We start from the raw sequence: 57,671 nt of genomic DNA, 5'->3' as shown, positions 1-57,671 counted from the left end.
CTTCGCAGAGCCCCATCAGCCCGCGGATGACGACCAGCCCGAAAAGTCCTCCGGCCAGAGCCGACATCCCCGAGAGCAGCGACAGCACTGCAATTGACAGGACCAGTGCGTTCTTGCGACCCAATCGATCAATCACGTAGCCCGCGCCCAGGGCTGAAAAGCCCCAGGCGAAGGCCAGTGCTGCCGACAGCATGCCGAGGTCCTGATAATCCAGCTGCAAGTCACGCATGATCACGGGAAACAGCGGCAGAATGATAAAGCGATCAAGCCCGACGAGGCCGAAACTCAAGGACAGCAGCAAAACCATCCGTTGTTCATATTGTCGCTTGGGCGGCGTAGCGAGATTGTCTCTGATCATCGTTCATCCTCCATGTGAAACCATTAATCAGGTGCAATGAAGGGTTTGCGAAAGAGGCCGAGAAACCTTGGCTTCATACAGACCACCAAGGTTTCTTGCAGACTCAAACGTAGCCCCGGCAAAACGTGGGAATCAGGCTACCCATTCACCCACGGCCATTTCGGCGGTGAAGCCTGGGCCGAAAGCTGCCAGCATGCCGACATCGCCGGAGTTAAGACCCGACTCAAACTGTCGCTTGAGCACGTCGAAAACCACAACGCTGGCAATGTTGCCGGCTTCGGCGAGGCTGTTGCGCGACTGCGAAACCCGGTTCGAGGCAAGGTCCAGTTGCAGGACCAATTCGTCAAGAATCTTGCGGCCGCCAGTGTGGAAGATGAAGAAGTCGTTCTGCGCACAGTTCTGTTCAAGAGTGTCGTAGTTGAGTTTCTCCATAATCGGCGCGACATCTTTAATAGAGTTCATGACGGCTTTGTCCAGGGTAAAGTGGAAGCCGGTGTCCTTTACATCGTATTTGATGTAGTGCTCGCTCTTCGGCAGGAAGAAAGAGTTGGTGGAACGGATTTTGAACCCTGACGCCTGATCATCAGCGCGCAATACGCAGGCAGAAACAGCATCGCCAAAAAGTGCAGCGGAAATGAACGCGTGCAACTTGGTATCGTCAGGCTGATAACACAGCGACGAGAACTCCAGCGAGACAATCAACACATGATTACGCGAATCCAGTTTGGCGAAGTCATTGGCCCGGTTAATTGCTGCGGCACCGGCGACGCAACCGAGCTGAGCGATCGGCAGCTGCACGGTGGAAGTCGGCAGGTCCAGATCGTTAATCAGATGTGCGGTGAGCGATGGCATCATGAAGCCGGTGCACGAGGTGACCACCACCATACGGATGTCATTGGTCGTTAAGCCAGCGTTTTCAATGGCTTGGCGGGCAGCGGCGGAAGACATCAGGCGGGCTTCACGCTCATAGACGATGCTGCGGTGAGTGAAGCCGGTGTGCACCGCCAGCTCGTCGATCGGCAGGATCAAATGCCGCTCGTTGACTTCGGTATTCTGGATCATACGCTTGGCCAGGGCCATGCGCGGATGGTCGGCGTGCAGGCTCTCCAGATGTTCAATCATCTGTTGTTGAGTGATCTTGTTTTTCGGGAACATTACGTGCGGGAGACAAAGAGTCGACATGATGAGTCCTCGGCCATATAAAGCCAATAAATAGTTTTGGGATAATTCCCGATTTAAAATAACGGCAGTTTGCTATTCCCGGAGGAACAAGGATTAAAAGCTTTTGGCGAGTAAGTTCTTTTTATAAGTAGCGCAATTCTTGTTTTGATATTCAAACGGTCGAGCGTCAGAAACTAACGCTCGACGGTCTTATTTATACGTCCAATACAAACTTGTAGGCGTATTGCCAGGCCAGATTGCTTTCGCGCACATGTTTGCGTACGACCATGCGTACCGGCGCGCCGGTTTTCAGTTGTTCCGGATGAGTGACGTCAACGATTTCCGACGCGATCACCAAGCCATCGTCCAGACGAACCATCGCCATGCAGCGAGGCACTGTTTCGCCGTAGCCCATGGCGGCAAGGATCGGATTCTCGGCGTGAGCCATGACTTCGATCTTGCCGCTGCGGGCGCAGCGGTACGGTTTTACGTTGAGCGAATTGCAGGCGCCACAAACTGTACGACGTGGGAAAAAGATCTCCTTGCAGTCTTCACACTGACTGCCTTCCAGACGATATTTGCCGCCGTGTTCTCGCCATTCGCGAAGCATGCTGGCAGTGGTCATCCGATGAATCTGTTCGGGGTACATAGACATGGTCCGGCTCCTTAGTCGTTGGAAAGAACGATCACTGAGTTGTGGGCGGCATAACCTCCCAGGTTTTGCGACACGCCGATGCGCGCGCCCTTGACCTGGTTGTCGGATTCACCGCGCAACTGACGGAACAGTTCGGTGATGTGCAGAATGCCGTCACAACCGGACGCGTGACCGCGCCCAATGTTGCCGCCGTCGGTGTTCAATGGCAGCGGACCGTCAATGCAGATGCCGCCTTCCAGGACAAAATCACCGGCCTGACCCTGCTTGCAGACCCCCATGGATTCCATCTGGATCAGACCCGCGCCGAGCAAGTCGTAGACCTGCGCGACATCGATATCCTTCGCAGTGATTCCGGCCTTTTTATAGGCGATTTCAGCGCAAGCGATGGAGTTGGCCGACACGGCCATGCCGACATTTTTTGGCAGGCCCGGGTGATGCAGGGTCGGGTTGTGAAAACGCGTGCCGAAGTAATGGGAAACGCCTGTATAGGCACATCCGCGAACGAATACTGGTTTGTCCGTGTATTTGTGAGCCAGATGTTCAGCGACCAGAATCGCGCAACCGCTTGCTTCACCCCAAGCCAGCATCGAGCCAAAGGCTTCGCTGTTTTTCAGGGTATCGATAGATGGAATCGGATGGCCGAAGCGCGTGGCATTCGGGGTGTTGTGCGCATAAATACGCATCTGCCGGCCAAAGGTCGCCAACACATCAGCTTCACGCCCGGCATAACCGAACTTTTCAAAGTATTCCGCCGTCGCCAGGGCAAAAGCATCAGTGTGGGAAATACCCAGGAAGTAGTCGTACTCACATTCGGTACTGGAACCGATGTATTCGGCATAGTTGAAGTGGTCGGTCATCTTCTCGAAGCCGCCGACCAGAACAATATCGTATTCCCCGGAGGCAATCATTTGATGGCCCATCTGGAACGACACGGAACTGCTGGTGCAGTTGGCAGTGCTCATGAACGTCGGCGCCGGGCTGATGCCCAAAGTGTCGGAGATGGTCGGGCCGAGACCGCCATATTCCGAAATGCCCTCGCCGTGATAACCGTAGGCCACACCCTGGATTTCCCGAGGATGCATCCTGGCGTCTTTGATAGCTTTATAAGCCGACTCGACGATCATTTCCTTGAACGTCTGCCGGACCCTGGAACTTCCCGGTTTCGGCGTATAGGCGGCCGAAACGATTGCAACACGACGTGCGCACATGTACATGCTCCTTGCGTAGACAGGCGAAATCAGAGGTAGGCGGTGAGGGCGTAGTCAGCTCGCAAATACTTGAACTCGTATTTGATGGACGTTCCGTAATCTACGTACAGCTTGTTTTCGAGCGATTCGCGCAGTGGACTGTTGCGCTTTTGGTAGGCCTCAATGGCCGGGGTGACCGTCAAGGCAATTGCGTCGCTGCCGGCACCGAAACCGTAAGACACCAGCAGGATTTTTTGACCGGGACGCGCTTGGTCGAGCACGTTAATCAAACCGAGGAGCGGGCTGGCAGCACCGGTGTCACCAACACTGCTCGCGTAGATGCCGGGCTCGACCTGTTTCGGATTGAATCCCAGATGCTTGGCGAGGGAGTAGGGCGTGGACACCAGATTCTGCTGGAACACAACGTAATCGTAGTCCTGCGGGCAGGTGCGCAATTTGGCCATTAAGCCTTCCGCCGCCCGGCGAGTCTGGTCTTCCAGGCCGATGCTGTTTTTGTCCGAGCCAAGCCCCATCCCGGAGCGAATATAACGATCGCCTTGCGGGCGAATGTTGTCGGCGACATCAGCTGCACAAGAGAAATTGCCATCGAATTCTGCGATGACATTCTCCGTGCCCACCAATAAAGCTGCCGCACCGGCACCCGCATAGGATTCGGTCAGATCACCTGGGGCGGTGTTGCGATTGATAGTGTCGGCGCCGATTGCAAGGGCGCTGCCGGTCATGCCGGAAGCGACCAGTGCCTGGCAAATCTGCAGCGCAGAAGTGCCGGATTTGCCCGCGAACTGGACGTCGGCGCAATAGGCGTCATAGCCGGAACCGAGCATTTCGAGGATGACAGAGGCCGAGGCGCGGGAGTCATAGGGGTTGGTGCAAGTGCCCAGATACAAAGCCTCGACGCTACTGCCGGGGGCCATATCCAGTGCACGCTGGGCGGCCAATACACCGAGAGTGATCACATCTTCATCAGGTTGAAGAACGGCTCTTTCGACCACCCCCAACTGGTTTTGCACGAGATGCAGATCGGTGTTCTTCCAGACGTTAATCACTTCTTCGACTTTCAAGCGACAAACGGGAACGCCAGTGCCATAGCTCACTATTCCTGCTTTTTTCACGTTCATTTTCCTTTTGATTCCATTCGCTGTCAGAAAACAAGGGTGTCGCGTCGCCGTATATCGTGAAACATACGGAAAACTATCTTTAAAGCCCCCGATATCGGAGTTTTGTCGTTTAGCCAGCAAAATCAGCCGCTTGGAGTTTCCGGACGGTTACTCAAAAAAGGGCGGTGATACTGCCACTTTGCCTCTCTCACTGCTATGATACGGTACGTATCGTTTCAGAATTAAATCTGCAGATTCGATAGTGCAAGAGGACGCTTACTTGCTCACACATCATGCTCAAGGAGTCGGAAACCCCTAAAGTAACCAGAAAAACCCGAAGCGAACTGATTGGAGTCAATGTTCAGTGCGTTTACTCAACTCGAAACGAAACGGTCCGTTTCGTTGCGATTTTCGGAAATCCTATACCTTGCATTGTATTTGTCAAGCACCCTGCCTGGAGAATTTACTGTGGCTCGTACACCCTCTCGCAGCTCCATCGGATCCCTACGGAATCCCCACACGCACAAGGCGATCATCAGTTCGACGATTGAGATCCTCAAGGAATGCGGTTATTCGGGACTCAGTATTGAGTCGGTTGCCCGACGGGCGGGAGCGAGTAAACCGACGATTTACCGTTGGTGGAGCAACAAGGCTGCATTGATCGCAGAAGTCTACGAGAACGAAAGTGAGCAGGTCAGAAAGCATCCTGATCTCGGCTCATTAAAAGCGGATCTCGACTTTTTGCTGCACAATCTCTGGAAAGTCTGGCGTGAAACGATTTGCGGAGAAGCATTTCGCTGCGTCATCGCCGAGGCTCAGTTGGACCCTGTGACGTTGGTTCAGTTAAAGAACCAATTCATGGAGCGCAGAAGGGAAATGCCGAAGAAATTGGTGGAAAACGCCATCAGCCGTGGTGAGTTACCGAAGGACACCAATCGCGAACTTTTGCTGGATATGATCTTTGGATTTTGCTGGTACCGGTTGCTGACCGAGCAGTTGGAGATGGAGAAAGATATCGAGGAATTTACGACTCTTTTACTGAACGGTATCAGTTCGAAGGGGTGATTCTGGTTTTCGAGATGTTCCCCTTAGCCTTGTCGCTGAGGGGAACATTTTTTTGCGGGTTCAGGCAGCGCCGAACTCTCGATACAGTTCTGGCAGGAAACTGGCCAGATGGTTGAATTCGCACAGGTCATGAACGGCGAATTCATAGGCGAGGGTTTCCAGTTCCGCTTCGCCGAAACCGTTAGCCTCCATCAGTGCGGCAGCCTTTTCGGCACCAGGAAAACGCGACATCGACGGATGACTGCCGACCCAGTAGCGGCTGGTGAGATAGAGGCCTTCCGGAGTTTCTTTGAATAGGTGCACCATCAGCGACACGGGCACCTCGGGTTGTTCCGCCAGGCTCATCAACGCGCTGACGCTTCCGTCGATTTTCGCTTCGCGGTACAGATCGGCACGCAAGCCCAGTTTTTCCGGGTCCTGGAAGTGGATATGCAGGTGCATCAGGCGATCACCGACATATTCCGAGGCGCAGAAGGTGTTGCCGTACAAGCGCTGTTCGAAACTCAGGGACGTCTGCTTGAGGCGCTCGTGATTGACGCAGGGATTGCTGACATGGGCATAAGGAAACCACAGGGTATAGCGTTCGGCTTCCAGCGGGTGCCACATGAACCACCATTTCAGCATCGCTGCGGTCGAGCGCGGGAAAAACTTGCGGCTCTGGACATACGCCATTGGCCCGGGCAGCAGGGCGTATCCCGATTCCTCGCTGACGAAGTCTGCCTCCAGCAACCGATTGATGTCCTCTATGCTCGGCGTCAGGGTCTGTTCCAGCGGCAGTGGTCCTTGCTGGATCTTGCACACGGCGGACAGGGGGACATTCATCTGCGCAGAGAAATACTTGGCGTAGGGTTTGTCCTTGATCGCCTCGCGATTGCGCAGGAATTGCTTCTGCATCGGCAGAGAGAAGTAGGTGAACGGGGTCATTACGCGCGCATCCATTGCGATGTTTTCCTTTGGCTAAATGGCCTTGGACCTGACAACATTCGTCGCCAATATCCATGCCTATCGAGGTATGTAGGTGATTTGAAGCTAAGCTTCATAAAAATAAAAGTCAAATTTGAATTTGAGTTAATAGGAGTTCATGCTCGTGTACGGTCCAAATCAGGCTGCCTCTCTACGTGCTCAGCGACAAGATGGCCGGGTGACCCGCCAGCATATTCTGGAGACAGCAGGGCAGTTGTTTGCCGATCTGGGGTATGCCAACACCACCAGCAAACAGGTCTGCGAGAACTCCAACTCGAACGTGGCGTCGGTCAATTATCACTTCGAGAACAAGGAGGGCCTGTACCGTGCCGTGCTGCTCGAAGCCCATGAACGCCTGCTCAGCATCGATATATTGTTCAGCCTGAGCCAGAGCCCTGCCTCTCCTGAGGACAAATTGCGTTTGATCATCACCGTCCTGATCGAGCGTGTGCGCAATCATCGAGATGCCTGGGCGCTCAAGGTGTTGAGCCGGGAATTGCTGTCGCCTTCGAGTCTGCTGCCCTCGGTGCTGGAGCAGCAGGCCTATCCGAAAGCGAAGGTCTTTCGCGGCATTCTGGGGCAGATCCTGGGCATGCCGGACGATCACCCGACCACGCTGCACTGTGCGCTGGGCGTATTTGCGCCTTGTCTTTTCCTGCTATTGGCCCACGAAGCGTTGAGCGAGAACGTGCTGCCGGGTCTGAAAATGGAACCCGCCGTGCTGATCGAGCACATGATGACTTACGCGCTCGCGGGCCTCAAAGCCGTGTCGGCGCAATAGCGAACGCGATCAGCTATACCCATCGATAACGCCCGCGTCACGGCGCGGGTCAGGTTTGATCAGCGCCGCGTCAAGCAAGCGGATGCGCGGTTCCGAGTGATACGCGCCCGCGTCGTTGAACCGCAGAAATGCGCGCGAGCACTGGGTGCAGCCCCAGACGCTGGCAATGTTGTAGGGGAAAAATTTGAAGCAGATGGGCGCGTCTTCCGACCAGAAGTGCGTTCCGTGCGGGTGGTATTCATCGAGCGTCTGCTCGTCTTCCTGATCGTCCGTCACATGGCCAATGAGCCGCAACAACGTGCCCGACGCCAGTGCGGCGGGCAAACTCTCCCAGCCCCGCGACAGCCCCCGGATACACGAACAGGTTTTGGTTTCCGTGGATGAGTGCACGGCGAGCTGCTGAAGGTTTTCCGGTGTGAGTGTCATTGTCATCAGGTTCCAGACGGTTAGCGCTCGGGTTCAGCTTGGGGTGACAGCGGGCTTTTTCATAAAGCTTGCGATTCTTGGCAATGCAAACTGCAGTATTTTCGGCATGGTGTGAATAGGCAATTGGCAGCAGGCGAAATACAACGCCATGGTCGGGGACAGGCTGACGCCAAGCGCCGACCACAAGAGCCCGACATTTCTGTTGCCACCGTTCAATCCCATGGTGAATTTCGCGATCAGCGTTCCGGGGTACAAGCTGCCCAGGAGCAGTTGCATGGCGAAATTCACTCCGTAGGCCAGCGCGATCATCGAAAGGGCCAGTGACGGTTCATTCAAGATGATCTGCTGCATGCCGGCCATTGTTCCGATCGCAAACAGAAACAGCGCCATCACCACGACGCCGTCGATGGCCAAGCCATGGTGAGCGACGAAACCGTGGGAAAACCGTCGTATCAGGATCGCCACGCCCTCGGCCCCGCCGATTAATATGGCCAGCCTGATCGCCAGATCAGCAGGATCGATGGACAGGGACAGGCCGTCTGCGAACAGGTGGAGGATGAGCGGGGCGGTGATCGGAATAATGGCCATCGAGCACAGCGCAGTGACCAGCGACATCGACGGATCCAGCCCGAGCATTCTGGCGACGGCGGCATTGCCACTGGCCGGCGGTGCGGCAACGGCAATGGCAATGGCCAGCGACAGTTCCTGATTGCCACTGAGATACAGCGCCGCCATGCCGAACACGTACGGACACGCTACTACCATCAGCGCTGGAAATATCAGCGATATCTTCAGGTTTTTTGCTGCTTTGATCACTTCAGCGTTGTTGATGCGCAGCAGCGTACCCAACACAAAGATAAACACCATGACCGGCAGTAGCGGTCTCGCCAGATCTGCCAGATAAGGGATTGCCAATCCGATTGCGCACCCGGAAGCAAGGACCGTGGGGCCTCTGCGGGTAATTTCGGCGAGGATTCGATGCATGCAGGGGGTCTCAAGAATGCGTCCCGTGAGGGGACGCTTCTCTTTAGGCGTTATGGGTAATGACCGGTGACACGGACGGTGGTGGCGAGTTTTTCGACTGCTGCACGACCAGGCGCCCATCAATCAGAATCGCGGTGATGCTCGGCAGGTCGCCGCTGCTGAAACTGCCCAGTACGCTGGGTTCGGCGCCGCCGAGGGGGCCGCAGGCAACCAGAATGTCGGCCTCTCTGCCGACACTGAGAATGCCGCGATTGAGCTTCCTGACCTTGGCGGTATTACCGGTGGCAAAGCACACAGCCTTTTCCGGCGGCACGTCGCCAAAACTGCTGAGCAGGGCAATGGCGCGGAGCATGCCAAGCGCAGGGACACCGCAGCCGGCGGGCGAATCGGTGCCGATCACGATGCGATCGAGCTGGTTCAGTTCACGCGCATAGTTGAGGGTGGTCACCGCAGCGAATTCATTGCCGTTGTGGACGATTTCCAAAGCGCCGAGACAGCCCTCACACAGGCAGCGGATCTGCCGGGGAGCGAGTGCGGTGTAACCGCCGTTGATGTGGCCAATGATGTCGGGGGCAATTTCCAGGATCTCCTCGGCGCCCATGCTCTGCGAGGCGGAAATCGACGGGCCGCCGGTATGGGTGATCGAGGTCATGCCGTGTTTGCGCGCCATCTTCACCAGCTCGGCGGCGCGACTGACGGATTTGACCGGGCCAATGCCGACTTCACCCAGTTGGTTGATGCCCTGGGCGGCCATTTCAGCGAAGTCCTGATCGGAAAACTCATCATTAAGCAGGGGCGCGCCGGCCTCCATTTTTATTCCGGAAGGACGCGCGCTGGAGAACGAACGTTGTGCGGCAATCGCCATTGCCATCATGCCGACTCTGTCCGTCGGCAAGCCCGGAACATGCACCTCGCCGGCGGAAATCATCGTCGTGACGCCGCCCTGCAACGAATGCCAGATCCAGTTGTGGTTGCCGGAGCGCGGGCTATATTCACCGAGCGTCGGGTGCGTGTGGTTGTCGATCAGCCCCGGCATGACCGTGGTCCGCTTCGCGTCGATCAGCAGGTCTGCTTCCGAGAAATCGACGTCTGCGGCGCGACCGATGAAAGTGATGATGCCGTCAACGCTGACAAGGGTGTCGGCATCTATAAGAGGGCGTTCGAGGTCGCCGGTCAGGAAAGTGCCAATGTTATGGATAATCGATGTGTAACTGTTTGCGGCCAACATTTGATTTACCTTTTGAAGTCATCAGGCAACGGGCGAAAAGATGCGTGCGCCGTCTTTTTTGAATGAACGGAAGTTCCACAGGTTATTGGTCAGAAACAGCCGTTGAACCCAGCGCCAGGCATGTCCATTGGCATCGAAACCAGGAGTGAACTTGTCGCGGGAATGAAGTGTGAAACGATTGTTGACGTAAACGAGACGGCCCGGCTGTATGTCTGTGCCGTGGGCAACTTGTTTAAGAGCGTCATAAAACTTCGCATAGGCTTTTTTCGCTGCGTCATCCACAGGAATAACCATGTCCGGATAAAACGCTGCGGTGACACGAGGAAGCGTTATCGGCCCGGACAGTATGGGGAACAGCCGGGTTTCACTGGATTGTTCGTCGGTATTTCTCCAGCGGTAAGGCTGGCGAATGATGAAGTGCTTGCCATATAGCAGCTTTATTTCACTGTCAGTCAGCGCCTTCAGTGCTTCGCGGGCATCAGCGACCCAAGTTTTCGGACCTTCCGTGTGCGGATCGGACCGCACGCCCAGCAGCAACAGCGCCAAGGGCGAGGTGTCACCCCGCGAATCATAGGTCTGAAAGGCGTTTTCGGTGTGCAAGTCCAACTCGACTTCCGAGCCGTTACCGGTGTATTCCGTGGCCGCTTCAGGGTGGGGCACCAGGTCGTTGACCAGTTTTGGCCCTTCGTGACCAATGGAATAAGGCTCCGCAATCAAACTGCCAAACGCCACCAGAACGTTTTCCGACACATAACCGTTTTTGAACCCCAGGCTGTCCGCATCATGTTGCGGACTGCCGAATGTTTCATCGACCGGCAAGTTTTCAAATACACAAAAAGAGGCGTCATCGCTTTTCAGTGACTCGAGTTTTTCCAATAGACGCTCGGAGAACGCTCGATACGCTGTTGTGCGGATCGTCTGTATGTAATTGCGTCCACCCGTAGGCTCATAACATATATCGACGAATGCATTACGTATTGCCTCGTGTTCGGCAGACGTCAGCCGAAAGACGTGGGCATCCCTACATGACGCTTCCATGAATTCACCACCGCGATTGAGTGTTGTGTTAGTTGTTGTGTTTTAGTTTGGCAAATAGAGATAACAGTGGCGGCGTGTTGAAATTATTCTTCGCGTCCACGGCATCAGGCGCCGAGGGTTCGGCACCTGACTTCGCACACCAGTCATGCAAAAGGGTTATTGCGCAGAAACCCCTGTCACACTGTTGACCGCGTGGGTTCTTCTGTTGCGCAGATGCACCAGTTGCAACAGCGCGGCGACAACGGATACCGCACCTGCACTGATTGCCAATGTCCAGCCCGGCATTTGCAGCAGCAATATGAAGCCACCGGCGGCGGCGCCTATGGCGCTGCCCAGATACAGCGCCGACTCGTTGAGCGCCACGGCCAGATTGCCGTCGCCCTTGTGATCACGCGCAGCGATCAACTCGTTGTTTTGCGGCACTTGCAGCGCCCAGCCGACGGCGCCCCATACGGCGATCGGAATCATCGCCAGCCACGGTGTCACGGCTGCGGCAGCCGGCAGCGCAAGCAACGAGACGCTGAGGATGACCAGAATCAGGAACGTGAGCATCGGTCCCTTGATGCGATCCACCAGCGGCCCGACGAGGAAACTGCCCGCCACACCACCCAGCCCCCAGACCCACAGATACGGCGTGATGTTGTTGACACCGCCATAGGCCGGGTCCGCCATCAACGGCACCATGAAGGTGTACATGCCGAGACTCGCGACCGCCGCCAGCAGCGAAACCAGGAGAATGGTCATCACGTTACGGTCGCCCAGCAGGGCCAGTTTGCGGCTGATCGGCATCGCCGGTCCGGCAGAGATCGCCGGCAGTTTGATCAGCAGGCCCAGCCAGGAAATCAGGCCGAGGAATGCCACCAGCCACAGGGCCATCTGCCAACCGAATTGCTCGGCGAGCAGCAGACTGACAGGCACCCCAAGTACCGTGCCACTGGCCATGCCGCCCATGATCACGGCAATCGCCTTGCCTCTCAGTTCCGGAGCTGAAACCGCCGCCGAGGCGGCGATGCCGGTGGCCAGATAGACGCCGGCGCCGATGCCTGCAACGGCTCGACACACCAACAGGGCGACAAAATCGTCGACCAGGGCACTGGCGACGTTGGCCGCAACGAACAACGCCAATGCGACCAACAAACCAAATCGTTGGCGCTGTGCAGGCAACATCGCCACGAAGACTGGCGAACCAATGCCGTAAGCAAGGGTGAACGCCGTGACCAGTTGTGCTGCGACGGCGACCTGTACATCAAAGGCCTGTTCGATCATCGGGATCAGGCCTGCAGTGACGTAAGACGCCATCCCCAGCGCAAAAGCGCCGATTGCGATGAGGTAAACGGGGGCCGGTATTGTTTTGGACATAAGTTACTCCTTGTGCAAGGCAGGGGGCTGACTCCGCAGCCCCCGGGTGTGATCAGATCACCAGATTGACGTCGTACTCGGTGAGCCAGGCGTTGAGTCCAACCGCCAACTCCATGCCCATGCGATCGTACATAGGCGAGTTGTCGCCCAGATGACGGGCGAGGGTAGCGCCGACTTGCTGGTTGTCGAGCAGGGCTCGAACCGGCGCATTCGGATCAGCCATGATGGCGGCGAGGTCTGCGCGCAACACGGCTTCATAGGCTGGATCCTGGGTCGACGGGTACGGACTTTTCACCCGATCAGAAATCGAGGCCGGGAGCAGGTCGCGGGTCGCTGCGCGCAAAATGCTTTTCTCGCGGCCGTCGAACGCCTTGATTTCCCATGGAATGTTGAAAGCGTATTCGACCAGGCGGTGATCACAGAACGGCACGCGGACTTCGAGGCCGACGGCCATGCTCATGCGATCCTTGCGGTCCAGCAGGGTTTGCACGAAACGTGTCAGGTTCACGTACGTCATCTCGCGCATCCGCCGATCCGTCGCGCTTTCACCCGGCAGCATCGGTACGTCACGCAGCGCTTGCTGATAGGAGTCGGCGACGAACTCGTTCATCGACAGTTTTTCCATCAGCCCTTTGGCGAACAGCGGTTTGCCGTCGAAATACTTGCCGGTTACCGACGTCAGCCAAGGGAAGGTGTCTGCCTGGATCGCATCCGGATCATGGAACCAGCGATAGCCACCGAAAACTTCGTCGGCGGACTCGCCGGACAGCGCAACGGTCGAGTGTCGACGCACTTCTTCAAAGAGGCGATAGAGCGAAGGCCACATGTCGCCCCAGAACGCCGGCGGCAAGTCGAGTGCCTGAATGATCTTGGTACGAAGCTCCGGGTCGGCCATGTCGCGGCTGTCGAGGAGGATCTCACCGTGAGTGGAACGGATCTTCTGGACCAGGTCTTTGACGAAAGGCGCATCCGGTGTACCGCGCACCGCATCACTGGTGAAACCGCCGCCGTGATCGATGAAATCAAGCGAGAACGAGCGAATGTTTTCCTTGCCGGCCGCCAGCAGCTTTTTCGAGGCCAGTGCGGTGATGATGGAGGAGTCGAGGCCACCCGACAGCAGGCTGCACAAAGGCACGTCCGCGACGATTTGGCGGTCGACGATGTCTTCGAGCAAATCGCGGGTGTGCTTGATGGTTTGTTCGAGGCTGTCGGTGTGTTCTTTCGCCTCCAGTTTCCAGTAGCAATGACGTTTAAGGCCGTTGCGATTGATGGAAACAAACTCACCGGGCAGCACTTCGCGCATGCCTTCAAAGATCGCCTGGCCGGGGGTTTTGACCATTTCGAAAATTTCGCGCAGGCCGTCTGCACCGACATTGCGCGGCACCAGCGGATTGGCGAGCAGCGCCTTGGGCTCGGAGCCGAAAATCACCCCGTCTGCGGTCTCGAAGTAATACAGCGGTTTGACACCCATCCGGTCACGGATCAGATGCAGGGTTTGCGTGTGCATATCCCAGATTGCAAAGGCATACATGCCGTTAAGGTGTTCGGTAAACGCCACGCCCCATTCAACGTACGCTCGCAACACGACTTCGGTGTCGCTCTGGGTTTCGAACTGATGCCCACGGCTGAGCAGTTCGTTACGCAATTCGCGGAAGTTGTACACCTCACCGCTGTAAGTGATGGCCGCTGCAACTGTGCCGGCGTTACGCGCAAGCATCGGTTGGCGACCGCCTTCCAGGTCGATGATAGACAGGCGACGATGGCCCAGGCCCACAGGGCCATCGATCCAGATGCCACCCGCGTCCGGCCCACGGTTGGCCATGGTCATGGTCATGCGTTCGAGCGTCGGTTGTTGGTGAATCAGGTCCTGGCCAAAAGAAAGCCATCCGGCAATACCACACATATTAAAACTCCTTGTTCAATTCTTTAGCCGAGACTTTCTAGGTCAGCGTCTTCTGGTATGAGGGTGCGCATGCCCGACTGGACATACTGGACCGCGCTGGCGGTCAATGACTGGGTGTCGATTTCATTGAGCAGCGTTTGCAGTTCTATCGTCGTCCCCAGACCCGCGAAGGGTTGCAGGGGCTGCTCGCTGTCGGCAACAAAACGCAAGACATCCCGGCACAGACGGCAGAGTTTGAGGATCGTCGCGGTCGATGGGTCGGATGCGCTCTGATAGCTGCGTTGCTCGATCTCGACAATTGCTCCGCGCTCATCTCGCGTCCAGATGCGCAGGTGGTCGCTGTCCCAATCCGGTTCGTCGAACTCAAGCCTTGAGTGGATGATCTGCCCGGCTGGATCGGCGAATGTGAAATCCACCGTGCGTTGCCGGTGAATGTTCACAAAGCTCGCGTAGCCTGCCACTGCTGCACCGCCGAGGTCGGCGGTGAACATCACCGTGTCGAGTACATCGTTGCCGGAAATCGAGAAGTCCGACCTGACACCTATCGCATGTTGCAGTTTGAGCGGGGAGGGCGAAGGGCAGATCCAGCTGACGAGATCCAGCGCATGGATGACCTCACTGACCACACCGCAGGTCGGGCGGTAGTCGTTGATGCGGTCTTTGCCCCAATGAAAACTAGAGCGCAACAACTGCCAGTCATTACTTTCAGCCAGTTGCTTGAGGCGCGCAGTCGCTTCTGAATAGCGCTCAACCAGGTCCGGCGCAAAACCACTGACGTGACGCAAGCCTTTGCTGATGGTCAAGAGGTCGTCCCGGGAGGTCAGCATCGGCTTTTCACAGATGATGAAACCGGTGTAGCCGGCCAGATCGGTCAAGACTTCGGCATGGTTGATGTCGTTGGCACTGACCACGACAATCTCCGGCTGCAGTTCACGCAGTGCATCTTGAAGATTGGCGTAGTAGGGCAGACGGCTGTTCTTTTCTCGCCGCGAGCAATAGGAGAGCTTGACTTCGTAGTCTTGGCTCAATCGCTCAAATGCCCGCTGAAAGCGTTTGCCCGCATAGCCCAATCCGATAATCAGGATGTTCATGCGCATTGCTCCCGTGCCTGCCAGGCCCAGACGTATTCCGAGCTGCGGCGATAACCCATTCGCTGGTAAAGGGGTTCCGCTGCCGGGGTCGCCTGCAGCACGACCTTGCCGACTTGCATCGAGTCGAACCAGTTCATGAGTGACGCCATCAACATCCGCGAAAGTCCCTGAGAACGGAACGCCGGCAGCACGACCATCGATTGCACCCAGCCGCACAAACCATTGATGCAGTCAGGCCCGGGCGCTCGACGATCAACAAAACCGGTGACGCAGCCGACAACCTGGTCACCGTTGAGCGCGACCAGCAGACGGGTTGACGGCGAACTGCCGAGCACGTCGTGCAGCCAAGCTTTATAGGTCGCTCGCCAGAGTTTCTTTTCTTCGACGGAGGTGCAGGCATAGCTGGCCTCCGAGCCTTCAAGCAACAGTGCTCTGAGCTCAATGACCGCGTCGAAATGTTCGCTCGTTGCTTGGCGAACGACAATTGGCTCGCTACGGCTCACGCGACACCTCTGAGTTCGAAGCCGGGCGCCAGCGGAATATTGAAATGCAGGAATGTCTCTTGCAGCGCAGCAGCCAAATGTTCGATCTGCGCCTCAGAGTGATTCGGCGTCACGTTCACTCGAAAGCGCTCTGTACCAATCGGTACGGAAGGCGAATTGATCGGCTGCAAATACACGGAGTGCGAATACAGCAGACGTTCGGCAGCCGCCTTGCACAGCGCGCCTTGACCGATCAGCACTGGCAGTACGTGCGTGGTCGAGCAGGGCATGACCGGGATACCGCGCATCTGCAATTGGTCGCGCAGGTAGCGGGTTTTGGCGTGCAGTGCCTCTCGCTCGGTGTTGCTGGCCTTGAGGTGTTCGACGCTCGCAATGCAACCCGCGACCACGGCGGGTGGCAGGGCCGTGGTGAATATGAAACCGGTACAGAGCGAGCGAATGGCATCGATCATCGTCCGGCTTGACGCTACGTAGCCACCGATGATGCCGATGGCTTTGGCCATGGTGCCCTGAATGATGTCCAACTGGTCTTCGACACCCAGTTCAGCCGCCAATCCTGCGCCTCGAGGGCCATACATGCCGACCGCATGCACTTCATCCAGGTAGGTCAGTGCATTGTGCTTTTTCGCAACGGCTGCGATTTCGGCAATGGGCGCACGGTCGCCGTCCATTGAGTAGATCGATTCGAACACGACGATTTTCGGACGATCGAGCGGATACCGCGAAAGCAGCTCTTCCAGATGAGCGACGTCGTTGTGACGAAACACCTGACGTTCTGCGGTGACTGCGCGAATTCCGTTGACGATGGACGCGTGATTCAGTTCATCACTGAACACCACGCAGTCAGGGAGTTGCCGGAGCAGGCATTGAAGCGTGGCATCGTTTGAGCCAAAACCGGTCGGGAAAACCAGCGCAGCCTCTTTGCCATGCCAGTCGGCAATGCTCGCTTCAAGACGGCTGAAAAGATTATGCGTACCACCGATATTTCGCGATCCACCGGCACCGGCACCGTAGCTGTCAACGGCATGATGCATCGCCGCTCTGACATCCTGATGCTGGGACATGCCGAGATAATCGTTGCTGCACCAAACTACAACTTCGCTGTCATTATTGTCAGTGAGATGAGCCAGAGGATAACGGCCGCAAATCCTGTTAAGCGTTGTAAATTGCCGGTATTGGCCAGAGGTATGCAAGGCCTCGAGCTTATCCTGCAGCAGTGCTTGATACATTCTTTCTACTCCTTGGCATCAAATCCCGCGATAATCCTTCGCGGATGCAATTGGCCGCTTGTTTCCGGGCCGAGCGGATTCTTTAGCAACCTAATAGTTAGTACAATGGCTACTGTTTATAGTGTTACTAGGAGTAACTGGATAATGGAAAGGAATCTTGAGCGCACTCGACAGGACCTGGCTGAGTTTTTACGCAGCCGCCGAGAGCGCATATCTCTTGCAGAAGCAGGGTTACCCCCGACTGGCAGACGCCGTACACCCGGGCTGCGTCGAGAAGAAGTAGCGGCACTGGCGGGTGTCGGATTGTCTTGGTACACATGGCTCGAACAGGGACGCGATATTGGTGTGTCACCTGCCTTCCTGGACAATCTGTGCCGGGTCCTCAAGCTCGATGCGGTCGAGCGTCGCCATCTCTATCTGCTTTCACACCAGCGACCGCCGGCCGAGGAGGGCAAAACCTGGTGCGTCGTTCCCCAGATCGTTCATCGCCTGATGGCGGATCTGCCGTTGCGACCCGCTTATGTGCTGAACCTTCGCTGGGATGTCCTGGCCTGGAACCCCGCAGCTGACAAGATTTTCAAGTTCTCCGAGAAAACACCTGAGCAACGCAACTTTTTATTGATGTTGTTTACCGACGAGCGCACGAAATCTCTTTTCCAGCCTTGGGACGACCAGGCAATCCAGATGCTCTCCAGTTTTCGCCGGGATTATGTTCACGCCTCAAACGAAAGTGATGTTGCTTCACTGGTGCGTGAACTTGAGAGTGTCAGTGCGGAATTCAAAGGCTGGTGGTCTCGGCAGGATATTCATGGTCCCTGTCAGGGTATTCGGCACCTGACGATCGATTCATTTGGCGACGTCACTCTGGAACACACCACGCTGACAATCGATGTCGAACGGCATCTGCGCCTTGTGTACTACGCGCCAATGGAGCAAGGGGTCGCCCTGTTCAAGTTCGAGAAATGGCTGGAGGAGGGCGTTGTAGAAGTTCAGCACGACCAACTTGAGATCTCATAACTGTTAAGTTTTATTAGTATAAGCGCTCCTGCAAAAGTGCAAGCTTCATGTTTTTTATAATGCACTTTTGCGGGCAACTTTTTCTCAAGTTTAAGTTATAACTGCAGGAGGCAAATATTTAACTACACTAAATGCTCGTTTAATAGAGCTAACGAAAAACCGGAGTCAAACCAATGGAGCAGGCCATGGTCGAGCGCAAAACAACTGCAACAGATGTTATTGATACGCTGGGCCTGGAACCTCACGTTGAAGGCGGCTACTTTCGCCGAACCTATCAATCCGATCACCGCGACATGCTTACAACCGCCGGCGGTCCACGTTACCTGATGACGTCGATCTACTATCTGCTGACCGAGCAATCACCGGTCGGCCAGTTCCATTTCAACCAGTCCGACATCCTGCATTTTTTCCACTTAGGCGACGCCATCGAGTACAGCCTGATCCTGGCTGACGGTTCATTGCAGACGCTCGTTATGGGCAGCGATGTTTTGGCAGGACAACATCTTCAATTTCATGTACCGGGTGGCCTGTGGAAAGCTTCAAGGCTTTTACATGGCTCAAACGGTTTCGGTTTGATCAGCGAAGCGGTTTCACCGGGTTTTGATTTCGCCGACATGGAAATGGGGAATCGCCAGAAACTCACAGCGCAATTTCCTCAGCATCGAATTCTGATTGAAAAGCTGACGCGGGATGATGATTGACCACGCTGAATTTGAAGCACCAAAGGACAGGGCTTTTGAAGCTGTGCTGGAGATTGAAATCTCGTAGGCAGTCCGCGTGAACCTGAAACATTTTGTTACGTGTAATGTATATTATGTTAAATCATGTGCCACGCTACAAGCACTCGCAGTGTCAGCGCTTCGTAATCATTGGACGGAAATTTTCTGAATCTGCAAGCAACTTTGCCAGCGGCACGGATCATGATCGCTTCTACATTTGACGATGAACGAACTCCGATCCCGGTATTGATTAAACCGGGATCGGTGAACGCTCAACCTTCGAACTGGTGATAAACCTTGGCGATGACCTTCCAGTTGCCGTCGATTTTGATCAGGGTCAGGTAGTCGTTGTAGGATGGGTGTGGTAAATCTTGCTTACGATCGTCCACTTGCCTTCTACCTTCAGCAGGTTGAAAAAGTCGGTGAAACGAAATCCCGAAACGTTGTCGGTATCGACGCGAGCACTGGCGGCAGAGCCCACGATGTCGATGCGAACTATCGCGGCCTTGGCTTCGGGAGATGGGCGGAAAGAGTTGTCGATGACGTCGTACAGATTCTGGATCGCACCGCCGACGAGCTTGTCGTCGTCGACCCCAAACATCGTCGCTTGCTCGTTGAAAACGGGCTTCATCAAAGTGCTGTCAGCCTTGGCACCACCTTCGTTGTACCGACTCAGAACAGCAACGATCGCGTTGTATTCCTGGACGTAAGTTGGATTGCTCATGATGTACTCCTCGTTGCATGTTGCCGGTGACCCTTTTGGTCAATCGGACACGGAAAACTCAAACGACAATTACCAATCCTGGCGAGTCGATCAAATCGGGAACTTCTAATTAGTTGGAGTTGGCCGTTGGCCAATCGATGTAGCCCTTGGCGCCTCCGCCGTAATAACTCTCGCGCGGAGCTATGGTCAGCTCGACACCGCGACGCAGGCGCTCTACCAGGTCGGGGTTGGCAATGAATAATCGACCAAATGCCACGGCATCAATCCGCCCTCGCCCCCTTCGCTCCAGCGCCATTTCCAGGTCATAGTTGTTGTTGCCAATGTACGGTCCTTCGAACTGCGCACTCAGCGCGTCCAGATCCACCCCCTCGGGAACGGTACGAGAGGTGGCGGTGGCGCCTTCAACGAAATGCAGATAGGCCAGGTTGAATCTGTTCAACTGCTGAATGAGGTGACCGTAGGTCGCCATGACATTGCTGTCTGGAGGCGTGTTACCTGCATCGGGAGTTACTGGTGAAAGGCGGATGCCGACCCGATCACTGCCCCAAATCGCCACCACGGCTTCGGTGACTTCAAGTGTCAGTCGTGTCCGATTCTCGATGGAGCCGCCGTACTGGTCAGTCCGCTGGTTGGTGGAATCACGCAGGAACTGGTCGAGCAGATAGCTGTTGGCAGAATGGACTTCCACACCATCAAAACCGGCTCGCTTGGCATTTTCTGCCGCATGTTTGTACTGCTCGATGATCCCCGGGATCTCCGAAGTCTCAAGCGCCCGAGGCATGGACACTTCGACCATGCCATTGTTGGTATAGGTGGTACCTTCGGCCTTGATTGCCGAGGGCGCGACCGGCGCTTCGCCGTTTGGCTGCAACTCGACGCTGGAGAAACGACCTACGTGCCACAGTTGGCTGACGATCTTGCCGCCTGCCGCGTGTACTGCGTCAGTGACTTTTTTCCAACCTGCCACCTGCTCTTCCGACCAGATACCCGGCGTCATGGCATAGCCACGTCCCTGAGCAGAGATGTTCGTGGCCTCGGCGATGATCAGGCCTGCACCGGCACGCTGGGCGTAATAAGTCGCGTGCATTTCATTCGGCACGCCGTCCTCGGCCATACGGCTGCGAGTCACGGGCGCCATGACAATTCGGTTAGCCAGTTGCAGCGCGCCCATATTCATGGGCGAAAAAAGGTCGGTGCCTACGGCAATATCAGTCATGAAAACTCCAGTTGATTAGACCGGTCGTCTAATAGAAATATTAAAAAAAAACGCCTCTATGCCAGCAGGCGCTCACTCGTCATCAGTGCCGTGTCAAAGGCAGCTGTGGTATTGCGGACTTTCACCAGCAGTGATGCCCCCAACCACAATCAATACAGCGATTCAGTCAGTGTTTCGGCGTCTTGCATCGAAGTGATTGAGCCATCAGTCATTCCTTGTCGAACACAGCGCGTGATTCTCTGGATGATCAGCGCGGTGCCCTCCTCCAGTACACCGCGCATGTCTTCCGACAGGTCGCACACTTCGGCGCCGAGTTCACCACCAGGCATTTCTCCTCAGGTCGTCTAAAAGACCTGTTCAATCTCTGACGAACGACTAGACGCTAGCTGCTGGATGACCCTGCGCGGGTTCCAGTTCGACCCTTTCCCACTTGGCGATAACCAAAGGTGCGATGGCATTGCCCAGCACATTCAACGTGGTAGTGCCGCTGTCAATAATCCTGAAAATGCCGGCAATCAACGCCACCCCTTCCAACGGCAACCCGGCAGACGCCAATGTCGCTGACAAGATGATGATGGCAAAACCCGGCACCCCTGCTGCGCCCTTTGATGTCAGCACCATCGTCACCACCAACAGGATCTGCTGCGACAGCGAGAGGTCGATGCCATAGAGTTGCGCCACGAAAATTGTCGCCACACCGAGAAAAATCGATGCGCCATCCAGGTTGAACGCATAACCCACCGGCACCACAAAACTGACGATCCGACGCGGTACACCGTAGCTCTCCAATCGCGTCATCAACTGCGGCATGACGGCGGCTGACGCGGCACTCGAAAACGCCAGAATCAACTCATTGCGAAAGTAGCGGATCAACTTGAAAATGTTTTCGCCAATCAAGTAGCAAATGCCGCCGAGTATCACCAATGCGAAAACAATCAGCGCCAGATAAACCACCCCGATCAACTTGAGCAACGGCAACAATGATGCGAAACCAAACGTCGCCACGGTCGCGCCGATCATCCCAAACACACCGATCGGTGCGTATGCCATGACGATTGAGACGACCTTGAACATCGCATCGGAAAGGCTCTGAACCACCGCGATGAAAGGTGCGCTTTTGTCCTTCGGCAGAGCGTTCAATGCCATGCCTAACAACACGGCGAAAAACAGCACGGACAGCAACTTCGCTTCTGACATAGCAACCAGCACATTGTCAGGGACGATGTTTTGCAAGATGACCAATGCGCCTTTGGACGGCTCCAGAGTAATCGCCGCAGTACCGTGCGAAATACCGGAAATATCGGTGCCGGTACCCGGCTCGAAAACGTTGGCGAAACACAAGCCGATGACAATGGCCAAGGCCGTAATCGCAAAAAAGTAGCCCAGCGACTTTATCCCCATGCGGCCAAACGACTTGTTATCGCCACCGCCTGCAATGCCCAGGATCATGCAACAAAACACGATCGGTACAACCACCATCTTCATCATCTTGATGAAGATGTCACCGAGCGGTTTGAGGATCTCCGCACTCACCCATGTCTGATAATACGGATGAGTATTGAAGTACCAACCGACAAGCACGCCAAGCAGCAGCCCGGCAACGATTTGCCACACCAAGGGAATACGTTTCATGTCTAGCCTTCTTGTTGGAATGAAAGGTCTGCGTCTACTCGCAGCTGCTAGAGTCATGAGCTTCCAGCTCACTTGAGATCAAATGGCACAACGCGGTTGTGCCATGGGCGTTGTTACTTGGCGAAGAGCTGGCTCATATCCTTGAAAGCCTTGAACTCAAGAGCGTTGCCGCACGGATCAAACAAAAACATGGTGGCTTGCTCGCCCACTTGGCCTTTGAAACGAATGTATGGTTCGATCACGAATTCGGTAACAAACGCCTTCAGACGTTCGGCCAGTGCCTCCCACTGTTCCCAACCTAAAATGATGCCGAAGTGCGGAACTGGAACATCGTGTCCGTCGACCGGGTTGCTATGGACGCTTTCCTGCGAAGCGGTTTTTGGATGTTCGTGAATCACCAGTTGGTGACCATAAAAATCGAAATCGACCCACTGCGTGCTGGAGCGCCCTTCTTCAAGACCAAAAACCTCACCGTAAAAGGTGCGAGCTGCAGCCAGGTCGTAAACAGGGATTGCGAGGTGGAATGGCGAGAGGCTCATCAGAACTCCAAATATTTTTTGTTGGTTGGCGAACATTCCCACCGTCATTGGCTCTCTGGATTCAGCCGTTGCCGGGGATGGGAAACATCGTAGGACGGAAAACCCAACATAAAAATCAATATATATTTCTTAGAAACACAACTAATATTTGTGAATGATCAAAGAATTGAAGACACTCATTGCCGTGGCGCGGGAAGGCACGTTCGCCGCTGCCGGCAATAAGATCGGCCTGACTCAGGCCGCCGTGAGCGCGCAAATCCAGCGCCTAGAGGCCGAGCTCGGGTTCGAAATTTTCGACAGGAAAGGACGTTCGGCCCATCTCAATAAAATGGGCCACCAGATACTTCTGCAGGCGCAAGAGCTGTTGAGGCTTTATGACAATTTGGGCTCTACAACGCTGGGCAAGCCTCCCAGCGTGCTGGTCAACATCGGTGCGATCGCGTCCGTGCAGCGCTCCTATTTGCCAGATGCGCTAGCAAAGTTTCACCAACAGTGCCCGCAGTGCCGCACACGTGTCATCCCGGGCCTTTCGATGGAGATGGTGAACCTTGTCGACGCCGGCGAGATCGACATGGCCGTCATCATTCGCCCGCCCTTCTCCCTTCAAAGTGACCTGCGCTGGACGACGTTGGCGCGAGAGCCCTACCGACTGATCGTGCCACGTGACCTAGAGGGCGAAGACTGGTCGGAACTGCTGTCCAGCCAGCCATTCATTCGCTATGACCGATCATCCTTCGGCGGCAGGCAGGTCGATCGTTTCCTGCGGCAAATGCATTTCACCTTGCAGGAAGTTTGCGAACTGGATGAACTGGAGGCCATCATCAAGCTGGTGGGAAATGGTGTAGGCATAGCCCTGGTGCCACAGACGGAAGCCCATCAGGAATGGCCCGCGGGTGTACGAGCGCTCGATCTGGGACAGCATACCTTTCACCGTGATATCGGACTGATACATCGGTCTCAGCGGAGTTTTACGGAGCCCGTGCGAATTTTGGCTCAGCTTATAAGTGACCAGGTAACAACGGCTTCTGAATAACAGCTTCTAAGCATAATGGACCCAATAGGTCCTTTGATCACCCGCACTTCTTGAACTGCTCAGTTCCCTTCCAGACGCCGTCAATCGCTCACCAGAGGTAGGTGGATGTGATTACACGAACCGGGCGCCGTTGAGCCACAGGAATTACGCTGCGGGGGTGGTCACGGCCGTCGGGCTGAGAATTTCCATCAGGAAATCGATAAACACATTGATCCGGCTGGACCCTCGGTGATTGGGTAAATACAACGCGTTGATGCAGGTGCTGGCGCTGCCGGGATTGACCTCGTAATGCTCAAGCAACCGGGTCAGCCGGCCGGCTGCGACGTCGTCGCGTACCAGCCAGTCAGCCAGCAGCGTCACCCCGCCACCGCCGATGGCTGCTTCGCGCAGGATGTCGGCGTTATTGCTTTGCAGGCGCCCGTGGACGTTGAGCTGAATGGGCGCATCTTCATTCTGAAAGGTCCAGTGCTGGTGTGTGGCGCCGTAATCGAAACGCAGGCATTGATGCTCCAGCAAATCCCGTGGGTGACAAAGCGCTGCGCTACGCGCCAGATACTCCGGACTGGCCACCACCCAGCGTTCGAAATGCCCCACGCGTTTGCTGACGATGTCATCACTGACCACGGACGACCCCAGGCGCACCGAAACATCAATCTGCTCGCTGAGCAGGTCACTGACCTGATCGCTCAGCGACAGACTGATCTCCAGACCCGGATGCCGCTCGAGCAAGCGGCTCAGGTGCGGCGCGATCAGGCGTCGCCCAAACTCCACCGGCACGCTGATGCGCAGACGGCCCTGCGCTTCGCTGCCACGATCCGCAACCACGGCATCGGCTTCGTCGATCGCGTCGAGAATCGCCACGGCTTTTTCGAAATAGGTCTGGCCGGCAACAGTCACGCTGGTGTTGCGCGTGGTGCGATTGAGCAGGCTCGCGCCCAGCTCGTGTTCCAGCCCTGCCACTTGCCGTGTCACTGACGACGTTGATATCCCGAGTTTGCGCGCTGCCGAGGAATAGCCCCCGCAGCGCACGGTTTCCACAAACATCTTCAGTGCCAGCAACTTGTCCATAAGCGGGGTCCGGTCGATAGGGAACGCGGATGATTGTGCATCACTGTGCCCCCGTCGTCTTGTACCGCCGTGCTTGCCCGCACTCGCCGGCTGTTCAGACATCGGCCTTGCGGCTCAGGAATAATCCGAGCGCCAGCGCTGGCAGCAGCGCCACCGCGACGGCGGACAGGTTCCAGCCGAAATGCTCGTACAGCGGGCTCGCCACCAGAGACCCCACCGCACCGCCGACGAAAATGCTGGTCATGTACACGGCGTTCAGGCGCGCACGGCTGTGGGGATCGAGGGCGTACACCTCACGCTGGCCGAGCACCATGTTCAATTGCACGGCGAAATCCAGCAGCACCGCGCACACCACCAGCCAGACATAGCCGCTGCCCGGGAGCGCAGCGATCAACAGCGCCACCGGCGCCAGCAACAACGCGACCAGTGTGCCGCGACGACCATGCCCGGCATCGGCCAGATGCCCGGCAATCGGCGCTGCAATGGCACCCACCGCACCGACCAGCGCGAAGATCGCCACGTGTGCCTGGGTGAAGCCGTGATGACGTATCAATTCAATCGGTGCGAGGGTCCAGAACAGGCTGAAGCTGGCAAACAGCAGCCCTTGATACAGCGAGCGCTGACGCAACACCGGATAACGCCGAGCCAAGGCAAACACCGAACCGATCAGCGCAGCATACGTGGCTTTGTGCGTCGGCAGCCGACGCGGCAATGCCACGGCGGTAATCAGAGCGATGACCGCCATCAGGGCCGCTGCGCTGTAAAACACCCCACGCCAGCCGAACACGTCGACCAACAGGCTCGACAGTGGCCGCGACAACAGAATCCCCAGCAGCAGACCGCTCATGATATTGCCGACGACGCGGCCACGGCTGGCCTCCGGCGCCAAGTGCGCCGCCAGCGGCACCAGAATCTGCACGGCCACCGAGGTCAGGCCGATCAGCAAAGACAACACCAGGAACATCGACGGTGAATGGGTCAGCCCGGCGCACAACAGCGTGACACTCGCCGCGAGGGTGAAGCCGACCACCAGCCGACGGTTCTCCATCAGGTCGGCCAGTGGCACCAGCAGCAACAGGCCCAGCGCGTAACCAAACTGCGTCAGCGAAACGATCAGGCTGGCATTGGCGCTGGACAGACCGATCTGCGGCGCAATCAGTTCGACGATCGGCTGGGCGTAATAAAGATTGGCCACAACCGCTCCGCAGCAGAATGCCAGGAACGCGACCATCAGGCCGGAAAGCCCTGCCGGCTGTTCGGCGTTGGTCGCAACGACCGGGTTGCCCGTGAGCATGATGACACCTCATTGAGTTCAGGAAAGTGCGGCCAAGGCTACGGCCCTGTGGCGATGCGCAGAATCCACGCGGCGGGCAACGCAGTGATGCGTCCGGCGCAACGGCGCAGGCGTTGCTTCTCGCGCAACGCGCTATTGCGTGCGCCGATGATTCTCCCGCGCCGGCGGTATCTCTACGCTTTGACCCATGGCGCCGCCGCCCTCAGCGGCGCCCTTCCCCGGCGGTCACAAGGAGCGTTGTCATGACCCGTATCCCATCCGTTCTGCCATTGCCCACCGCGTTTTTCTCTGTCCCATGAACCGCCACTTCCTGAAGTCCAGAACGCTTTGGATCAGCGTGGCAGTGGTCGCCGTGCTCGGCCTGATCGGTGCCGTTTGGCTGATGTGGCGCCCGGCAATTGCGCCGATCGAGCGCCCGACGATGTTCGATACTGCGCAGTTGCAACGCGGGGCGCGGGTGGTCGAGGCCGGCGATTGTGCGGTCTGCCATACCCGCCCCGGTGGTGAATATCTGGCCGGCGGGCTGCCGTTGGTAACGCCCTTCGGCACGCTGTACAGCACCAACATCACCCCGGACGCCGAGACCGGTATCGGCCAATGGTCACTGCCAGCCTTTGAGCGGGCGATGCGTCAGGGCTTTGCTCGCGATGGTCACTTCCTCTATCCGGCGTTCCCCTATGTGCACTACCGGCGCATGAGCGCGGCAGATATCGCCGACGCCTATGCCTACTTGATGAGCGGCCCCGCCGTGCACGCGCCGGCTGAGCAGAACCGGATGAATTTTCCGATGAACATTCGGCCGTTGGTGGCGTTCTGGAACCTGCTGTTTCTGCACGGTGAGCCACTGACGCCGCTGGCGCAACGCAGCGAGGCGTGGAATCGCGGGCGTTATCTGGTCGACGGTCCGGGCCATTGCGCCGGCTGCCATTCGCCGCTGAACCTGATCGGCGCAGAAAAATCCGCGGACTATCTGCAGGGCGGCAGCGTCGATGGCTGGCAGGCGCCCGCACTGGTCGGAATGGGCCAACGCAGCAACCCGTGGAGTCGCGAGCAACTGGTGGGCTATCTGCGCGCCGAGATCGTCGATGGCCACGGCACACCCGCCGGCCCGATGCGTCCGGTCAGCTTGAGTCTGGCCCGCTTGCCCGCCAGTGAAGCCGAGGCGATTGCCGAGTATTTGCTGAGCTTGGAAAACCCGCCTTCGGTGACAGAGACGACGGCGAAGACGCCTGCCAGTGAACCGGCAGACCCTTCGAACGGCGCCCTGCTCTTCAGCAGCGCCTGCGCCGGTTGCCATGGCCCTGCGGCACCGATGCGCACCATCGATGGTCGCCCGGGCCTGCAAAACACCTCGGCGCTGCAAGCGACCAGTTCGCGCAACTTCCTCAAAACCATGCTTGAAGGTCTGCCCGCCACACCCGGATCGCCCGGCCCGGTCATGCCTGCATTCGCCGCCAGCCTGGACAACGCACAACTCGCCGCACTGGCCGCGTATCTGCGTCAGCAAGCCAGCCCCGATCAGCCGTGGGCCGACCTCTCTTCCACTATTGAAGCGTTACGTCAGGAGACGAAATGAGCCAGATCACCCTCAACGTCAACGGAGCCGCGCAACCGCTTGAGCTGGAGCCGGACATGCCGCTGCTGTATGCGCTACGCAATCACTTGAACCTCAACGGCGCCAAATACGGATGCGGTCTCGGCCAATGCGGTGCCTGCACGGTGATCGTCGATGATCAACCGGTGTTCGCCTGCCTGACGCCCTGCGCCGGCCTCGAAGGCAAAAAAATCCGCACCGTGGAAAGCCTCGGCAGCGCGGAACAACCCGGCCCGCTGCAAGCCTCGTTCATCGAGAAACAGGCCGCGCAATGCGGCTACTGCATTGCCGGCATGCTGATGCGCGCGCAGGCGTTGCTTGAGCGTAATCGACACCCTGATGAGGCCACCATTCGTGAGCACATGGCCGGTAACCTGTGCCGCTGCGGAACGCACTTGCGGATTATCGAGGCGATCAAACAGGTGGCCGGGCACAACGGGAGCCTGACATGAGTGAGTCGAATGAGTTGAACCCAAGCCGACGCGCTTTCCTGCGCGGCGGCGCGTTGCTGATGGCGTTCACCCTGATGCCGGTGGCGCGACGTGTGTTGGCGGATACGGAAGTCGATACACTCGGCACCGTGGTCCTCGCCCCCGACCTCCCCGGAAGCCTGCGCACCAACCCGTGGCTCGACGCCTGGATCCGCATCGGCGCCGACGGCATTACCGTCTACACCGGCAAGGTTGAATTGGGCACCGGCGTGAAAACCGCGCTGCTGCAAATCGCCGCCGAGCGTTTGCAGGTACCGGCAACATCCATCAACCTGCTCACCGCCGACACCGCGCTGACGCCCAACGAAGGCTACACCGCCGGCAGCCACAGCATTTTCGACAGCGGTACCGCGTTGTATAACGCCGCCGCGCAGGTGCGCGAAATGCTCGTCGATGCCGCCGCGCGCAGTTGGCAGGTCGATGCGGCGCTGCTGAGTACCCGCGATGGTGTGATCGAAGGGCCGGCCGCTCAGCGGATGAGTTACGCCGACGCGGTCAGACATGTCGATGTGCATCAATATGCCAAGGCTCAGTCACCGGCGATGGCCGCCGCTGATTTCAAACTCATCGGCCATTCGCTGCCGCGCCTCGACATCCCGGCGAAGGTCAGCGGTGGCGCAGCATTCGTCCAGGACATGCGCCTGCCGGGCATGCTGCATGCGCGGGTGATCCGCCCGCCCCGTCCGGGCTGCGCGCTGCAAGCGTTCGATGCGGCGTCCATCGAAACGCTGTCTGGCGTGGTCAAGGTGATCCGCGACGGCAACTACCTGGCGGTGGTCGCCCGTGATGAGTGGCAAGCGATCAAAGCCATGCGCCGTGCCAGCGAGGTGACGCAATGGAGCGAGGGCGAGGCGATTCCCGAGGCGGCAGAGATTCATGGTCTGCTCAAACGCCTGCCCTCACGACGCTATCCGATCAGCAACAACGGCACGCCGAGCGGCGCGGCCGACACACGTTTTCAGGCGCGGGTCACCAAGCAGTATCTGATGCACGGCTCGATCGGCCCGTCTTGCGCAGTGGCCTGGTTCAAGGACGGCGCTCTCACCGTCTGGACCCACACCCAGGGCGTTTACCCGCTGCGCGCCGGCATTGCCGAAATGCTCGGTCTGCCACTTGAGCGGGTGCGCTGTATTCATGCCGAAGGCTCAGGGTGTTACGGGCACAACGGCGCCGATGATGCCGCCGCCGATGCAGCATTGATCGCCATGCGCATGCCCGGTACGCCGGTGCGCGTGCAATGGATGCGCGAGCAGGAAAATCTATGGGAGCCGTATAGCTCGGCGATGGTCACCGAAGTCGACGCCGGCCTCGCTCAGGGCCGCCTGCAGGACTGGGCCTACGAACTGTGGACCACGCCGCACAACGAACGCATCGTCAACGCCGGGCGTCTGTTGCCAGCACGCTTGCTCGCGCGGCCCTTCGCCTCGGCGCCCTCCGTGCCGATCGCCCAGCCCGAAGGCGATGGTGATCGCAACGCGGTGCCGCTGTACAACCTCAACTCGACGCGCATCAACATGACCTTCGTCACCCAGATGCCCTTTCGCACCTCGGCCATGCGTTCGCTGGGGGCGCACATCAACATCTTTGCCATCGAGGCGAGTATCGACGAACTGGCGATCCGGGCCGGCATCGACGCGGTCGCGTTGCGTCTGGCCCATCTCAGCGACCCGCGTGCTCGCGCGGTCGTAGAACGTGTTCGTGATGAGATCGGTTGGCCGCAGAAAAGCGGCGAGCCCGGCGCCGGTATCGGTTTCGCTTTTGCCCGCTACAAAAACATCATGGGTTACTGCGCCATCGCGGTGAAGCTGCGGGTGCATCCGCAGACCGGCGAGATCCGCGTCGATCACGTGGTGACGGCGGTGGACGTCGGCCAGATCGTCAGCCCCGATGGCCTGCGCAATCAGGTCGAGGGCGGCATTGTGCAGTCCGCGAGCTGGACCCTGTACGAAAAAGTCGCCTACGACACGGGCGGCATTCGCAGTTACGACTGGAGCGGTTATCCGATTCTGCGTTTCACGCAACTGCCGAAAAAAGTCGATGTGCATTTGCTCGACCAGCCGGGAGAACCCTTCCTCGGTGCCGCTGAAATCGTCCAGGGACCGATGGCCGCCGCCCTTGGCAACGCCGTCGCCAACGCTACCGGCCGGCGCTGGCTGAATCTGCCGCTGACGCGCTCCAACCCACCCGCCTGAGCCACGCCCGTGTTCATCGCCGATGAGCACGGGTGCCGTTGCGCCCTGCGCAAAACAGCGTAGCGCCGGCCACCGATTATCAGCCCCGCTACACCCGGTTAAGTTAGCGCCACTGGTTCGCGGCACCGCTGCCGCGCTTGAATTCCCTCTATTGATATCTGGAGCTACCCATGACCCGTCGCCTGTTCCAACCCCTCGCACTCGGTCCTTACACCCTCGCCCATCGCGTGGCGATGGCGCCGTTGACGCGCTCACGCGCCGGCCAACCGGGGGATGTGCCAACGTCCATGAACGCCGAGTATTACCGCCAACGGGCCAGCGCCGCACTGATCATCACCGAGGCCACGCAAATCTCCCGGCAGGCTCAGGGTTACGCCTGGACGCCAGGCATCTACAGCCCTGAGCAGGTCCGTGCGTGGCGTGACGTCAGCGCGGCGGTGCACGAGGCCGGCGGTCTGATCTTCATGCAACTGTGGCACGTCGGCCGGGTGTCCCACCAAAGCTTTCAACCCGATGCCGGCCTGCCGGTTGCGCCTAGCGCGTTGCCGGTGCCCGGCAAGACGTTTATCGTCGACGAAAACGGTAACGGCGTTTGGGGTGATGTGCCGGTGCCGCGCGCGCTGGAAACCGCGGAAATCGCCGGCATCGTCGAGGACTATCGAGTGGCCGCGCGCAACGCATTGCAGGCGGGCATGGACGGTGTAGAGATTCATGCCGGCAACGGTTACCTGCTCGATCAGTTTCTTAACAGCAACAGCAACCAGCGTGACGATGCCTATGGCGGCAGCGTGGAGAATCGCGCACGGTTTCTGCTGGAAGTGGTCGCGGCCGTGGCTGAAGAAGTCGGCGCCGAGCGAGTCGGCGTGCGCCTGACGCCGATGGGCCGCTTCATGGGCATGGGCGATGACACTCCGGAGGCAACCTTCGGCCACCTCGTCGAAGCGCTCAATCAATGGAATCTGGCGTATCTGCACTTGGTCGAGCCGGCGATGGTCGGCACAGTCAAGGATGAAAATTTCGACCCGCGCTGGGACGCGATCATTGCCCAATTGCGCAAGACCTGGAACGGCGTGCTGATCCTGGCGGGCGGCTACGATGCGCAATCTGCCGAACAGGCGCTGATTGCCGATCGTGCCGACATCATTGCATTCGGCCGCCCGTTCCTGGCCAACCCGGACCTGCCGCGTCGGCTTCACGATGGCCTGACACTCAACGCGCCGGACCCGAGTAGCTTTTTCGGCGGGGATCAGCGTGGGTACATTGATTATCCATTTCATGCTTGAGGCTGGAGAGCCTGTCCGGATTGAGCGACCCAGAGAATAAATTGCGGTTTGAACTACAGCATTGCGAATGGACGGCAGACGCTGCGAAGCGCTCTGCCGTTTTTTTGCCAAATTGGGCAAGAGCCTTGAAGGCTTCGGGCTCGCTGCCGTGAGCGACATCAACCGACGTTAGAACTTTGCAGTGTCATTGATCAACTGCAGTGGGGGCCTCGAGGCTTTTCACCTGCGTCCAACCGTCGCAGCCAACAGCCATTGGCAAATTCCGTACAAGCCTTAGAATCCCGCGCAATCTTGCAGGCGCCGAAACCGGTGACTGACGTCTAGCTGAATGCCTGGGCACACCTCGCTGATGGGTGTCCGGCTCTACAACCCTGCCCGTTCGGCGGGCACTCGCATCACACACTTTTTCGGCTTGGCAATCACCTGCGCAGAGGCGCACGTTGTGCTGTTCGATCTCCAGAGGTTTTTATGTCTCCGCGTTTGCTGGCCATGGCGCTGGCGCCCCTGCTCGGGCTGTTCATTGTTGCCCTGGGCAACGGTTTTCTGTCTTCGCTGACCACCCTTCGACTGGACGCCGCCGGTGCCTCGGCGACGATGATCGGTGTGGTTTCATCGGCCTACTTTATCGGTCTCACGCTAGGCGCCGTGTTCAATGACCGCTTGATTCTGCGCATCGGCCATATCCGCGCCTACGGCAGCTTTGCTTCGCTGATCGCCGTGACCATCCTGCTGCAGGGATTGTTCTATGACACTTGGGGCTGGTTCGCCCTGCGCCTGATCAACGGCTGGGCCACGGTCGGCGTATTTCTGGTGATCGAAAGCTGGCTGCTGCTGGCGGGCGACGCGAAGATCCGCGGCCGCTTGCTCGCGCTGTACATGATCGTCTTGTATGGCGCCGGTGTGCTTGGGCAGGCAACGTTGGGCAAAATTACTGGATTGAGCGACAGCGCACCGTTCATGGTCGCCGGCATGCTCGCCTCGCTGTCGGTGTTGCCGATCGTGATCCTGCCGCGCGTGTCGCCCCTGCTCGATCAGGTGGAACCGCTCAAACCACGGCAACTGCTGGGCGTCACACCGACCGGGCTGGTCGGCTGTTTCGGCTCGGGTGTCAGCATCGCGGCGATTTACACTTTGCTGCCGTTGTATCTGCAGCGCAGCGGCCTGAATGTCGGTGAGGTCGGCAGCATGATGGCGTGGACAATCCTCGGCGCCATGCTTCTGCAATACCCGGTCGGACGCTGGTCCGACCGCAAGGATCGTTTGCAGGTGCTTACCCTGCTGACGGGGGCGTGCTCGGTGTTATCGCTGGTGATCGTCCTGCTTCCTTTGTCCCCAACCCTGCTCGCCGCGATGTTGTTTCTGCTCGGCGGCGGTGTATTCGCGCTTTATCCGGTTGCCGTCAGCCACGCCGCCGACCGCGCCCCTGCCGAAGCGTTGGTGCCGATGATTCAGGGTTTGCTGCTGATTAACTCACTGGGGTCGGCGATCAGTCCGATGATGATTTCGCCGGTGATGAACTCGTTCGGCGCCAATGGCCTGTTCTGGGTATTTGCGCTGGTCAATCTGTGCATGGTCACCTTTTTCTTGTGGCGACGCGGTAAACGCCCGGTTCCGGCCAATCCCGCACCTTTTGCGGCGGCAGCGACTTTTTCGCCGACAGGGGCGGAACTGCGTGTGACCGAAGATCTGCGTCAGGCCGTGCAGGAGCATCCGCCGATGGTGGATGCGTTGAGCGGCGAGCCTGCGCCGCAGTGTGATGCGCGATAAGCGTCACGGCAGTTACCGCCATAGGCGATGCCCCGCTCGACGGAAGTCGCAATTTACTGCCAGGCGACCTTGAATAATCCTCATCGACTCGCAACACGTAACCAGGGTTTAAGCGCCTGGAAGGTGAATAGAACCCCTCCTGGCAAGAAGGGTCTGCTCTCTATGCCCTTTCAGGAATACACCCATGTCCGCGCAACACAGCCTTGTCATACTCGCCCGGGGAGGATATGCCGCTCGGGGAGTGTTGTATTTGATCATCGGTATCTTCGCATTGCTGGCAGCCCAGGACTCGACCAGAGCCAAAGACAGCCACAAGAGCCTTGAAGCTTTGCTCGGCCAGCCATTCGGCTATTTTTTAGTCGGACTTGTGGTGGCGGGTCTGCTCGCATTTGCGGCCTGGCGTGTCCTGCAAGCCACGCGCGATGTCGATCATCACGGCAAACAACTCAAAGGTCTGGTGATTCGCGCTGGTCTGTTGGCGGGAGGTCTGGTCAACGGGGCGCTGGCGTTTTTTGCGTTGGGCCTGCTCGTCAGCGGCATCCAGAGCTCGGGCGATGGCGGAGGGCAAACCAAAGACTGGCTGGCGCATCTCTTGTCGTGGAAACACTCGAACTTGTTGGTGTACCTGATCGCTCTCATTCCGCTTGGGGTGGGCATTGCTCACATCATCAAGGGCTGGAAAGCGTCGTTCGTACAATATTTCGAGGCCGACGAAGATGTCATGCGCTATGTCCGTCCGGTATCCCGGTTCGGTCTGATAGCTCGCGGCGTGGTATTCATCGAGATTGCCGTGCTGCTGGCAATCAGTGGTTCCGCTTATCAGGCCATGGATCCACCGGGGATGAAGGAAGCACTTGATGCGCTGCAGAATCTACCCGCAGGTTGGCTGATTTTGATGGTGATGGCGCTGGGGCTGATTGCCTTCTCGGTCTACAGTTTTTCTGAAGCGTTCTGGCGCAAGATCAATATGGATGTGCCAGGCGTGTCCGGTCATTAACGTGTGGCACCGGGCAATCAATTTCTCGGATCAGGATAATTACGTTTTTCCCCTGCGGTTGGCGATCATCAGCGTCGGCCCTTCATTCATTTGATTGAAGGGCCATCCCATGGATCGACCTGCGAATCACCAGGAGCAAGAACGCGGCGCGGGGATAGCGACTTCCTGCACGTTGCGCGTTATGACCAGAACCCTTTGTGCGGTTCAGCCGCCTCCCCCTCCAGCATCGGCCCCAATACACTGACCTTGCGTTGCCCCTTGGCGAACACCTCGCGGCAAGGTAAGGAGAACGTCGGATTCTCCGGATGATCCCCCGTCAACCCCAGCAAGGCATGTTCCGACAAGGCATACACCACCCGCCCGATCCCGGTCCAATACACGGCGCCGGCGCACATGCAGCAAGGTTCGGCGCTGGTGTACAGCGTGCACAGTTCCAGCTCCTGCGGCGACAGCAGTTTTGCCGCTGCCGCCGCTGCCACCAACTCCGCATGCTGAGTCGGATCGCCTTCCGGGGGCATCGAGTTATTGCCTGCTTCGACAATCACCTTGCCGTTACGGTCGGCCACCAATGCCGCGAACGGATGGCGACCGCGCTGTTTCGATGCCTCGGACAAGGCGATGGTTTGGCGCAGTAACGTCAGATCAAGCTCGCTGACGCCGGCCGGGATGAGTTGAGTGAATTGATTCATGGGTAACTCCTGGGCAGTGGAAAACAAACAATTATTCGGCCAGTTCAGCGCCGATGGTTTCGGTCGATTTTTTTTCGTTGTTAAGCAGGATGTTGAGGACGATGGCGGTGATCGCACCGAGGAAAATCCCGCTGTCGAGCACCAGTTTCAGGGTCGGGCCGACATGTTCGAACAGCGCCGGACAGGACATCGGTAGTACCCCGACACTCACCGACACGGCGACGATAATGCCGTTGCGCGTCCCCTCGAATTGCACCCGCGACAGTTCCTGAATCCCCGCCACCGTGGTCATGCCGAACATCACGATCGCGCAGCCACCGAGCACCGGCGTCGGCACTGCGGCGATCAACGCGCCGAGTTTCGGGAACAGGCCCATCAGCACCATGATTGCCCCGGCAGCGGCCACGACGAAACGGCTTTTAACGTTGGAAAGCGCGATCAAACCGGTGTTCTGGGTGAAGGCGTTGTAGGGAAAACTGTTGAACAGGCCGCCAAGCATGGTCGACAAGCCGTCGGCGCGAAACGCGTTGCCAAGGGTCTGTTGCGTGGTCGGTTTGCCGGTCAATTTGCCAATCGCCAGACAGTTGCCGGTGGTCTCGGCCATGATCACCAGCATCGCCAAAGTCATGATCAGAATCGGCACAGGCGCGAATTCCGGTGCGCCAAATGCCATCGGCGCACTCAGTTCAAACCACGCCGCTTCGCTGACCCGGTTGAAGTGAGTCATGCCGCAAGCCGCTGCGATCAGGCTGCCGACGAACAGGCCAATCAGCACGCTGAGGTTGCCGATGAAGCCCTTGAATTTGGCGTAAATCACCAACGTCACGCTGACCGTGGCCAAGCCCAGCAACAGGTTGGCGGGATTACCGAAATCCGCCGCATCGGGATTGCCGCCGCCCAGCCAGATCGCCGCCGCAGGCATCAGCGAGATGCCGATAATGGTGATCAGACTGCCAATCACCACCGGCGGAAAAAAACGCAGCAAGCGGCTGAACACCGGTGCCAGCGCGATGGTGATAAAGCCCGCGGCGATCACCGCGCCGAAAATCTGACTGAGGCCGAACTCTTTACCGATCATGATCATCGGCGCCAGGGCAATGAACGAGCAGCCCTGAATCAGCGGCAGACGCGCGCCGAATTTCCAGAAACCGAGAGTTTGAATCAGCGTCGCCACACCCGAGGTCAACAGGTTGGCGTTGATCAGCAACACCACCTGCGCTGAGGTCAGCCCCATTGCACTGCCAAGAATCAGCGGCACCGCCACCGCTCCCGCGTACATCACCAGCACATGCTGCAAGCCAAACGTGAACAACTGTCGTAGTGGCAAAACCTCGTCCACCGGATGAATGCGTTGTGTGGTCATTTCACACGCTCCTGAAGGTGCGGCATCTGTTGAGATCGCGGGCATGCTCAGGGGCGTTTGAAAGTCAGATCCGCCCCGGAGATCGTTTGACGCGGGGCCATATTTGGACGTTTATTACGATGAAACAAATTAGCAACCATCGCTTTTTTCGATGGCGCACACACGGCACAATCAACCATTCGCTCGCTGCCAAAAAAATCATTGCCTTCGACCCGGGAGTCCACCGCTTGCGCTTCTCACTCGATCAACTGTTGATGTTCGTCCAGGTGGTCAAAAGCGGATCGTTTTCCGCCGCCGGGCGCACACTGGGCAAGACCCAATCGACCATCAGCGCGGCGATTGCCAACCTCGAAACCGACCTTGGCGTCGACCTGTTCGACCGCAGCAACCGCAGCCCCGCCCTCACCGCCAGCGGCCACAAATTGCTGGTGCAGGCCGAAGCCGTGCTCGAACGCTGCATGACCTTCGAAGCCCACGCTGACTGCCTTTCGGACAACGTCGAAACCAGCCTGACACTGGCGATTGAAACGCCGTACGGGCCGATCATGCCGGTGCTCAAAGCCTTCGAAGCCGCGTTCCCCTTTGTCGACCTGATCATCCGCCATCCGGTTTACGGCGACGTTAGCGAACTGGTCAGCAGCGGCGAAGCGGTACTCGGTGTGGCGTTCTCACAGCCCGGCTATCCCAAGGAGCTGGCGTTCCAGCAACTGGGCAAACTGATCATGCTGCACGTCTGCCACCCCGAGCACCCATTGGCGCAACTCGATAACGTCACGTTCGACGACCTGCACGTCCATCGGCGCCTGGCCTTCAGCGCCCACGCGAGCAAACTGCCGAGCAGCGAATACCTGCGCTCGACCCAGTTGTGGCAAGCGGAAAGCTATCTAGCGTTACTGGAAATGGTCCGCGCCGGGCTCGGTTGGGCCACCCTGCCCCGTCAACTTGTGCAGCGTGAACTGGCCAAGGGGGAACTAGTGGAGCTACAGCTCTCGGCGTATCCGCATACTGACTGGCAGATTGGTGTCGATTTGCTGTGGGCGCGGCAGCGGCCGCTGGGTAAAGCCGAACGTTGGTTGAAGGAGAAATTGCAGGGCAACAAGGTGTATGAACTGGATCGCAATGGGCAAATCACCACGCTTTGACGTGGGTACAAAGAGGCCCGTCAAAGCGGGCCTCGATTTCAGGCTTTGTCACTACGCCAGTTTGACTGTTTCAGGCTGAGTCTTGTGGTCAGGGCGGATCTTGAACCAGATGGAGTACATCGCCGGCAGGAACACCAGCGTCATGATGGTGCCAACGAACGTGCCGCCGATCAGGGTGTAGGCCAGCGTCCCCCAGAACACCGAGTGTGTCAGGGGCATAAACGCCAGGATGGCCGCAAGCGCCGTCAGCAGCACCGGCCGCGCGCGTTGCACCGTGGCTTCGACCACGGCATGAAAGGGGTCCAGACCTTCTTGCGTGTTGTGATGAATTTGCCCGATCAGAATCAGCGTATTGCGCATCAAGATCCCCGACAGCGCAATTAGCCCGACCAGCGCATTGATGCCAAACGGCTGATTAAAGAGAAGCAGCGTCGGCACCACACCAATCAACCCTAACGGCGAGGTGAGGAAGACCATGATCATCGCCGCGATCGAACGCACCTGCACCATGATGATCAGCAACGTCATGGCGATCATGATCGGCAGCAACGGCAGGATCGCCTTGCCCGCCTTGCCGGATTCCTCGATAGCCCCCGCCTGCTCTATCCGGTAACCGGAAGGCAGGGTCTCGATGATCGGCTGCAACTGCTTGAGGATCACACCCGAAACATCCGGTGGCTGCAGGCCTTCGGCAATGTCGCCACGCACGGTGATGGTCGGGGTGCGGTCACGGCGCCGCAGAATCGGATCCTCCATACGCACATCGACCTCGCCGATCTGCGACAAGGGGATGCGTTGTCCCGCCGCGCCGACCAGGGTGAAACCCTTTATTTGCGCGGGGTCGAGCCTGATATTGCCCGCCGCACGCCCGACGACCTGCACAGAACGAATATCCTCGCGGACCGCCGTGATCGGCACTCCGCTCAGGAGAAACTGCAGTTGCTGGGCGACCGCATTGGAGGTCAGCCCCACAGCTTGCAGGCGGTCCTGATCGAGACTGAAATGCAATGTCGGGGTCAGCGGCCCCCAGTCAGTGTTCACGGTTCTCATCATCGGGCTGTCTTGCAGCACGCCCCGGACCTGCTCGGCGATGTCGCGCAACTTCGCGGGATCTGGTCCCATCACCCGGTAGGCCACCGGAAACGGCGAATAAGGCCCAAACACAATTTGCGACGCCCTGAGACGGGCCTCCGGGGCGAGCCCTTCGGCAACGGCCTGACGAAAACGCAATTTGAGGGTTTCCCGCGCCGCCTCACTGTCCGTGAGCACCACGATCTTGGCGAACGATGGATCGGGCAGTTCTGGCGCCATCGCCAGGAAAAAACGGGGCGCACCTTGCCCGATGTAGGCCGTGACGATTTTTGCCTCACCCTGCTTGTGCAGCCAGGCTTCGACCTTGGCGGCCGTGGCGCTGGTCTGCTCGATCGAAGTGCCGTAGGGCATTTGCACTTCGATCATGACCTCGGGTCGGTCAGACGTCGGGAAGAACTGCTTTTTCACCAGGCCCATGCCCGCCGCCGCCACGAAGAACAGCGAGAAAACCGCTGCCGCGACCAGCCATTTGTGCGCAATAACCTGCGTCAGCACCCGGCGGAAGCGGTTGTAACGCGGCGTGTTGTAGATAGCCGCATGGCCACCTTCAACCTTCTTGATGTCCGGCAACAACTTCACGCCCAGATAGGGGGTGAACGCCACCGCAACGAGCCAGGACGCGATCAACGCGATGCCGACAATCCAGAACATGTTGCTGGTGTACTCGCCAGCAGTGGACTGAGCAAAACCGTTCGGCAAAAAGCCAATCGCAGTCACCAGCGTACCGGCCAACATCGGCGCCGCCGTATGGCTCCAGGCGTAGGCGGACGCTTTGATGCGATCGTAGCCCTCCTCCATTTTCACCACCATCATTTCAATGGCGATGATCGCGTCATCGACCAACAACCCCAGCGCGAGGATCAATGAGCCGAGGGTAATCCGATCGAAATTCTTGCCGGTGGCGGCCATCACCACGAACACGATCGCCAGGGTCAACGGCACAGCCGCGGCGACTACCACCCCTACTCGCCAGCCCATGCTGAGAAAGCACACGAGCATGACCACCAGCAGCGCGACAAAAAACTTGACCATGAACTCGCCGACAGCGGATTCGATATTGACCGCCTGGTCGGTGACCTTGGAAAGCGTCATGCCCAATGGCATTTCCACATTGATCCGCGCGGTCTGCGCATCCAGCGCCTTGCCCAGATCCAGACCGTTCCAGCCCTCGCGCATCACCACACCCAGCAGGAGCGCGTCTTCGCCGTTATTGCGCACAACAAAAGTGGCCGGGTCTTCGTAACCGCGTTCGACCGTTGCCACATCAGAAAGCTTGAGTGTGCGCCCCTGCACGAAGACCGGTGTGTCGCGAATTTTTTGCAACTTGTCAAAGGCGCCATCGAGACGCAGAAACACCTGCGGCCCGTTGGTTTCGATGGAGCCGGCGGGCGTCAGCACGTTCTGACTGTTGAGGGCGGCGAAGATGTCCTGCGGTGACAGGCCCAGGGTCGCCAACCGCTCATGAGAAAACGAAACGTAGATGCGCTCGGCTTGCTCACCAATGATGTTGACCTTCTTCACTCCCGGCACATGCAACAGACGCTGGCGCATGGCTTCGGCATCACGCACCAGCAAGCGCTGTGGCTCGCCTTTGGCTTTCAAGGCGAACAGCGCGAAAGTCACGTCGGAAAACTCATCGTTGACCATCGGCCCGATCACACCGGCCGGCAGCCTGATGGCTTCATCGTCGAGTTTCTTGCGTGCTTGATAGAACTCTTCCTGCACTTGCGAGGGCGGCGTGCTATCGAGCAACGACACCATCGTGAACGCCAGTCCAGGGCGGGTGTAGGTTTCCGAGCGGTCGTACCACTTGAGTTCTTGCAGGCGCTTTTCAAGGGGCTCTGCGATCTGATCCTGCATCTCCTGCGCCGTCGCGCCCGGCCACGCGGTAATGACGGTCAGCTGCTTGACCGTAAACGGTGGATCTTCCGCTCGACCCAGTTGAAAGAACGACAAAGTCCCCGCAACGGCAATCAGAAAAATCAGAAACACCGTGATCGCCCGCTCGCGCACGGCGATGGCCGAAAGATTGAAGCGCCCCTGACTCATGGACGGCTCCCGGCAACGCTGGCCGCGCTCTGCTGCGGCAATCGCACTTCTTCGCCATCGCGCAGCAGATGTGCGCCCAACGCTACAACCTGCTCACCGGCAGTGAGGTCGCCGGCGATGCGGGCGGAATCATCGCTCACCCCCAGCACCTGAACCGCTCGCCAGTTCACTGTTGCCGGTGTTCCGGCGATCACCCACACACCCGGACCTTTGCCCGGGTCGTAAACGGCGGCGATGGGGACTTGTAACGCCTGTGTCTGCGTGGCGCCTTCGGCAATGCTGAGGGTCACGGTCGCACCGATCGGCGCATTGGCCAGCGCGCCCTCAAGCACATAGCGCGCCTCAAACGTGCGGGTTGTACGGTCTGCGGAGTCTGAAAGCAGCCGCAGTTTTGCCGTCACCGCCGCTGAACTCACCCCATAGAGGCTCGCTTGCGCGGTAGAGCCAGCGGCCGGGCGCAGGGTTTCGGGCAGATGCACGATGGCTTCGCGTTGCCCTGCGCGGGCCAGGCGCACCACCGGTTGTCCCGGGCTGACCACTTGTCCAGGCTCGGCGAGTGTTTCCACCACCACGCCGTCCGCATCAGCGACCAGCAGCGCATAACCCGAAGCATTACGCGCTACGTCCGCCTGCGCTTGCGCGGCGTTGAGCTGCGCCTTGGCAGTCTCCGCAGCGGCTCTGTACTGGTCGTAGGCTGATGCCGAAATGGCGCCAACGCCGACCAGTTTGCGATAGCGAACCTCGTCGTCGGCTGTCTGTTTGGCGCTGGCGCGAGCAGCGATGACCGCCGCCTGCTGCGCCCGCGCTTGCAGCCCGAGATCAATCGGGTCGAGACGCATCAGCGGCTGCCCTCGCTTGACGACCTCCCCCGTATCAACCAGACGTTCGAGCACCTTGCCCGAAACGCGAAACCCCAGGTCGCCCTGCACGCGCGCCGCGACCACTCCGGTGAAAGAGCGAGCAACATCGGCTGATGCTTGAACGGCAGCGGATCTGACCAGCGGCGCCAGTGTGCGGGGATCTGCAACGCTGGAAGATTCGCCACAGGCAGTCAGGGCAAGAGGTAACAAGCATGCGGCAATGGGGAAATGTCGGAGCCGGCGCATAAATTCCCTTACTGAGGAATAGGATGATCATCATATTCTCAGTCTTGTGACCAATATCGTCAATAGTCACTTATCGAGAAATAACTGCATCCTGACCAGCAGCAATATTGGACTATCGATCGTCTGAAGATGCGACTCGCTATTGCTATGGTTACCTGACATCCAGACGTGCATGTAGTCATATCATTAATATGACCAATTCAGTCAATAGTCACTAAGAGGGTGTCGCCTGGAATTGATTCGCCTGAGAATTTTGCTCAGGGAAGGGTCAAGGCATGAGGCTGCGCAGGATGAGATTGGTGGTCAGCGTGGGCGCTTGCTCGATCAGATCCAGATTGTGTTGCAACAGCAGCGGGTTGACGAAAGGTCGCAGCGCCAGATTGATCGCCTCGACGGTCTCGTCCAGCGGCGTCTTGCGTTCGAACTCCCCCGCTTCTCGACCTTGACGCACGATGTCGAAGATAAAGCCCTTGATCTGCGCTTCATACACCTGGGCACTGTTCCAGCGCTCCGATGCGGAAAACGCCGCGATGTCGTAGAGCTTGCGATCGTTGAAGAACAGGTCCACACCCGTGGCGATCACGGTTTTCACCAATCGGCGCAAACGCTCGGTCGCTGAAATGGCTTCTGCGTTAACGGCCTGTTCGACAGCGGCAGCGATCTGGCCCAGACAATTGGCGCAAATGGCCTCGCCAATCGCCTGCTTGGAATCAAAGAATTTATAGATGTACGCTTTGGAAAAACCGATGGCCTTGGCCAAATCGGAAACCGTGGTTTTAGCGTAGCCATACTGGCTGAAGTGTTCGTTGGCCGCAGCGACAATCTGGTCACGAATGTCGTGCTCGGCGGGGCCACGAGTGCTCGGCGAGGAGGTAGATAGAGATGGCTGGTTCATGAGGGCAGCTTACTCACCCCATCAAGGACTGACAACTCGCCGAGCATTGTTCAACTGTTCACCGCGAGCTTGTCACACCACGGTGGCTGCAATCATTCTGGAACGCCAGGCAAACGCCAACACCATCAGCAGCCCCAGGCCCGCCATCGCCGCTCCGGCCAGGGAGATCGCCGGATAACCCAGCCCGCTGCTGATCACCGCACCGCCCAGCGCTGCGCCAATCGCGTTGCCGAAATTGAAGGCGCCGATGTTCACCGCCGAGGCCAGATTGGGCGCGTCCTTGGCCGCTTCCATGACGCGCATCTGTAGCGGCGGCACCAAAGCAAAGCTGGCGATACCCCAGATCAGGATGGCCACGGCGGCCGGCAGCGGCCAGCGCATCAGTACGGTGAACGCCAGCAAGACCAGAATCAGTACGCTCAGCGAGACGATCAGGGTGCGATTGATCGAGCGGTCAGCAGCCTTGCCGCCCCACATGTTGCCCAGCGTCAACCCGACACCGTAAAGCATCAGCATGGCAGTGATGTAAGCGGTGGACGCATGGGTCTCGCTGCTGAGGATTGGTGCGATGTAGGTGAAGACTGTGAACATGGCGCTCGAGCCGACCACGGTCAGGGCCAACGCGGCCAGCACCGGGCCGCGCCCCAGCACTCGAATTTCCGCCATGACACCGACGCTTTGCGGCGCCCGCACGTTGGGCAAGGCGAACCACAACGAGGCCATCGTCACCACGCCCAGGCCGGTAATGCCCCAGAAAGCGGTGCGCCAACCGAACAGTTCGCCAAACCAAGCAGCCAGCGGCACACCGCCGATGGTCGCCAGCGTCAGGCCCATGAACATCGCCGCGACCGCCCCGGCACGTTTCTCCGGAGCGACCAGGGTGGCGGCGACGACGGAGCCAACGCCAAAGAAGGCACCGTGGTTCAGTGAGGTTACGACCCTGGCGATCATGAGGCTGTAGTAATCGGTGGCCAACGCTGACATCAGATTACCGAGGGTGAAAATCGCCATAAGCCCGATCAGCAGAGAGCGCCGGGGAATCTTGCCGGTGGTCAGGGTCATCAGCGGTGCGCCGAGCAATACGCCCAGCGCATAAGCACTGACCAGCAAACCGGCAGCGGGGATGGAAACGCCCAGATCCGCAGCGATACCCGGCAACATGCCCATGGGGGCGAATTCTGTAACGCCGATGCCGAAGGCACCGATGGCGAGTGCAACAAGTGGTGGATTGATACGCATGGAAAGCTCCTCATCTATGCTGCCAATGCTACGATCCCGTCTTTTCAGGCGGTAGATAGCATTTTTGGCAATCACCTTTGCGTAGGAGGCACAAGTGGATTTCAACGGCAGGTCAGGTGAAATGAGCGTGTTCACCACCGTGGCGCAGGAAGGCAGCCTGTCGGCCGCCGCGCGTGCACTGGGCCTGACACCCTCGGCTGTCAGTCGGATCATCGCGCGCACCGAGCAACGGCTTGGCACCCGCCTGCTGTTGCGCACCACTCGAGCGATCACCTTCACCGCCGAGGGCGAAGCGTTCCTGCGCGGCGCCCGGCGGATCCTCGCCGACATGGACGAGGTCGAAGAAGCCATCGCCGATCAAGGCGTGCCCAGAGGAAGATTGCGGGTCAGTGCCGCCCTTGGCCATGGACGCCTGGCCATTGTTCCCTTGGTCGCAGCCTTCAGCGCGCGTTATCCGAACATCGTCGTCGACCTCACCCTTGGCGATGAAGTGGTCGATATTCTCGCCGGACAAGCCGACGTCGCAGTGCGCTTCGGCCACCTGCCCGACAGCCCGCTGAGCGCACGCAGGATCGGCACCACCGGCCAGGTCGTCGTGGCGTCGCCCGAGTATCTGCAGCGGCACGGCGCCCCGCAGGAACCGGAAGACCTGCTCCAGCACAACTGCCTGCGCTTCAATTTCAAGCGTGCCGAACCCAACTGGCCATTTATCCGCGATGGCAAAGCGTTTTCCCTGAAGGTCAGCGGCAACATCGAATGCAGTAGCGGTGAAGCGCTGGCACAACTCGCGCGAGTGGGCGCTGGCATTGCCCGTATCGGAGAGTTCAGCGTGAGTGAGGATCTGCAGCGCGGCGACCTGATTGCGCTGTTGGAAGCGTGGAACCCGGGGGATCAGGAACCGATTCATGCGGTGTTCGTCGGAGGCGCGGCGATGCCGGCGCGGGTGCGGTTGTTCGTGGACTTCTTGCTGGAGCATCACCGGATGTCAGCGCAGGTATAAGCTGATATTTGCGCAGCCGCATTGCGGATAATTCGGCGCGTGCGAATGACATCCCAAACAACAAGGTGCGGGGCAAGGAAGTCACCCCTTTCGTACATTTCGAAAGTATCTTTGCCTGGACTTGTTACTTTGGATCTACCTCGGTTGCTGGAATATCACGCTACCGCTGATCATCGTGCAGCGAGGAAGCCTGCTGGAGCTGGCCGCCTACGAAACAGCGCTCGCACTCGCGGCGATTATTTCGATGTTGTGTCTGGCGCCGCGTGTTGAGTCGATTCGCCGTAGTACGGCGCTCAAGGTGGGCTGTTTTGCGATCTTGATGGCCAGCGTATTGCGATATTTTTTTGCCGCTAACTGGTATTCGCTTGATGCGCTGATACTGATCGATGTTATCGCTGCATCAGCATTTGGAATGATCCAGCCTCTTTTGGGCATCTATCCTGCGGAAACCGTTGATAAACATCGTGCGGAGGCTGCATTTCGCGTCCGACGCATCGTTGTTACTGTTGGCCGGATTGCTGGGCCTTTGTTGGCGGGTATTGTGATTACGGTTTCCTCACTGGAGGTCTCACTGCTATCTGTGTCGATAGTCCATGCGTTCAAAAAAAGATATGGCACTTTAAAAAGTTCACACCTGTAAGCCTACAGGTTGTTCTGGCGGGCTTATGGTGAAAGTGGTCGTTTGGCAATGCTCTTTGGCAAAGGTGGCCGGTTAGTGCCTCTCGTGAGGATTAGAAATCCACTCAAGCCTGACCTTCGCCAAAGGCAGCAGTCGGCCAAGAGCCGACAGTCTCTGTCGTTGCGAGCAGCTCATCGGTCGACAATGCCCAGGTTGGAGTCACCCCTTGGTCAGATCAACCAACGGCGTCTCCCGCACCTCCGTCTCGCGCCCACCCTGAATCTCGCTCACCTGCTTCAAGGCCTTATCCACTGCCGCCTTATCCGCCAACAAGCTGTAGCTGATGCGGAACTGCTTGTGTTCCTTCGGCCCAATTGTCGGCACCAGGTTCAGTGGCCGCTGATAACGGCGGTTGTAGGAAAAACTTGTCCCCGGCTCCAGCCCCGTAACATAGCCCTGGCCTTGGGTATCGGTGTTTTTCCACAGGGAAAACACCGGCAGTGTCTGCGTATTGAAACCGACCGAAACGCCCAGGCTGCCGGCCTTGTTATGCAACACGGTCAACGTATCGCCCTTCGCATCGGCATACGGCACCACGTTGTAAACCGTTTCGTCGTAGTCCTTGGTCGGCGCGCGGTAGGTTTGCCATTCGGGCAGATCGCCCTTGGCCTTGTCGTTGAACGGCGACACTTGCTTCACCGGCGCGGCGAAACGAGCGCCCTGCTCCAGGAACGGGGTGCTGAAGTTACTGTGATACAGCGCCTGGTATTCCTTCGGATAGTCGCCGTTGTTGGTCAGGGTGTCGTTGAGGGCGAACACTACGCTGCCGGGTTCGGTGACCAGTTCCGTCGCGACGGAGAAGTCGACCTTCTTGAACGCCTGCTCTTTCAGTTCGCCGCGCAGGGTGATGGCGTACGGTGGTATTTCATCGATGTGCAGGGTGACTTTGTTTGCGGGAATGTTGGCGGCTCGACCGTGCAGGGTCAGCAGTTCGCCGTTGTCGACGCCGGGGTGGCCGACCCATTCGTATCCGCAGCGGGTGACCAGCTCATTGAAACCTTCCAACCAGCCCAAACCACCGCGGCCATTGAGTTCGATGAAGGACGGATTGACCACTTCCTTGACCGGCGAATCCCAGCCCATGCGCACATTGCCGACCGAGGCCTGCAAGACATTCATTCCCCGTGTCGGCACTACCGAGAGTTTCATCGTACCGTTATCGATGTCGACAATGCTGACGCCTTCCTGCCGACCGCCATGCAAGGTGCGCAGGCTAACGCTGAAGGGTTTATCGGTTTTTATGCCGAGTTGCTGGCTGGTGATCTGCCAGTTCTGGGCGGCTTTGTCGGTGTCGAGCAGAACGTAATCCCAGGCCATGGCGTGGGAGGCAGCGGACAGTGCGCTGAGGGCAACAACGAGTTTGAGCGGGGTCATGGCAGCAGCCTTTCTTGGAGTTGTGCGCTTTTTATAAACGTGATGAAACGTTTCAGCAAGCTTAAATGGCGATGCCACGCTGGTGTATGCCGAGAAAGATATCGATAACCCGGAAATCGAGTCGACACCCTGTCGCAAATCTGCCGCTAGCTTCTTCCGCTCTCTGGCAGCCACCGCCAAGGGCCCATTCGCCTAATGTCAGCAGACAGTGGCCGCTCAGGAACGTCCGCTATCGGCCAGAAGCTGACCGTCAGCATGCTCCCCTCGAAGGACTCCTGATCTATAGTCACTGAAGAATCCACAGGAAGCGGTGAAATTCAACTTGCAGGGAGCGTATGAATGACTCGATTGCAAACACTCAAGTTGATTCAGATAGCCATTGCCCTTCCAGCCTATACCGTACCTTCAAGCACTACATTCGTCTTCACTCTCTGGTTCACCATCACCTTGACGATCAACCTGTTCACCTCACAATCCTTTTCAGGTTGGGGGGTGATCATGTTGTGGCTTCTGCTGTCGCTGTTCTCGCAATGGGCATGCTGGAGCATTTTTTCCGACTCGCTGGAGGACAGCCCCTCTGTGCAACACCTGCCACTACTTTTACTTGGGGTTTTGTTAACACTGATTCTAGGTTTGAGTGCCTGGGTCCTTTTTCACATAGGCCTAATCTGGCTTATGTGCGGAACACAATGCATTGCAGCCGGCGTGCTTTTGACGATCAATTGTGTAAGGAAAAGACGTCAAACTGGCGACATGCTCAGTGAATGAGTTCATCAGGGGGGCGGCCCTTTGCTGAGAGTGGAGGCGTAAAGCAGGTGTTCTCTATCAGCCCATGCAACCGTTCTTCCACTGGATACAACAAAGCCCTGACTATTCAGGGCTTTGTCGTTTCTGGGGGACGCGCGACCTGCTCCACATGGGTGGATCGCTTGCGCAGCCCTCATGTAACCCGAAAACACGCCGATACCGTCCAGCAGCACGGAAGCACCGCAGCAGCACTGACTCCCTAGAAGGCAGGAACCCAAACAATGTTGGAACACCTCTGGCGCAACATCCATTCCCCGGACTACTTGCCCAACGTACTGGAGTGGATGCTCCATATTCTCCTCAGCCCGTTCATGGTGATCATGTGCCTGATGGTCGGCGCGCTGGCCGGCAAATGGTGGAGAGCACTGCCCTACGGCAGTCTGACTTGTTATGTGGTCTTTCTGAGCCGGTCTTCTTTCTATCGGTGGGAAAGCATTTTCCCCATAGCCGGCCTGCCTGCGCTGGCGATAGATGGCGCACTGCTTGCGCTGCTCGGCTTTTATTTGAAAGGCGCACTCAGAACCCGCGCAGAAGCAAAACCCGAAGGCCATTGGCTGCGCAGGCTTTATCAAGGCCTTAAGGTCGTCATGCGGACAGTCATGGTGATGTTCTGGGCAGTCGTCGTGCTGTTTGTTGTGATCTTCACTGTCTCGGTCGCTACCCAGCCGTCATTGGCGCATTGAGCAGCTTCCTGCTTGATCAGACAAATCGGGAACCAGCTTCGCCGGACACACCGCTCGAATGAGCTGCCGACTCAACAAGATGAACTTCCGTGGCATTGCGCCCCGCCAGCCAGGCCAGCACAGACGCGACAACCAACACCGCGGCGCTAAGCTCGAACGTAGCTTTGTAACCACTCAGATCAAAAGCCAGACCGCCAACGATTGCGCCGCCGGCGATCGCCAGTTGAACAATGGCCACGAGCAAGCCGCCTCCGGCCTCCGCGTCATCCGGAAGCGTTTGCGCCAGCCATGTCCACCAGCCGACCGGCGCGGCGGTGGCAACCAGTCCCCAGAGTCCCAGCAACGCAGCGGTCAGCAGCGGTGATTTGCCGTAGCTGACCAACGCCAGCGCGATGGCGGCCATGATCAGCGGGATGACGGTCAACGTGCGATAGAGGCCGCGACCCATAAACCGTTCGATCAGAAAGGTGCCGATAAAACCGGCCAGTCCCAGCCCCAGCAGCATGAACGACAACGTAGAGACACTGACGCCCGTCACGCCTTCAAGAAAGGGTCGCAGATAGGTGAACAGCATGAACTGGCCCATGAAAAACACGCTGACGGCGACCATGCCCAAGGCGACTGGCAATTGCTTCATCAGCCGCAGGACATTGCCGCTACCGGCCTGGCGCTCGACCTTGAACGACGGAAGACTGATCAGCAGCCAGACGGCGGCCAGCACGGCGACCGGAACGACGCAGAAGAATGCCCCGCGCCAGCCGATCAACGAGCCGAGAAAGCTGCCCGCCGGAGCGGCGATGACCGTCGCCAGCGCGTTACCGCCATTGACGATGGCCAGCGCTCGGGAAACCTGTTCAGGCTTCACCAGGCGCATAGCGGTCGCCGCCGAGAGTGACCAGAAACCGCCGATCGCAATCCCGATCAGTGCACGTCCGAACATGAATGACGGGTAGCCCGGGGCGAACGCGACGACCGTACCGGAGACGATCATCAACAAGGTCAGGCCCAGCAGCAACGTCTTGCGTTCGATGCGCGCGGCGACCGAGGCAATCAGCAGGCTGGTGATCAAGGCAAAGGCACCGGACACGGAAATCCCCTGCCCGGCCTGGCCTTCGGTGATGTGCAGGTCGGCCGCAATCGGCGTCAGCAGGCTGACGGGCATGAATTCTGAAGCGACCAGAGCGAATGCGGCCAGCGACATGGCCAGCACGGCGCTCCAGCCGCCTGTTCTTTTAGAAGGATCTGTAGAAGGAAACGTCATGAGAACTACCTGTGGTGCGAAAAACCTGTGGATGTGATGCGCAGGGGCAAGCAGTCAATCGCCCTGGCGGGCACTGTCCCTGTAACAGATAGACACATTCTCCCGGTCAATCCGGCGCTTCCCTAGTGCATTCCTCTTGAATGCTTGCCTGATCCTCTGGCGATGCAGGGTGATGGATAGGAAACGTCTCGCGCGCGGATTAGAGTTCGGTCAACAGGAGTGACCCACATGATCCCTACCCCCCTGCCCCAAGAATCGCCTTTGGCGTTGCACATTGATCCGCGTGTGAGCGTACCGGGTGACTTCGCCACGGCCATACCCGGGCTATCGCTGTTTCGTCGCGACCAACCGGCGCCGCCCGTGGTGTGCATGATCGAACCGAGCCTGATTCTCGTCGGTCGCGGCGAAAAGCGTTTGTGGGTCGGTGGTGAGGGTTACAGCTATGACCCTTCGCGGTTTCTGGTGACGTCGCTGGATCTTCCCGCCAACTCCGAAGTGACGCTCGCCAGTCCCGCCCAGCCCTGTGTCGGGCTGGTACTGAAACTGGATGTCAGCATGTTGGCCGAGGTCATCACCAAGAGCGGCTTGCCCGCCAAGCGGCAGCCAGCAACGGGCACGGGCGCCGCGATTGGCAGCCTGTCCTCTGCGCTGGAGGGCGCGCTCGAGCGCCTGCTGGCATTGCTCGATGAACCCGAGGCGATCCCGGTGCTGGCGCCGCTGATTCTGCGCGAAATCCACTATCGGCTGCTGCACACCGACCAAGGTGCGCGGCTGCGGCAGATCACGGCCGTCGATGGTCAGGGTTACCGCATCGCCAAGGCGATTGACTGGCTCAAGGTCAACTACACCGATGCCCTGCGCATCGACGATTTGGCCGCACGGGTGCAGATGAGCGCGCCGACCTTTCACCATCATTTCCGCCAGCTCACCGGCATGAGTCCGCTGCAGTACCAGAAGTGGTTGCGGCTGAACGAGGCCCGTCGTCTGATGCTGGTAGAACGCCTGGATGTTTCACGGGCGGCGTTTGCCGTCGGCTATGAAAGTCCTTCGCAGTTCAGCCGCGAATATGGCCGGCTGTTCGGCACCGCGCCGAGTCGTGACATCGCTCTCCTGCGCGGGCAGCCATTTGAAGCGGAAGCGCTCGGCACAGTCGCGAATTAAACGAAAACCGGTGATGCGCCTCGCCGCGTGTCACCGCTGATAACAATGCACGTCAACCGATGATCAGCGGGTGAATCATGGAACTACGAATCAACCAGAAGACCTACCAGGTCGATGCCGACGCCGATACGCCCTTGCTGTGGGTGATCCGCGATGATCTGGGCATGACCGGGACCAAGTACGGCTGCGGACTGGCGCAATGCGGCACCTGCTCGGTGCTGGTGGACGGCAATGTGGTGCGCTCGTGCGTTACGCCGGTGGCCGGTGTGGTAGGCCGCGAGGTCACGACGATTGAGGCCATCGAAAGCGATGAAGTGGGCAAACGGGTGGTCTCGACCTGGGTCGATCTGCAGGTCGCACAGTGCGGTTACTGCCAGTCCGGGCAGGTGATGGCCGCCACCGCGCTGCTCAAACAGAACCCCACGCCGAGTGATGCGCAGATCGACGCGGCGATGGTCAATCTGTGCCGCTGCGGGACTTACAACGCCATTCATGCCGCCGTGCATGAACTGGCCGGCAAGGGAGACGCGTGATGACTGTTCGCATCGACCCTTCACAGCAAGCCTCGGTACTGGATCTGCACGAACCGATCAATGTATCCCGCAGGCGTTTTCTGACCGGGACTGCCGTCGGCGCGCTGGTCCTCGGTTTCGGCCTGCCGCTCGGTACAACACGCGTGCAAGCGGCTGCGGCAACGACGACGGCCGAGCGCGGCACGCAGGTCCCGGCGTTTCTCGAGATCCGTCCGGACAACCGCGTGCGTCTGCTCTGCCCGTTCATGGAAGGCGGGCAAGGTACGTTCACCGCGATGGCGCAAATCGTCGGTGAAGAACTGGACGCCGACCCGGCGACCTTCCTGGTCGAAGCCGCACCGCCCGGCGAAGCCTATGTAGTATTGGAGAACGGCATGCGCATCACCGGCGGCAGCATGTCGGTGCGCATGAGTTACCCGGTCATGCGCCGCCTCGGCGCCCTCGCCCGCGCCATGCTGCTGCAGGCGGGCACGCAACAACTTGGCGTGCCAGTCCGCGAGTTGAGCACCGAGCCTGGCAAAGTCGTGCATGCCAAGTCGGGCCGCTCGTTGGCTTACGGAGAATTGGCCGAGCGCGCGATGGATCTGCCGGTTCCCGATCCGGCTTCGGTGCAACTGCGTGATCCGAGCCAGTTCCGCTGGATCGGCAAACCGGTGAAGCGTCTCGATGCTTACGACAAGTCCACCGGCAAAGCGCTGTACAGCATCGATCTGAAAGTCGACGACATGCTCCATGCCGCCGTGCAACATGCCCCGCGCCTGGGCATGACGGTCGGCAACCTGCGCAACGAAGACCAGGTCAAGGCAATGAAAGGCGTGCATTCCGTGCATCGTCTGCCGGGCGCCGTGGCGGTTGTCGCCGAGCGCTGGTGGCACGCCAAACGTGCGGTCGAGGCGATTCAGGTCGACTGGCAAGAACCAACGGCCGAGAGCAAAGTGCGGCCGATGCCCGCCGACTTTTCCAGCGATGCCTGGTTCAAGCGCCTCGCTGAAGATAAGGGCCCTGCCAAGGATGATGAACATGAAGGTGATGTGGCTGCGATTCTCAAAGAGACCAAGACCCGGATCGACGCCACTTACCACAACCAATACCTGAACCACGGCCAACTGGAGCCGCCTTCAGCCCTTGCCCGATTCAATCCGGACGGTTCGCTGGAAGTCTGGCTGCCGAATCAGGCGCCGGACATGTTCCGCGCCGACATCGCCAAACGCACGGGCCTCGATCCGTCGCGCATCATCTTGCATTCACCGCTGCTGGGTGGATTCTTCGGTCGGCATTTCCTCTACGATTCGGCCAGTCCCTACCCTCAGGCGATCGCGCTGGCGAAAGCGGTTGGCCGCCCGGTCAAACTCATCTGGAGTCGCGAGGAAGAGTTCCTGCGTGATGTGCTCCGCCCGGTTGCAGCGGTGAATTTCCGTGCCGCGCTGGACAACGACGGCTGGCCGCTGGCAATCGAAGCGATCAGTGCCACCGAAGGTCCGACCGAGGCCCTCGCCGGCAAGCAAGGTGAAAAGCTCGACCCGACGGCGCTTGAAGGCTTGTCGGGCAAGTCTTATGCGATCCCCAACAAGCGCATCGCGCAGATCTACGTCAAAGGCCCGGCCATGCTCGGCTACTGGCGTTCGGTGGGCAATTCCCTTAACGACTTCTTCTATGAATCGTTCCTTGATGAACTGGCCGACAAGGGCGGCAAAGACCCGTTCGACCTGCGCCTGCATTTGCTGCGTGACAACAAACGGCTGACCACCTTGCTGCAAGCAGTGGGTGAACTGTCGGGCGGCTGGAAGCGCGGTCCGTTTACCGCCGAGGATGGCAGCCGACGTGCGCGTGGCGTGGCCATGGCTTCGCCGTTCGGTACAGAAACTGCGGTAATCGCCGAGGTGTCCATCGAGAACGGCCAGGTCAAGGTGCATGACATCTGGCAAGCGATTGACCCGGGCAGCATCGTCAACCCGGCAATTGTCGAGGCGCAGGTCAATGGCGCCGTGGCGCTGGGGCTGTCGCAAACCCTGGTGGAAGAAGCCGTGTGGGTGGATGGCAAACCCCGGGCGCGCAACTACGACTTGTATCCGATCCTGCCGCCTGCGCGGATGGCACGGGTACACGTGCGTGTGGTCGAGAGCGGGGAAAAAATGGGTGGCATCGGTGAACCACCGTTGCCAGCGGTCGCCCCCGCCGTCGCCAACGCGGTGGCGACGCTAACCGGTCAGCGGGTGCGCAGCCTGCCCATGAGCCGCCACACCTTCACTTGATCAGCGCCGGAGCGTCCATGAATAACAGCCGATTCGCAAGAACCGTAAGCTGGCTGGCAGTGCCGTGCCTGGTCGCGGCAGGCCTGCTGGCCTGGTATGTCACCCGCGAGCCCGTCTCGCACCTGGAAAATCATCAGATCGCCGTGGCCGACATCGACCCGGCGCTGGTAGCGCGTGGCGAATACGTCGCCAGGCTCAGCGATTGCGTGGCCTGTCACAGCGTGCCGGGCGGGGCGCCGTTCGCCGGAGGCCTGGAAATGGCCACGCCGCTGGGCGCGATCCATGCGACCAATATCACCCCGGACACGGAAACCGGGATTGGCCACTACAGCCTCGCGGACTTCGACCGAGCGGTGCGCCACGGCGTGGCACCCGACGGTCGCCGGTTATACCCGGCGATGCCCTACCCGTCCTACGCCAAGCTCAGTGACGATGACGTGCGTGCGCTGTATGCGTTCTTCATGAAGGGCGTGGCGCCGGTCAAACAGGCGAATGTCCCGAGTTCGATTCCGTTTCCGCTGAACCTGCGCTGGCCGATTGCACTGTGGAACGGCGTGTTTGTCGACGCCGAGTCTTACGTGGCCAAACCGTCGCAGGATGAACGATGGAACCGTGGCGCTTACCTCGTTCAGGGCGCCGGGCACTGTGGCAGTTGCCATACGCCGCGTGGTCTGGCGTTCAACGAGAAGGCACTGGATGAATCCGGTAAACCGTACCTCGCCGGGGCCTTGCTCGATGGCTGGTATGCGCCGAGCTTGCGTGACGATCACAACACCGGGCTGGGCCGCTGGAGCGAGCCGGAGGTCGTGCAGTTCCTCAAGACCGGTCGCAATAAACATGCAGTGGTCTACGGCTCGATGACCGAAGCGTTCAACAACTCCACGCAGTTCATGAGCGATGATGACTTGGCCGCGATTGCCCACTACCTGAAGTCGCTTCCCGGCGATCGCGAACGAGATGGCGCGCCTTGGCAGTATCAAGCGGTTTCGGCAGCGGAACGACTGGACTCGCCCGGTGCTCATACCTACGTAACGCGCTGCGCTTCGTGCCATGGTCTGGACGGCAAAGGCCAGTCCGAATGGATGCCGCCGCTGGCGGGCGCCACCTCGGCGCTGGCCAAGGAAAGCGCCTCGGCGATCAACATCACTCTGAATGGCTCTCAACGAGTGGTCGCGGCCGGCGTGCCCGACGCCTATCGCATGCCAGCCTTCCGTGAACAGTTGTCGGATCAGCAGATCGCCGAAGTACTGACCTTCATGCGCAGCACCTGGGGCAATCAGGGCAGTGCTGTCGATGCGCAGACGGTTGGAGAGTTACGTGAACGCACCGATCCGGCCAGCAGTAGCCCGATCATTCTGCAGATGCGCTAAGAGGAGTTTCTGATGGAAAGCATCGACTTGCTGGTCCTGCGCACGGCGCGGGACTGGCTCGCTGCCGGCGAGCGTGTACTGCTCGCCACAGTGGCGCGCACTTGGGGTTCATCACCACGGCCGACAGGTTCGATGATGGCCTTGCGTGACGACGGTCGCGTGGTGGGCAGCGTGTCCGGCGGCTGCATTGAGGACGATCTGATCCATCGCTACACCACGGCTCATGGCGGCAGCGCTTTTAGCGACAGCGCGCCAGAAATGGTGCGCTATGGCGTCAGCGCCGATGAGGCGCATCGCTTCGGTTTGCCCTGTGGCGGCACGCTTGAACTGATCCTTGAGTTCAACCCGGCGTGGCAGTCTCTTGATGAGTTGCTGACGCAACTGGACGCCGGGCAACTGGTTCGCCGTTGCCTGGCGCTAGAGTCCGGCCAGGTCATGCTCGAACCGACTGCGACGCCGGAACAGTTCAGCTTCGATGGCGCGCAAATGCTCAATACCTTGGGGCCGGGCTATCGGATGCTGATGATCGGTGGCGGCGCGCTGGCCGAGTATCTGGCGACCATGGCGTTATTCAACGGGTTCAAGGTGGCGGTGTGCGACCCGCGCCCCGAATACATCGAGACCTGGGCGGTAGGCGGCGTGGAGTGCATCGTCGGCATGCCGGATGATGTGGTGCGCGACTTCGCGGTGGATCTGCGCACCTGCATCGTCGCCTTGAGTCATGACCCCAAACTCGATGATCTGGCCTTGCTTGAAGCGCTGCACAGCCCGGCGTTCTACATCGGTGCCATCGGCTCACGGCGCAACAGCCAACTGCGCCGCGAACGCCTGATCGAGCATTTTGGCGAGACCGAGGCGTCGCTTGAGCGCCTGCACGGGCCAATCGGCCTCTACATTGGCAGCAAGACGCCTGCGGAAATCGCCGTCAGCGTGATGGCCGAGATTCTTGCAGCGAAGAATGGCGCCCGCCTGCCGCAAGCGTTTTCAATTGCCAGGGCCAAAGCGCTGGCGGAGTGAGCCGCGCTTCTATTGCACATCGACGTTATCGGTCGGCAACGACGCCAACATCTCAGCGCGGCACACCTCAAGGATTTCGTCCGCCAGTGCAGAGTCATCCGGGCAGGCACGCGACAGGATAATCGCGCCGACGGCACGCGACAGCAGGTCGATCATCTTCTTGCGCCCCGCCCCCGCATCCGCGTCCGGCCCAGTCGGGTATCTCTCTCCCAAAGTTTGCACGGTGTGTTCAATACCCTCGGCAAACGTCGCTTTCACATCGTCCGACTGACGCGCCGCGTCGCCGCCCAGCGCGGCCATGGTGCAACCCTCGCTACGTCCGTCGCGATGTTCTCTGTTCACGTAGACGTTGATGAAGCCGGGAACGTCCAGCGCCTGCGCGCCTGTCAGCGATTTGCCCAGACTGCACGCCGAGGCTTCGGCCATAAGGTCGGCCTTCGACCCGAAGTGTTTATAGAAACCGCCATGGGTGAAACCGGCGGCCGCCATGAGATCCGCCACACCGACGCCATCAAAGCCGCGCTCTCGGAACAGCGTTGAAGCCGTTTCAACGATGTGTTCTCGGTTGGCCTGCGCCTGGGCCTTGGTCACTCTCACGTGCAATACCTCGTGTTTACCGGGAAATCCTGCGTCCAATCATACATAGATGCCGACCATAATCAAAACCGTTGACAGTTTAGATTTCGATCATCATCCTAATTGCACACACACCGTGCTTCATCTGAGAGAGATACCCATGACAACTCGCCCTACTGTTTTGATCACTGGTGCCTCCACCGGCATTGGCGCCATCTACGCCGAGCGCTTCGCGCAACGCGGCCACGATCTGGTGCTGGTCGCCCGTGATCAGGCGCGCCTGGACGAACTGGCGGCGCGCTTGCGTAGCGGATACGACGTCGCCGTCGATGTCATCCCGGCGGACTTGACCCAACTTGGCGACCTACGCACCGTGGAGAGCCGCCTGCGCGACGACGAGCGCATTGGCATCCTCGTCAATAATGCCGGCGCGGGATTGTCCGGCAATTTTGTCGAGCAAAGCACCGACAGCATTGCGCAACTGGTCGCCCTCAACACCACGGCGCTGGTGCGTCTGGCCAGCGCCATCGCTCCACGTCTGGCCAAGGCCGGTGACGGCGCGATCATCAACATCGGTTCGGTGGTCGGCCTGGCGCCAGAGTTAGGCATGACGGTCTACGGCGCGACCAAGGCATTCGTGCTGTTCCTGTCCCAAGGACTGAGCCTGGAACTCTCGCCTCGGGGCGTCTACGTACAGGCCGTGCTGCCCGCCGCCACCCGCACCGAGATCTGGGATCGTTCCGGCATCGACATCAACACGTTGAGCGA

The 57,671-nt window shown here is 58.8% G+C and carries 52 protein-coding genes and 2 pseudogenes (2 of these 54 cut by a window edge); 22 read left to right on the top strand and 32 right to left on the bottom strand.

The features are described 5' to 3' along the window. From AC3WMT_RS00540 to AC3WMT_RS00520, 5 genes are all read right to left on the bottom strand, one after another. Nucleotides 1–307 carry the 5' portion of an MFS transporter gene (locus AC3WMT_RS00540; protein WP_256583436.1) on the bottom strand. 914 nt of this gene lie to the left of the window's left edge, so the window shows 307 of its 1,221 coding nt (coding positions 1–307); its start codon is at nt 305–307; its stop codon lies off the left edge, out of view. Nucleotides 308–490: 183 nt separating this feature from the next. Next, nucleotides 491–1,540, bottom strand: coding sequence for a type III polyketide synthase (locus tag AC3WMT_RS00535; protein WP_103302000.1), 1,050 nt, complete (start codon nt 1,538–1,540; stop codon nt 491–493). A gap of 193 nt (nt 1,541–1,733) precedes the next feature. Further along, the gene (locus AC3WMT_RS00530) at nt 1,734–2,174 is read right to left on the bottom strand and encodes a Zn-ribbon domain-containing OB-fold protein (RefSeq protein WP_103301999.1); all 441 of its coding nucleotides are present in this window, start codon (nt 2,172–2,174) and stop codon (nt 1,734–1,736) included. An 11-nt stretch (nt 2,175–2,185) separates the two neighbouring features. Continuing rightward, nucleotides 2,186–3,382 carry a thiolase family protein gene (locus AC3WMT_RS00525; RefSeq protein ID WP_103301998.1) on the bottom strand — a complete coding sequence of 399 codons (1,197 nt, stop codon included), beginning with the start codon at nt 3,380–3,382 and terminating at the stop codon, nt 2,186–2,188. Nucleotides 3,383–3,411: 29 nt separating this feature from the next. Continuing rightward, entirely contained in the window at nt 3,412–4,500 is a 1,089-nt protein-coding gene (locus tag AC3WMT_RS00520; protein WP_103301997.1) for a hydroxymethylglutaryl-CoA synthase, read from the bottom strand. A 447-nt stretch (nt 4,501–4,947) separates the two neighbouring features. Between AC3WMT_RS00520 and AC3WMT_RS00515 the strand changes: the two genes are divergently transcribed. Next, a complete protein-coding gene (locus AC3WMT_RS00515) occupies nt 4,948–5,544 on the top strand; it encodes a TetR/AcrR family transcriptional regulator (RefSeq protein ID WP_103302446.1) in 597 nt (198 codons plus the stop codon). A gap of 60 nt (nt 5,545–5,604) precedes the next feature. On the opposite strand, the gene phlG is transcribed toward AC3WMT_RS00515, so the two are convergent. Then, nucleotides 5,605–6,483: a 2,4-diacetylphloroglucinol hydrolase gene (gene phlG / locus AC3WMT_RS00510; RefSeq protein ID WP_103301996.1), complete on the bottom strand. Its 879-nt coding sequence runs from the start codon at nt 6,481–6,483 to the stop codon at nt 5,605–5,607. A gap of 202 nt (nt 6,484–6,685) precedes the next feature. Between phlG and AC3WMT_RS00505 the strand changes: the two genes are divergently transcribed. Further along, entirely contained in the window at nt 6,686–7,288 is a 603-nt protein-coding gene (locus tag AC3WMT_RS00505) for a TetR/AcrR family transcriptional regulator (protein WP_249412144.1), read from the top strand. Between the two features lie 9 nt (nt 7,289–7,297). Here AC3WMT_RS00505 and AC3WMT_RS00500 read toward each other — a convergent pair whose 3' ends face one another. From AC3WMT_RS00500 to hemA, 9 genes are all read right to left on the bottom strand, one after another. After that, a complete protein-coding gene (locus AC3WMT_RS00500) occupies nt 7,298–7,720 on the bottom strand; it encodes a hypothetical protein (protein ID WP_146041204.1) in 423 nt (140 codons plus the stop codon). A 27-nt stretch (nt 7,721–7,747) separates the two neighbouring features. Beyond that, complete coding sequence (locus tag AC3WMT_RS00495; protein ID WP_103301993.1) at nt 7,748–8,698, bottom strand: hypothetical protein; 951 nt, start codon at nt 8,696–8,698, stop codon at nt 7,748–7,750. A gap of 43 nt (nt 8,699–8,741) precedes the next feature. Beyond that, nucleotides 8,742–9,926 (bottom strand): amidohydrolase family protein, encoded by a 1,185-nt coding sequence (locus AC3WMT_RS00490; protein ID WP_103301992.1) that lies wholly within the window; start codon nt 9,924–9,926, stop codon nt 8,742–8,744. 21 nt (nt 9,927–9,947) lie between these two features. Beyond that, nucleotides 9,948–10,802, bottom strand: a complete 855-nt coding sequence (locus AC3WMT_RS00485) for a TauD/TfdA family dioxygenase (RefSeq protein WP_158249159.1) — start codon at nt 10,800–10,802, stop codon at nt 9,948–9,950. A gap of 318 nt (nt 10,803–11,120) precedes the next feature. After that, on the bottom strand, nt 11,121–12,323 hold the full coding sequence (locus AC3WMT_RS00480; protein WP_103301990.1) for an MFS transporter: 1,203 nt from the start codon (nt 12,321–12,323) through the stop codon (nt 11,121–11,123). Nucleotides 12,324–12,375: 52 nt separating this feature from the next. Continuing rightward, the gene (asnB, locus tag AC3WMT_RS00475; protein ID WP_103301989.1) at nt 12,376–14,226 is read right to left on the bottom strand and encodes an asparagine synthase (glutamine-hydrolyzing); all 1,851 of its coding nucleotides are present in this window, start codon (nt 14,224–14,226) and stop codon (nt 12,376–12,378) included. A gap of 23 nt (nt 14,227–14,249) precedes the next feature. Beyond that, complete coding sequence (locus tag AC3WMT_RS00470; RefSeq protein ID WP_103301988.1) at nt 14,250–15,317, bottom strand: Gfo/Idh/MocA family oxidoreductase; 1,068 nt, start codon at nt 15,315–15,317, stop codon at nt 14,250–14,252. Next, complete coding sequence (locus AC3WMT_RS00465) at nt 15,314–15,820, bottom strand: GNAT family N-acetyltransferase (protein ID WP_249412143.1); 507 nt, start codon at nt 15,818–15,820, stop codon at nt 15,314–15,316. Before AC3WMT_RS00465 ends, AC3WMT_RS00470 begins: the two co-directional genes overlap by 4 nt. After that, complete coding sequence (gene hemA / locus AC3WMT_RS00460; protein ID WP_103301987.1) at nt 15,817–17,049, bottom strand: 5-aminolevulinate synthase; 1,233 nt, start codon at nt 17,047–17,049, stop codon at nt 15,817–15,819. Before hemA ends, AC3WMT_RS00465 begins: the two co-directional genes overlap by 4 nt. A gap of 144 nt (nt 17,050–17,193) precedes the next feature. Here hemA and AC3WMT_RS00455 point away from each other — a divergent pair, with 144 nt between their 5' ends. Continuing rightward, on the top strand, nt 17,194–18,066 hold the full coding sequence (locus tag AC3WMT_RS00455) for a helix-turn-helix transcriptional regulator (RefSeq protein WP_103301986.1): 873 nt from the start codon (nt 17,194–17,196) through the stop codon (nt 18,064–18,066). Between the two features lie 185 nt (nt 18,067–18,251). Next, on the top strand, nt 18,252–18,767 hold the full coding sequence (locus tag AC3WMT_RS00450) for a cupin domain-containing protein (RefSeq protein WP_103302444.1): 516 nt from the start codon (nt 18,252–18,254) through the stop codon (nt 18,765–18,767). A 290-nt stretch (nt 18,768–19,057) separates the two neighbouring features. Here the strand turns inward: AC3WMT_RS00450 and AC3WMT_RS00445 are convergent. The 6 genes and pseudogenes from AC3WMT_RS00445 to AC3WMT_RS00420 all read right to left on the bottom strand — a co-directional run. After that, nucleotides 19,058–19,141, bottom strand: a pseudogene (locus tag AC3WMT_RS00445) (nuclear transport factor 2 family protein); the annotation flags it as partial. Next, nucleotides 19,123–19,509: a nuclear transport factor 2 family protein gene (locus AC3WMT_RS00440; RefSeq protein ID WP_103301985.1), complete on the bottom strand. Its 387-nt coding sequence runs from the start codon at nt 19,507–19,509 to the stop codon at nt 19,123–19,125. The gene AC3WMT_RS00440 and the pseudogene AC3WMT_RS00445, both read right to left, overlap by 19 nt. 109 nt (nt 19,510–19,618) lie before the next feature. Continuing rightward, nucleotides 19,619–20,725, bottom strand: coding sequence for an alkene reductase (locus tag AC3WMT_RS00435; protein ID WP_103301984.1), 1,107 nt, complete (start codon nt 20,723–20,725; stop codon nt 19,619–19,621). Nucleotides 20,726–20,781: 56 nt separating this feature from the next. After that, nucleotides 20,782–21,065, bottom strand: a pseudogene (locus AC3WMT_RS00430) (TetR family transcriptional regulator C-terminal domain-containing protein); the annotation flags it as partial. A 35-nt stretch (nt 21,066–21,100) separates the two neighbouring features. Continuing rightward, nucleotides 21,101–22,357 (bottom strand): cation:dicarboxylate symporter family transporter, encoded by a 1,257-nt coding sequence (locus AC3WMT_RS00425; protein WP_103301983.1) that lies wholly within the window; start codon nt 22,355–22,357, stop codon nt 21,101–21,103. A gap of 113 nt (nt 22,358–22,470) precedes the next feature. Next, nucleotides 22,471–22,896 carry a VOC family protein gene (locus AC3WMT_RS00420; protein WP_103302443.1) on the bottom strand — a complete coding sequence of 142 codons (426 nt, stop codon included), beginning with the start codon at nt 22,894–22,896 and terminating at the stop codon, nt 22,471–22,473. Nucleotides 22,897–23,050: 154 nt separating this feature from the next. Between AC3WMT_RS00420 and AC3WMT_RS00415 the strand changes: the two genes are divergently transcribed. Continuing rightward, the gene (locus AC3WMT_RS00415; RefSeq protein ID WP_103301982.1) at nt 23,051–23,929 is read left to right on the top strand and encodes a LysR family transcriptional regulator; all 879 of its coding nucleotides are present in this window, start codon (nt 23,051–23,053) and stop codon (nt 23,927–23,929) included. A gap of 144 nt (nt 23,930–24,073) precedes the next feature. On the opposite strand, the gene AC3WMT_RS00410 is transcribed toward AC3WMT_RS00415, so the two are convergent. Continuing rightward, on the bottom strand, nt 24,074–24,997 hold the full coding sequence (locus tag AC3WMT_RS00410; protein ID WP_103301981.1) for a LysR family transcriptional regulator: 924 nt from the start codon (nt 24,995–24,997) through the stop codon (nt 24,074–24,076). A gap of 94 nt (nt 24,998–25,091) precedes the next feature. After that, nucleotides 25,092–26,291: an MFS transporter gene (locus tag AC3WMT_RS00405; protein WP_103301980.1), complete on the bottom strand. Its 1,200-nt coding sequence runs from the start codon at nt 26,289–26,291 to the stop codon at nt 25,092–25,094. A 337-nt stretch (nt 26,292–26,628) separates the two neighbouring features. On the opposite strand from AC3WMT_RS00405, the gene AC3WMT_RS00400 reads away from it, so the two are divergent. The 6 genes from AC3WMT_RS00400 to AC3WMT_RS00375 all read left to right on the top strand — a co-directional run bounded on the left by AC3WMT_RS00400 (nt 26,629) and on the right by AC3WMT_RS00375 (nt 34,615). Beyond that, on the top strand, nt 26,629–27,867 hold the full coding sequence (locus tag AC3WMT_RS00400; RefSeq protein WP_371919298.1) for a c-type cytochrome: 1,239 nt from the start codon (nt 26,629–26,631) through the stop codon (nt 27,865–27,867). Next, nucleotides 27,864–28,337 carry a (2Fe-2S)-binding protein gene (locus tag AC3WMT_RS00395; protein WP_103301978.1) on the top strand — a complete coding sequence of 158 codons (474 nt, stop codon included), beginning with the start codon at nt 27,864–27,866 and terminating at the stop codon, nt 28,335–28,337. The genes AC3WMT_RS00400 and AC3WMT_RS00395 overlap by 4 nt, the downstream gene beginning before the upstream one ends. Further along, nucleotides 28,334–30,568, top strand: a complete 2,235-nt coding sequence (locus tag AC3WMT_RS00390; protein WP_103301977.1) for a xanthine dehydrogenase family protein molybdopterin-binding subunit — start codon at nt 28,334–28,336, stop codon at nt 30,566–30,568. The genes AC3WMT_RS00395 and AC3WMT_RS00390 overlap by 4 nt, the downstream gene beginning before the upstream one ends. A 170-nt stretch (nt 30,569–30,738) precedes the next feature. Continuing rightward, a complete protein-coding gene (locus AC3WMT_RS00385) occupies nt 30,739–31,851 on the top strand; it encodes an alkene reductase (protein WP_103301976.1) in 1,113 nt (370 codons plus the stop codon). 468 nt (nt 31,852–32,319) lie between these two features. Continuing rightward, nucleotides 32,320–33,618, top strand: coding sequence for an MFS transporter (locus AC3WMT_RS00380; RefSeq protein WP_103301975.1), 1,299 nt, complete (start codon nt 32,320–32,322; stop codon nt 33,616–33,618). 184 nt (nt 33,619–33,802) lie between these two features. Then, the gene (locus AC3WMT_RS00375) at nt 33,803–34,615 is read left to right on the top strand and encodes a DUF1206 domain-containing protein (RefSeq protein WP_103301974.1); all 813 of its coding nucleotides are present in this window, start codon (nt 33,803–33,805) and stop codon (nt 34,613–34,615) included. 179 nt (nt 34,616–34,794) lie between these two features. On the opposite strand, the gene AC3WMT_RS00370 is transcribed toward AC3WMT_RS00375, so the two are convergent. Further along, a complete protein-coding gene (locus AC3WMT_RS00370) occupies nt 34,795–35,304 on the bottom strand; it encodes a nucleoside deaminase (protein WP_008077533.1) in 510 nt (169 codons plus the stop codon). A 31-nt stretch (nt 35,305–35,335) separates the two neighbouring features. Beyond that, entirely contained in the window at nt 35,336–36,667 is a 1,332-nt protein-coding gene (locus AC3WMT_RS00365) for a nucleobase:cation symporter-2 family protein (RefSeq protein WP_103301973.1), read from the bottom strand. 227 nt (nt 36,668–36,894) lie between these two features. Between AC3WMT_RS00365 and AC3WMT_RS00360 the strand changes: the two genes are divergently transcribed. Then, the gene (locus AC3WMT_RS00360) at nt 36,895–37,809 is read left to right on the top strand and encodes a LysR family transcriptional regulator (RefSeq protein ID WP_103302442.1); all 915 of its coding nucleotides are present in this window, start codon (nt 36,895–36,897) and stop codon (nt 37,807–37,809) included. A gap of 51 nt (nt 37,810–37,860) precedes the next feature. On the opposite strand, the gene AC3WMT_RS00355 is transcribed toward AC3WMT_RS00360, so the two are convergent. The 4 genes from AC3WMT_RS00355 to AC3WMT_RS00340 form a co-directional block, all read right to left on the bottom strand. After that, on the bottom strand, nt 37,861–40,950 hold the full coding sequence (locus AC3WMT_RS00355; RefSeq protein ID WP_103301972.1) for an efflux RND transporter permease subunit: 3,090 nt from the start codon (nt 40,948–40,950) through the stop codon (nt 37,861–37,863). Next, the gene (locus AC3WMT_RS00350; protein WP_103301971.1) at nt 40,947–42,056 is read right to left on the bottom strand and encodes an efflux RND transporter periplasmic adaptor subunit; all 1,110 of its coding nucleotides are present in this window, start codon (nt 42,054–42,056) and stop codon (nt 40,947–40,949) included. Before AC3WMT_RS00350 ends, AC3WMT_RS00355 begins: the two co-directional genes overlap by 4 nt. A 268-nt stretch (nt 42,057–42,324) precedes the next feature. Further along, nucleotides 42,325–42,951, bottom strand: a complete 627-nt coding sequence (locus AC3WMT_RS00345; RefSeq protein WP_103301970.1) for a TetR/AcrR family transcriptional regulator — start codon at nt 42,949–42,951, stop codon at nt 42,325–42,327. Nucleotides 42,952–43,023: 72 nt separating this feature from the next. Then, entirely contained in the window at nt 43,024–44,190 is a 1,167-nt protein-coding gene (locus AC3WMT_RS00340) for an MFS transporter (RefSeq protein WP_103301969.1), read from the bottom strand. A 94-nt stretch (nt 44,191–44,284) separates the two neighbouring features. On the opposite strand from AC3WMT_RS00340, the gene AC3WMT_RS00335 reads away from it, so the two are divergent. Together AC3WMT_RS00335 and AC3WMT_RS00330 are read left to right on the top strand one after the other, a co-directional pair. Further along, nucleotides 44,285–45,190, top strand: a complete 906-nt coding sequence (locus tag AC3WMT_RS00335; RefSeq protein ID WP_103301968.1) for a LysR family transcriptional regulator — start codon at nt 44,285–44,287, stop codon at nt 45,188–45,190. A 121-nt stretch (nt 45,191–45,311) separates the two neighbouring features. Further along, a complete protein-coding gene (locus AC3WMT_RS00330) occupies nt 45,312–45,830 on the top strand; it encodes a hypothetical protein (protein WP_256583434.1) in 519 nt (172 codons plus the stop codon). 198 nt (nt 45,831–46,028) lie between these two features. On the opposite strand, the gene AC3WMT_RS00325 is transcribed toward AC3WMT_RS00330, so the two are convergent. Then, a complete protein-coding gene (locus AC3WMT_RS00325; protein WP_103301967.1) occupies nt 46,029–47,243 on the bottom strand; it encodes an aldose 1-epimerase family protein in 1,215 nt (404 codons plus the stop codon). A 339-nt stretch (nt 47,244–47,582) separates the two neighbouring features. Between AC3WMT_RS00325 and AC3WMT_RS00320 the strand changes: the two genes are divergently transcribed. Beyond that, nucleotides 47,583–48,011, top strand: coding sequence for a hypothetical protein (locus tag AC3WMT_RS00320; RefSeq protein WP_103301966.1), 429 nt, complete (start codon nt 47,583–47,585; stop codon nt 48,009–48,011). 260 nt (nt 48,012–48,271) lie between these two features. Beyond that, entirely contained in the window at nt 48,272–48,733 is a 462-nt protein-coding gene (locus AC3WMT_RS00315) for a hypothetical protein (RefSeq protein WP_103301965.1), read from the top strand. Nucleotides 48,734–48,749: 16 nt separating this feature from the next. Here the strand turns inward: AC3WMT_RS00315 and AC3WMT_RS00310 are convergent, their stop codons facing one another. Then, nucleotides 48,750–49,994 carry an MFS transporter gene (locus AC3WMT_RS00310; protein WP_103301964.1) on the bottom strand — a complete coding sequence of 415 codons (1,245 nt, stop codon included), beginning with the start codon at nt 49,992–49,994 and terminating at the stop codon, nt 48,750–48,752. 228 nt (nt 49,995–50,222) lie between these two features. On the opposite strand from AC3WMT_RS00310, the gene AC3WMT_RS00305 reads away from it, so the two are divergent. From AC3WMT_RS00305 to AC3WMT_RS00285, 5 genes are all read left to right on the top strand, one after another. Next, a complete protein-coding gene (locus AC3WMT_RS00305; RefSeq protein ID WP_103301963.1) occupies nt 50,223–51,155 on the top strand; it encodes an AraC family transcriptional regulator in 933 nt (310 codons plus the stop codon). Between the two features lie 77 nt (nt 51,156–51,232). Further along, nucleotides 51,233–51,688 carry a (2Fe-2S)-binding protein gene (locus AC3WMT_RS00300; protein WP_103301962.1) on the top strand — a complete coding sequence of 152 codons (456 nt, stop codon included), beginning with the start codon at nt 51,233–51,235 and terminating at the stop codon, nt 51,686–51,688. Continuing rightward, complete coding sequence (locus tag AC3WMT_RS00295) at nt 51,688–53,940, top strand: xanthine dehydrogenase family protein molybdopterin-binding subunit (RefSeq protein WP_103301961.1); 2,253 nt, start codon at nt 51,688–51,690, stop codon at nt 53,938–53,940. Before AC3WMT_RS00300 ends, AC3WMT_RS00295 begins: the two co-directional genes overlap by 1 nt. A gap of 17 nt (nt 53,941–53,957) precedes the next feature. After that, nucleotides 53,958–55,310 carry a c-type cytochrome gene (locus tag AC3WMT_RS00290; RefSeq protein WP_103301960.1) on the top strand — a complete coding sequence of 451 codons (1,353 nt, stop codon included), beginning with the start codon at nt 53,958–53,960 and terminating at the stop codon, nt 55,308–55,310. A gap of 12 nt (nt 55,311–55,322) precedes the next feature. Then, nucleotides 55,323–56,327: an XdhC family protein gene (locus AC3WMT_RS00285; protein WP_103301959.1), complete on the top strand. Its 1,005-nt coding sequence runs from the start codon at nt 55,323–55,325 to the stop codon at nt 56,325–56,327. A gap of 9 nt (nt 56,328–56,336) precedes the next feature. Here AC3WMT_RS00285 and AC3WMT_RS00280 read toward each other — a convergent pair whose 3' ends face one another. Then, entirely contained in the window at nt 56,337–56,924 is a 588-nt protein-coding gene (locus AC3WMT_RS00280; protein ID WP_177431339.1) for a TetR/AcrR family transcriptional regulator, read from the bottom strand. A gap of 139 nt (nt 56,925–57,063) precedes the next feature. On the opposite strand from AC3WMT_RS00280, the gene AC3WMT_RS00275 reads away from it, so the two are divergent. Continuing rightward, nucleotides 57,064–57,671: the 5' portion of an SDR family NAD(P)-dependent oxidoreductase gene (locus AC3WMT_RS00275; RefSeq protein WP_103301957.1), read on the top strand. It continues 181 nt past the right edge of the window; 608 of the gene's 789 nt are visible here — the first part of the coding sequence; it begins with the start codon at nt 57,064–57,066; its stop codon lies off the right edge, out of view.

It is taken from the genome of Pseudomonas sp. FW305-7 (assembly GCF_058786735.1).
Note: the sequence above shows the minus strand (reverse complement) of the source record. Positions and strands in the feature narration are given on the sequence as shown.

What these genes read in the sequence shown, in the direction of transcription:
- AC3WMT_RS00535 (WP_103302000.1), bottom strand. Translation starts at nt 1,540, where the DNA reads ATGTCGACTCTTTGTCTCCCGCACGTAATGTTCCCGAAAAACAAGATC.
- AC3WMT_RS00530 (WP_103301999.1), bottom strand. Translation starts at nt 2,174, where the DNA reads ATGTCTATGTACCCCGAACAGATTCATCGGATGACCACTGCCAGCATG.
- AC3WMT_RS00525 (WP_103301998.1), bottom strand. Translation starts at nt 3,382, where the DNA reads ATGTGCGCACGTCGTGTTGCAATCGTTTCGGCCGCCTATACGCCGAAA.
- AC3WMT_RS00520 (WP_103301997.1), bottom strand. Translation starts at nt 4,500, where the DNA reads ATGAACGTGAAAAAAGCAGGAATAGTGAGCTATGGCACTGGCGTTCCC.
- phlG (WP_103301996.1), bottom strand. Translation starts at nt 6,483, where the DNA reads ATGGATGCGCGCGTAATGACCCCGTTCACCTACTTCTCTCTGCCGATG.
- AC3WMT_RS00500 (WP_146041204.1), bottom strand. Translation starts at nt 7,720, where the DNA reads ATGACAATGACACTCACACCGGAAAACCTTCAGCAGCTCGCCGTGCAC.
- AC3WMT_RS00495 (WP_103301993.1), bottom strand. Translation starts at nt 8,698, where the DNA reads ATGCATCGAATCCTCGCCGAAATTACCCGCAGAGGCCCCACGGTCCTT.
- AC3WMT_RS00490 (WP_103301992.1), bottom strand. Translation starts at nt 9,926, where the DNA reads ATGTTGGCCGCAAACAGTTACACATCGATTATCCATAACATTGGCACT.
- AC3WMT_RS00480 (WP_103301990.1), bottom strand. Translation starts at nt 12,323, where the DNA reads ATGTCCAAAACAATACCGGCCCCCGTTTACCTCATCGCAATCGGCGCT.
- asnB (WP_103301989.1), bottom strand. Translation starts at nt 14,226, where the DNA reads ATGTGTGGTATTGCCGGATGGCTTTCTTTTGGCCAGGACCTGATTCAC.
- AC3WMT_RS00470 (WP_103301988.1), bottom strand. Translation starts at nt 15,317, where the DNA reads ATGAACATCCTGATTATCGGATTGGGCTATGCGGGCAAACGCTTTCAG.
- hemA (WP_103301987.1), bottom strand. Translation starts at nt 17,049, where the DNA reads ATGTATCAAGCACTGCTGCAGGATAAGCTCGAGGCCTTGCATACCTCT.
- AC3WMT_RS00455 (WP_103301986.1), top strand. Translation starts at nt 17,194, where the DNA reads ATGGAAAGGAATCTTGAGCGCACTCGACAGGACCTGGCTGAGTTTTTA.
- AC3WMT_RS00450 (WP_103302444.1), top strand. Translation starts at nt 18,252, where the DNA reads ATGGTCGAGCGCAAAACAACTGCAACAGATGTTATTGATACGCTGGGC.
- AC3WMT_RS00440 (WP_103301985.1), bottom strand. Translation starts at nt 19,509, where the DNA reads ATGAGCAATCCAACTTACGTCCAGGAATACAACGCGATCGTTGCTGTT.
- AC3WMT_RS00435 (WP_103301984.1), bottom strand. Translation starts at nt 20,725, where the DNA reads ATGACTGATATTGCCGTAGGCACCGACCTTTTTTCGCCCATGAATATG.
- AC3WMT_RS00425 (WP_103301983.1), bottom strand. Translation starts at nt 22,357, where the DNA reads ATGAAACGTATTCCCTTGGTGTGGCAAATCGTTGCCGGGCTGCTGCTT.
- AC3WMT_RS00420 (WP_103302443.1), bottom strand. Translation starts at nt 22,896, where the DNA reads ATGAGCCTCTCGCCATTCCACCTCGCAATCCCTGTTTACGACCTGGCT.
- AC3WMT_RS00415 (WP_103301982.1), top strand. Translation starts at nt 23,051, where the DNA reads ATGATCAAAGAATTGAAGACACTCATTGCCGTGGCGCGGGAAGGCACG.
- AC3WMT_RS00410 (WP_103301981.1), bottom strand. Translation starts at nt 24,997, where the DNA reads ATGGACAAGTTGCTGGCACTGAAGATGTTTGTGGAAACCGTGCGCTGC.
- AC3WMT_RS00405 (WP_103301980.1), bottom strand. Translation starts at nt 26,291, where the DNA reads ATGCTCACGGGCAACCCGGTCGTTGCGACCAACGCCGAACAGCCGGCA.
- AC3WMT_RS00395 (WP_103301978.1), top strand. Translation starts at nt 27,864, where the DNA reads ATGAGCCAGATCACCCTCAACGTCAACGGAGCCGCGCAACCGCTTGAG.
- AC3WMT_RS00390 (WP_103301977.1), top strand. Translation starts at nt 28,334, where the DNA reads ATGAGTGAGTCGAATGAGTTGAACCCAAGCCGACGCGCTTTCCTGCGC.
- AC3WMT_RS00385 (WP_103301976.1), top strand. Translation starts at nt 30,739, where the DNA reads ATGACCCGTCGCCTGTTCCAACCCCTCGCACTCGGTCCTTACACCCTC.
- AC3WMT_RS00380 (WP_103301975.1), top strand. Translation starts at nt 32,320, where the DNA reads ATGTCTCCGCGTTTGCTGGCCATGGCGCTGGCGCCCCTGCTCGGGCTG.
- AC3WMT_RS00375 (WP_103301974.1), top strand. Translation starts at nt 33,803, where the DNA reads ATGTCCGCGCAACACAGCCTTGTCATACTCGCCCGGGGAGGATATGCC.
- AC3WMT_RS00370 (WP_008077533.1), bottom strand. Translation starts at nt 35,304, where the DNA reads ATGAATCAATTCACTCAACTCATCCCGGCCGGCGTCAGCGAGCTTGAT.
- AC3WMT_RS00365 (WP_103301973.1), bottom strand. Translation starts at nt 36,667, where the DNA reads ATGACCACACAACGCATTCATCCGGTGGACGAGGTTTTGCCACTACGA.
- AC3WMT_RS00355 (WP_103301972.1), bottom strand. Translation starts at nt 40,950, where the DNA reads ATGAGTCAGGGGCGCTTCAATCTTTCGGCCATCGCCGTGCGCGAGCGG.
- AC3WMT_RS00350 (WP_103301971.1), bottom strand. Translation starts at nt 42,056, where the DNA reads ATGCGCCGGCTCCGACATTTCCCCATTGCCGCATGCTTGTTACCTCTT.
- AC3WMT_RS00345 (WP_103301970.1), bottom strand. Translation starts at nt 42,951, where the DNA reads ATGAACCAGCCATCTCTATCTACCTCCTCGCCGAGCACTCGTGGCCCC.
- AC3WMT_RS00340 (WP_103301969.1), bottom strand. Translation starts at nt 44,190, where the DNA reads ATGCGTATCAATCCACCACTTGTTGCACTCGCCATCGGTGCCTTCGGC.
- AC3WMT_RS00325 (WP_103301967.1), bottom strand. Translation starts at nt 47,243, where the DNA reads ATGACCCCGCTCAAACTCGTTGTTGCCCTCAGCGCACTGTCCGCTGCC.
- AC3WMT_RS00320 (WP_103301966.1), top strand. Translation starts at nt 47,583, where the DNA reads ATGACTCGATTGCAAACACTCAAGTTGATTCAGATAGCCATTGCCCTT.
- AC3WMT_RS00315 (WP_103301965.1), top strand. Translation starts at nt 48,272, where the DNA reads ATGTTGGAACACCTCTGGCGCAACATCCATTCCCCGGACTACTTGCCC.
- AC3WMT_RS00310 (WP_103301964.1), bottom strand. Translation starts at nt 49,994, where the DNA reads ATGACGTTTCCTTCTACAGATCCTTCTAAAAGAACAGGCGGCTGGAGC.
- AC3WMT_RS00305 (WP_103301963.1), top strand. Translation starts at nt 50,223, where the DNA reads ATGATCCCTACCCCCCTGCCCCAAGAATCGCCTTTGGCGTTGCACATT.
- AC3WMT_RS00300 (WP_103301962.1), top strand. Translation starts at nt 51,233, where the DNA reads ATGGAACTACGAATCAACCAGAAGACCTACCAGGTCGATGCCGACGCC.
- AC3WMT_RS00295 (WP_103301961.1), top strand. Translation starts at nt 51,688, where the DNA reads ATGACTGTTCGCATCGACCCTTCACAGCAAGCCTCGGTACTGGATCTG.
- AC3WMT_RS00290 (WP_103301960.1), top strand. Translation starts at nt 53,958, where the DNA reads ATGAATAACAGCCGATTCGCAAGAACCGTAAGCTGGCTGGCAGTGCCG.
- AC3WMT_RS00285 (WP_103301959.1), top strand. Translation starts at nt 55,323, where the DNA reads ATGGAAAGCATCGACTTGCTGGTCCTGCGCACGGCGCGGGACTGGCTC.